The organism is Allosphingosinicella indica (genome assembly GCF_900177405.1).
Lineage (GTDB): Bacteria > Pseudomonadota > Alphaproteobacteria > Sphingomonadales > Sphingomonadaceae > Allosphingosinicella > Allosphingosinicella indica.
In genome coordinates this window covers 718,231-772,267 of the sequence record NZ_LT840185.1, presented here as the reverse complement: position 1 = coordinate 772,267, position 54,037 = coordinate 718,231, and the positions used below count along the sequence as shown (strand labels likewise).

Genomic DNA, 54,037 nt, shown 5'->3' with positions numbered 1-54,037 from the left:
AAGTCGGCGTTCATCCGGCCTATATAGATGGTTTGCGGACGAAGGGGAGATTGTGGCGACCAACGCGAGACCGAACCGCTTTCACGGCCGCGTGACGGGCGAGCGCCCGTGCGCCGTTGCCGGCTGCGCGGAGCCCGGCGAGTTCCGCGCACCCGCCGGGCGCGGTGCCGATTTCGACGGACCGGGCGATTGGCGCTTCCTGTGCCTCGATCACATCCGCGCGTTCAACACGGCGTATAATTATTTCGACGGGATGAGCGCGGACGAGATCAGCGCGGCGCAGACGCCGTTCGGCGGCTGGGACCGCGAGACCCGCGCCTTCGCCACCGGCGGCGCCGACCGGCCGCCGCGCTGGGCCGATTTCACCGATCCGCTCGATGCCATCGGCGCGCGCTTCCAGCGGGTGGAGCGCGCGCGCGCCGATGGCCGGCCCCTGAGCGATGGCGATCGCCGCCATCTGCGCACGCTCGGCCTCTCCGCTGACGTCGACCGCAAAGGCCTGCGCACGCGTTATGCCGAGCTGCTCCGCCGCTACCATCCCGACCGCAACGGCGGGGACAGGAGCCATGAAAAGGCGCTCCAGGCGGTGATCGAGGCCTATTCGGCGCTCAAGGGCCGCCCGGCGTTCGCCTGACTTCAGGCGTCGGCGGTCTCGCCGCGCACCGCGGCCTCGATGCTTGCGACGTCGATCTTGCCCATCTGCATCATGGCGGCGAAGGCGCGCTTCGCCTTGTCGCCGCCCGCGGCCATCGCGTCGGTCAGCACCCGCGGCGTGATCTGCCACGAATAGCCCCATTTGTCCTTGCACCAGCCGCAGACGCTCTCCTCGCCGCCGTTGCCGACGATGGCGTTCCACAGGCGGTCGGTCTCTTCCTGCGAGTCGGTGGCGATCATCAAGCTCACCGCCTCGTTCGGCTTGAACGTATCGCCGCCGTTGAGGCCGACGAAGGCGTGGCCGCAGACCGTGAAGTCCACGGTGAGGACATCGCCCTCTTTGCCGGACGGGAAATCGGTGGGCGCCCTGTGCACCGCGCCGACCTTGCTGTCGGGGAAGGTCGCGGCGTAGAAATTCGCCGCCTCCTCGGCCGCGCCGTCATACCACAGGCACGTCGTCAATTTGCTCGCCGTCATTGTCACTCTCCTGGATCGGAAGCGCGTTGCCTCGGCGGGCGTCCGCGTGCAGCGGATCGCCCGGCCGCGGCCGCTCCTTCCTGTGCTTATTCGTCGATCATCGGGCGGAAGCCGCCCCAGAACATGCGCTTGCCGTCGAAGGGCATTTCGCCGTCGGGCTGCATGTCGGGATCGGCCATCATCTTTTCCCAGCCTTTGTCGCGAGTCTCCTTGTCGGGCCACTGGACGTAGGAATAGACGACCGTCTCGTTGGGCTCGGCCTTCACCGCGCGCTTATAGTCGGTGACCTTGCCGTCGGGCACGTCATCGCCCCAGCCCTCGACCACGCGCACCGCGCCATATTTGCGAAACTGGCCCGCCGCCTTCATTGCCATCGCCTTGTAGGCGTCCTTCTTGTCGGTCGGCACTGGCAGCACATAGCCGTCGGTGTAACCGGGCGTGCCGTCGGCCGTCTCGTCGACGATCGCCTCGAACCCGCCCATGATCATGCGCTTTCCGTCGAACGGCATGTCTTGCCCCATGCTTTCCATGCGCGGGTCCGACATCATCTTCGCGTTGGCTGCATCCCGCGCTGCTTTGTCGGGATATTCGAACCAGGAGAAGACGACGGTCTCGTCGTCCTTGGCCTGCACCGCGCCCTGGAAGTCGGTCACCTTGCCCTTGGGAACGTCGTCGCCCCAATTCTCGACCATCCGGGCGACGCCGAATTCCTTGAACAGCGGAAGCGCCTCGGCCGCGTGCTTGCGATACGCATCCTTGTTCCCGGTGGGCACCGCGACCACGAATCCTTCGATATACGTCATCGTCTCTCTCCTCTTATTTGCGGATCGGCGATCCGATCGACCAGGTCTGGCCGAACGGGTCGGTCACCTGGCCGTAGCGGTCGCCCCAGAACTGATCCCCGATCGGCATGGCGACGGTGGCGCCGGCTCCGGTCGCGCGCGCGAACCAGGCGTCCGCATCGTCGACCTGCAGGTGCAGCGTCACCGGTCCCGCCTCGGGCGCGGCCGATCCGCGATATTCGGGGAAATCGTCGTTGAGCATCAGATGCCCGCCGTTGATCTTGAGATGTGCATGCATGATGCGCTTGCCGTCGTCGGCGAGATAGGGGTCCATCGCCCGCTCGGCGCCGAACGCCTTTTCGTAGAAGGCAATCGCATCCTTCGCGCGATTGCCGGTGATCGTGAGATGCGGCGTGAGGCCGGCCGTCGGCCCCTGATCGGGATTGTCCATCTGTCCTCTCCTTTTTGCGCGCCTAAGCAGGCTCGGCCGCTTTCATCTTTGCTTCCCATTCGGCAAAGCCCGGCGGCGGATCGCCGGTGAATCCCGCCATGTGATCGGCGAGCGCGCGGCGGAAGGCGGGCCGCGCCTCGCCCCGCGCGACATAAGCGGCGAGGTTGGGATACGGGTTTAGCAGACCGTCGCTCGCGACCATCCGCAGCACGGCGATCATCAACAGGTCGCCGGCACTGAAATCGCCGTCGAGCCAATCGCGATCCCCCAGCCGATTCGACAGCTCCTCCAGCCGTTCCGCGATGCGCGCCTTCACCGCGGGCAACCGCGGCGCGGACCACGGCTCTTCCACCTCGAAGAGGGTTGCGATGGCATAATCGGTGATCGGCGGCTCGACCGTGTTCAGCGCGGCGAACGTCCATTCGATGGCGCGCGCCCGCGCGGCGGGGTCGGCGGGGAGCAGCCCGCCGCCGAACCGCTCGGCGATGTGCAGGACGATCGCACCCGATTCGAACAGCGTGACATCGCCTTCCTCATAGGTCGGCACCTGCCCGAACGGCTGGAGCGCGCGGTGCGGCGGCGCCTTTTGGTCGCCCTGCGCAAGCAGCTTCGCGCGGTAGCTTTGCCCAGCCTCTTCCAGCGCCCAGCGGACACGGAGATCGCGCACGTGGCCCTTGGCGAAATAGGGCACCCAGTCATAACCAGTGATGGTGATCGGCGATGCGGAATCGATCGGCATCTCCCTTTCCTTCCTCAGATTGCGGTCAGGGCCAGCCATTGCTCGCCGAGGATCACGGCCCCGGTGAGCATAAAGGATGCAAGGCCGATAAGGATGCTGCGCTTGTCGGACATTGGCGGCCTCCCGTCGAAAATTCCGGTCAGCCCTGCGCTTCGGCGAAGGCTTCGGGCCCTTGCTCGGCGGCGGCCTGGTCCATCCACATCACTTCCCAGATCTGGCCGTCGGGATCCTCGAAGCTGCGGCCGTACATGAAGCCATAATCCTGCTGCGGGGTCGGATCGACGCCGCCGCCCGCGGCTTCGGCCTTGGCCACCATCGCGTCGACGGCGTCGCGGCTGTCGGCGGACAGGCAGAGCAGCGATCCGCTCACCGCCTTGAGATCGGCAATTGGCCGGCTGGTGAACTGGGCATATTTGTCGTGGGTCAGCAGCATGACGTTGATCGCCTCGGAAAAGCGCATCATCGCCGCGGTGTCGTCGCTGAACTTGGGCTCGTTCTCCGCGCCGATCGCGGTGTAGAATTGCTTGGACCGCGCCAGATCCGTCACCGGCAGGTTCACGAAAATCATCTTCGTCATGGCTCTCTCCTGAAACTTCCGATCGCCCCCGCCAATTCCCTGGCAGGTAGTCGAATCACGATTTGACGCTGATGCGCCTTTCAGTTATAAAACACAACCATGAAGTTAGAAAAGATGACTAAAGGAGATAAATCAGCGGCGAAGCGACGCTATGACGATGCGTGCGCGGCGACCCACGCGATGGACATCTTCGGTGAGCGCTGGGCGCTTCCGGTGATGCGCGAGCTGATGCTCGGGCCGCGGCGGTTCGGCGAGCTGAAGGCCAGCATCTCGGGGATCAGCGCCAACGTGCTGACCCAGCGTCTGGAAAGTCTCGAAGAGGCGGGCGTGGTGCTGCGCCGAAAGCTGCCGCCGCCGGCCTCGGTCCAGGTGTATGAGCTCACCGAGTGGGGCTATCAGGCCGGGCCGATCTTTCAGGTCATGGGCCGCTGGGGCGTCAAATCACCGCACCATGATCCCGCCCGCCCGTTCAGCGCGGTCTCGCTGATGCTGTCGTTTCGAACGATGATGGATCCGGCGCTGGCGGCCGACGTCACGCTCAGCATCGGCTTTCGATTGTCGGATCAGCAGTTCCTGTTCGCGATCGACCGGGGGCAGGTGACGATCGGCCGCGATCTGGCAGGCGCCGACGTCGTGTTGACTGGCGACACCGCCACGCTGGCCTCCGCGGCGTACATGAATGTGCCGCTCGCCGATCTCGAGGCAGAGGGCCGTATCCGAATCGAGGGAAACCGCGCCGCCGCGGAGCGTTTCGTCACTCTGTTCGCCCTTCCTGACAAGGCCGCCTGACGGCACATCACCTGCCGTTGCCGTCTCGACTTCGCGCGTCGCGAGCGGGTAGGGGACTCGCTCCTTCTGGAAAGACTGCCATGACCGACATCCCCAACGTCAACCCGGACAGCCGCGCCGCCACCGTGCTCGATGCGCCCGACAAGATGGCCAAGGTCCGCGATCTGTTCGGCATCGATTCGGACATGGAAGTGCCGGCGTTCAGCGAGGCGGACGAGCGCGTACCCGATCTCGATCCCGCCTATGTGTTCGATCCGGATACGACGCTGGCGATCTGCGCCGGCTTCGCGCGCAACCGCCGGGTGATGGTCCAGGGCTATCACGGCACCGGCAAGTCGACCCATATCGAGCAGGTCGCGGCGCGCCTCAACTGGCCGTGCATCCGCATCAACCTCGACGCGCATATCAGCCGCATCGATCTCGTCGGCCGCGACGCGATCGTGCTGAAGGACGGCCAGCAGGTCACCGAATTCCGCGAAGGGCTGCTGCCCTGGGCGCTGCAGACGCCGACCGCGCTCGTCTTCGACGAATATGATGCGGGGCGGCCTGACGTGATGTTCGTGATCCAGCGCGTGCTGGAGACGGAAGGCAAGCTGACGCTGCTCGATCAGAACCGGGTGATCCGCCCGCACCCCTATTTCCGGCTGTTCGCAACGACCAACACGATCGGCCTCGGCGACACCACCGGCCTATATCACGGCACCCAGCAGATCAATCAGGGCCAGATGGACCGCTGGAACATCGTCGTGACGCTCAACTACCTGCCGGCCGAGACGGAAGCACGGATCGTCCTCGCCAAATCTGGCGAATATGATCACGAGGGCGGCCAGAAAGCGGTGTCCGACATGGTCAAGGTCGCCGAGCTGACCCGCCAAGGCTTCATCAACGGCGATATCTCGACGGTGATGAGCCCGCGCACCGTCATCTCCTGGGCGCAGAATGCGCTGATCTTCGACGACATCGGCTTCGCCTTCCGCCTCTCGTTCCTCAACAAATGCGACGAGGCGGAGCGCCCGCTGGTCGCCGAATATTATCAGCGCGTCTTCGGCAAGGACCTGCCGGAAAGCGTAGTCGGCAAAGCCGGCTAGAAGGTGCGTGGCAAACCCCGATAATCCCCTCGAGACCTTCCGCCTCGCGCTCGGCGGCGCGGCGCGGGCGATCGCGCGGGAGGCAGAGGTCGAGCTGGCTTTCACCACCGATGCGCCGTCGGCGTCAGGCAAGACGCTCAAGGTGCCGCTCCCCGGCCGCCAGCTTCCCGAACGCGATGTGGCCGAAGCGCGCGGCTTTGCCGACGCCGCTGCGCTGAAGCTTCGCCACCATGACGAAGCGCTCCATGCGCGCGGCGCCCCCATCGACGATATCGCGCGGCAGGTGTTCGACGCGGCCGAGCAGGCGCGGGTCGAGGCGCTCGGCGCGCGGCGGATGGCCGGGGTGCGTGGCAATCTCGCACGGCTGACCGACGCGCGGCTCCGCACCGATCCCATCGTCCGGGCGCGCAGCCGCGACGAGGTGCCGCTCGGCACCGCCGTCGGGCTGATGGTGCGCGAACGGCTGACCGGTGAAACGCCGCCCGAGACCGCGCGCGGCGGGCTGTCGCTCGTTTCCGACTGGATCGAGGAGAAGGCGGGCAGCGATCTCGACGCGCTGGCGCTGGCGATCGACGATCAGCGCGGCTTCGCGGCGCTCGCCACCAAGCTGCTCCGCGATCTCGAGCTGATCGACGCCAAGCCCGACCGCGACGACGACGCCGACAATAATGCCGACGAAGCGGGTGAGGACGACACGACGTCTGAAGAGGCGGACGACAGTGACGACGATCCAGGCGGCGGCGAGGGCGAGGCAGATGTCCGCGTGGAGCAGGGCGATGGCGATGTCGACGAGGAAGGCGACGACTCCGGCGATCCGGAAATGTCCGACGCCGAGGGCGGGCTCGGCGAGGAAGCCGAGGACGGGATGCTCCCCGTCCGCCCCAACCGGCCGCTGTCCGACCCGTCCGCGCAATTCGATTACCGCGCCTATACGACGCGGCATGACGAGATCGTCGCGGCATCGGAACTGTGCGATCCCGAGGAGCTGACGCGGCTGCGCGCCTATCTCGACCAGCAGCTCACCCATCTGCAGGGCGCCGTCACCAAGCTCGCCAACCGCCTCCAGCGTCGGCTGATGGCGCAGCAGAGCCGGTCCTGGGATTTCGATCAGGAAGAGGGGCTGCTCGATGCCGCACGGCTCGCCCGCGTCGTCGTCAATCCCGCGCACTCGCTCTCCTACAAGATCGAGCGCGACACCGATTTCCGCGACACCGTCGTCACCCTGCTCATCGACAATTCCGGCTCGATGCGCGGACGGCCGATCTCGATCGCGGCGATCAGCGCCGACATCCTCGCCCGCACGCTGGAGCGGTGTGGGGTGAACACCGAAATCCTCGGTTTCACCACCCGCGCCTGGAAGGGCGGGCAGAGCCGCGAGCAATGGCTGAGCGACGGGCGGCCGCCCGCGCCGGGCCGTCTCAACGATGTGCGCCACATCGTCTACAAGCAGGCCGACGAGCCGTGGCGTCACGCCCGCCGCAACCTCGGCCTCATGATGCGCGAGGGGCTGCTCAAGGAGAATATCGACGGCGAGGCTCTGCTCTGGGCGCACAACCGCCTGATCGGCCGCGTCGAGGAGCGCCGCATCCTGATGGTCATCTCCGACGGCGCGCCGGTCGACGATTCCACCCTCAGCGTGAACAGCGGCACGTATCTCGAGCGGCATCTGCGGCAGGTCATCGGCTGGATCGAGAGCAAATCCCCCGTCGAGCTCGCCGCGATCGGCATCGGCCACGACGTCACCCGTTATTACGCCCGCGCCGTCACCATCATGGATGCCGAACAGCTTGGCGGCACCATGATCGACCAACTCGCCAGCCTCTTCGATGCGACGTAGGTGAGCGGCGAGGCGGATTTCATCGACCTGCTGCGATCCTTCGCGACGCATCCGGCCGCGCGGGGTTTGATCGACGATGCTGCGGTGCTCGATGTCGGTGGTGTCCGGCTCGTCCTGACGCACGATATGATCGTCGACGGGGTGCACTACCTCCCCGCCGATCCGCCCGAGGATGTGGCGTGGAAGCTGGTCGCGGTGAACCTTTCCGATCTCGCCGCGAAAGGTGCGGAGCCGCTGGCGGCGTTGCTCGGCTACGGGCTGGGCGATGCGGAATGGGATGGGCGGTTCGCGGAAGGGCTGCGCGCGACCCTCGATGGTTTCTGCATGGCGCTGATCGGCGGCGATACGGTGGCAATGCCGGTGCGTGCGATGGGGCTGACCGCGATCGGAACGTCCGAACATGCTCCGTCGCGAAGCGGCGCGCAGCCGGGCGACGATCTCTGGGTCAGCGGATCGATCGGCGATGCGGGTGCGGGTCTCGCCATCGCGCGCGGTGCCGACGGCCCGGACAATCTGCTCCAGCGCTATCGCCGCCCGTATCCGCGGCTGGAACTGGGCCAGGCGCTCGCCCCCGTCGTCCACGCGATGATGGACGTGTCGGACGGGCTGCTGATCGACGCGGCGCGGATGGCCGCGGCAAGCCGCGTCGCGATCGCGGTCGATCTGGAGCATGTGCCGCTGTCGCCGGATCTCGTCGCCTTCGCCGGTGACGATCGTGCCGCGCGCCTCGCCGCCGCTACGGCGGGCGACGATTATGAACTGCTGTTCGCCGCCGCCGCCGCGGACCGCCACGTCGTCGTTCGGCTCAGCGAGGAGACGGGCGTTTCGCTCACGCGCATCGGCGCGGTTTCAGAAGGCGAGAACCTCTCGATCAGCCATAATGGTGAAGCCGTCCCGCTGCCCGAAAAGCTCGGCTATCGCCACGGTTAAGAGGGCAGTTGAATCGCCCCGCCAAGCCCCCTAGCATCCGCGCCGATCCGGGCGCCCATTTGCGGGGCGGCGGCCGGAACGTAACAGGGGAAGGATAGTCGATGACCGTCGTGTTGATCGCCATAGCGTGCGGCCTGATTGCCGTGCTCTATGGTTTCGTTACCAGCCGGCAGGTGCTGGCCTCTTCGGCGGGCAACGCCAAAATGCAGGAAATTGCCGGTGCGGTGCAGGAGGGGGCGAAAGCCTATCTCGGCCGCCAGTATAGCACGATCGCCGTCGTCGGCGTCGTCGTCGCGCTTCTCGTCGGGCTGTTCCTCGGGCTCGTCCCCGCGATCGGGTTCGTCATCGGCGCCGTGCTTTCGGGCGCGGCGGGCTATATCGGCATGAACATCTCGGTGCGCGCTAACGTCCGCACCGCGGAAGCCGCCCGCACCAGCTTGCAACGCGGCCTCACCGTCGCCTTCCGCGCCGGTGCGATCACCGGCATGCTGGTCGCCGGCTTGGCCCTGCTCGCCATCGCCGGCTTCTTTTACGCACTCGTCAACGGCGGCGCGGCGCCTGACAGCCGCGAAGTGGTCAATGCGCTCGTCGCCCTGTCGTTCGGCGCGTCGCTGATCTCGATCTTCGCCCGTCTCGGTGGCGGCATCTTCACCAAGGCCGCGGACGTCGGCGCCGATCTCGTCGGCAAGGTCGAGGCCGGCATTCCCGAGGACGATCCCCGCAACCCGGCGGTGATCGCCGACAACGTGGGCGACAATGTCGGCGATTGCGCCGGCATGGCTGCCGATCTCTTCGAAACCTATGTCGTCACCGTCGGCGCGACGATGGTGCTGATCGCGCTGCTCGTCTCGGGCACGCCCGCGCAGCTCCTCGCGCTCATGAGCCTGCCGCTGCTGATCGGCGGCGTCTGCATCATCACCTCGATCATCGGCACCTATCTGGTCCGGCTGGGCCGCAAGGAATCGATCATGGGCGCGCTCTACAAGGGCTTCTGGACGAGTACCGCGCTTTCCATCCCGGCGATCTATTTCGCGGCCGCCTACACGCTCGGCGATCTCAATGCGGTGATCGGCGGGCCGGTCGAAGCGGCGGGCCCCGAAGCACTGCAGCAGGTCGGCTCGGCGGATGCTTCGGCGTTCACCGGCATGGATCTGTTCTGGGCCTCGATGGTCGGCCTTGCCGTTACCGGGCTCCTCGTCTGGATCACCGAATATTATACCGGCACCAACTATCGTCCGGTCCGCTCGATCGCCAAGGCGTCCGAGACCGGGCACGGCACCAACGTCATCCAGGGCCTCGCGGTCTCGCTGGAATCGACCGCGCTGCCGACGCTGGTGATCTGCGTCGGCATCATCGTCAGCTACCAGCTTGCCGGCCTCATCGGCATCGCCTTCGCGGCGACCGCGATGCTCGCGCTCGCGGGCATGGTGGTGGCGCTCGACGCCTATGGCCCGGTGACCGACAATGCCGGCGGCATCGCCGAGATGGCGGGCCTGGAGGACGAGGTCCGCGTCCGCACCGACGCGCTCGACGCGGTCGGCAACACCACCAAGGCGGTGACCAAGGGCTATGCGATCGGATCGGCCGGCCTTGCCGCGCTCGTTCTGTTCGGCGCCTACACCACCGACCTTCAGGAGTTCGCGACCGAGCTCGGTATCGGCGCCGCCGGCATCGATTTCTCGCTCTCCAACCCCTATGTCGTCGTCGGCCTGCTGCTCGGCGCGCTGCTCCCCTATCTGTTCGGCGCGATGGGCATGACTGCGGTCGGCCGCGCGGCGGGCAATGTGGTGATCGACGTGCGCGATCAATTCCGCGACAATCCCGGCATCATGGACGGCACCTCGCGGCCCAACTACGCGCGCACGGTCGATCTGGTGACGCGCGCCGCGATCAAGGAGATGATCGTGCCGTCGCTGTTGCCGGTGCTGGCGCCGATCGTGGTCTATTTCGTGATCGCCGCGATCGCGGGCCGCGAACAGGGCTTCGCGGCGCTTGGCGCGCTCCTTCTGGGCGTCATCGTCTCCGGCCTGTTCGTCGCCATCTCGATGACCTCGGGCGGCGGCGCGTGGGACAATGCCAAGAAGTATATCGAAGACGGCAATTACGGCGGCAAGGGCTCGGAAGCCCATAAGGCCGCGGTGACCGGCGACACGGTGGGCGATCCCTACAAGGACACCGCCGGCCCGGCCGTCAATCCGATGATCAAGATCACCAACATCGTCGCGCTGCTCCTGCTCGCGGCGCTGGCGCACGGCGCAGTGTAAGCCGGCCCGATCATCGCTGAACCTGGGAAGGCCCCGCCGAGACGATCGGCGGGGCCTTTCTGGCATCCAGCACCTGCTTTCCTTTTGCGGGCTTAGCGGCTAAGGGCGGCGCAAATTCCCGTTCCATTGTTTTCCGATCCGAAAGAGGTTTTGTTTGGCCAAGGAAGAGCTCCTCGAAATGCGCGGCCAGGTGGTCGAGCTTCTCCCCAACGCGATGTTCCGCGTGAAGCTGGAGAACGACCACGAGATACTGGGGCATACCGCCGGCAAGATGCGCAAGAACCGCATCCGCGTGCTGGTGGGGGACGAAGTGCTGGTCGAGCTCACGCCCTATGATCTCACCAAGGGCCGGATCACCTATCGTTTCAAGTGACGCTGAAGGCGCACGGGCGCATCATTGTCACCCTGAACTTGTTTCAGGGTCCATGTTTCCACCGGCAGGGCTGCGTCGAAATGGATGCTGAAACGAGTTCAGCATGACAGCACATGATGTGCTCCCACGCCTGATCCTCGCATCCGCCAGCCCGCGCCGCGTCGATCTGCTCGCGCGGATCGGCGTCGTGCCCGATGCCATCCTTCCCGCCGAAATCGACGAGAGCGTGCGCAGCGGCGAGCTGCCGCGGGTGCATGCCGCGCGGCTAGCGGCAGAGAAGGCCGCGGCGATCACGGCGGCGCATCCCGATACGCTGGTGCTCGCCGCCGACACGGTGGTCGCCGCAGGGCGCCGCATCCTCCCCAAGACCGAGAACGAGACCGAGGCCGAGGCGGCGCTGCGCCTGTTGTCGGGCCGCCGCCATCGCGTGCTGAGCGCGGTGACGCTGATCGCGCCCGGCCAGCCGGCGCGACAACGCCTGTCGGAATCGATCGTGGCGTTCAAGCGGCTCTCGGACGCCGAGATTGCCGCTTATCTCGCCAGCGGGGAATGGCGCGGCAAGGCGGGCGGTTACGCCATCCAGGGCCGCGCCGAGGCGCTGGTCCGCTGGCTTTCCGGCAGCCATTCGGGCGTGATGGGCCTGCCGCTCTATGAAACCCGCGCGCTGCTCGCGTCCGCCGGATATCCGCTTGGCTGAGTGGCTGTTCGAAGCCGGCATCGGCGAGGATCGCGCGGTGCTGGTCGCGGACGGGATCATTGTCGCGGCGGCAATCGAACTCCACGGCACGATGCCGGCCGGGTCGGTCGTGGCCGCGAAGCTCGCGAAGGTGCTGATCCCCGGCCGGCGCGGGATCGCCGCCTTGGCGGACGGCGGCGAGGCGATGATCGAGCCGCTGCCGCGCGGATTGACCGAAGGCGCCGCCTTCCACGCCGAAATCGTCCGCGAGCCTGTCCCCGAAGCGGGCCGCCCCAAGCCGGCACGCGTCCGCGCCAGTGATGCGCCCCTCGGCCCTGGTCCCGATCTCCGCGCCCGCATCGCGGCGACGGGCCACCCCGTGCGCGAGGCTACCGCCGGGCCGGACCGCTTCGAGGCCGCGGGCTGGACCGAATTACTCGAGGAAGCGGCGACGGCCGACATCGCCTTCGCGGGCGGCGCGCTGCGGATGAGCGTCACCCCGGCGATGACCTTGTTCGACGTCGACGGCACGCTCGAACCCGCCGCGCTTGCCGTGGCGGGTGCGGCAGCCGCGGCGCGTGCGATCCTGCGCTTCGACATCGGCGGGTCGATCGGCGTCGATCTCCCCACCGTCCCGGACCGCACCGCGCGGCAGGCGGCGGCGGAGGCGGTCGATCGCATCCTGCCGCAACCTTTCGAGCGCACTGCGGTCAACGGCTTCGGCTTCCTGCAGATCGTCCGCCGCCGCACTCGTGCGTCGATCCCGGAGATGCTCGCCGCCGATCCCGCAGGCGCCGCGGCACGGGCATTGCTACGCCGCGTCGAGCGGTCGTCGGGCTCCGGCCCGCGCACCATCGCCGCCTCGCCCGCCGTCATCGCGCGGATGTCGCCCGCCTGGCTTGCGGAGGCGGAACGGCGGATCGGTGCGCCGCTCGTCTTGCGGGCCGATGCGGCGCTCGCCATATCGGCCGGCCATGTCCAGGCCCAACATCCCTAGCAAGACCTGCCCCTTGTGCGGCAAGCCGCCGAGCGAAAGCCATGCGCCGTTCTGCAGCCAGGGCTGCCGCGACCGCGATCTCCTCAACTGGCTGGGCGATGCCTATCGCGTGCCGGGGCGGCCTGCGGAAAGCACGGGCGATTTTGATGCGGATGGGCTGGACAGTGAGCGCGAGCCGCCTCTATAGGCGCTGCTTCCGCGGCCTCTCGGGCCCGCGCCCAGGTAGCTCAGTTGGTAGAGCACGTGACTGAAAATCACGGTGTCGGCGGTTCGATCCCGTCCCTGGGCACCACCCTCTCATAGCCCCGAACGTCAGTCCCCGCTCGCGTCAAAGAGCTTGGGAAAGCGGCGCGGTTGCGATCGGAGATACTGGTTCGCGGCATGGACGCTGGCGCCCAAATGTGCGGCGGCGTGCCACGGCCAGCGCGGATCGTAGAGGATGGTGCGCGCGAGTGCGATCATGTCCGCATCGCCGGTGCCGACGATCGCTTCGGCTTGCTCGAAATCGGTGATGAGGCCGACGGCGACGACCGGCATGCCGATCGCCTGCTTCACCGCGCGTGCGAGCGGCACTTGGTAGCTGGGGCCGATGGGGATCGCCTGCCCCGGATCGAGCCCGCCGCTCGACACGTGGATCGCATCGCAGCCGCGCGCCTCCAGCGCCTTGGCGAAGGCGATGGTCTGCTCGACGTCCCAGCCGCTCTCGACCCAATCGGAGCCGGACACGCGGACGGTGACGGGGCGATCGGCGGGGAAGGCGGCGCGCACGGCGTCATAGACTTCGAGCGGGAAGCGCATGCGGTTCTCGAGCGAGCCGCCGTAACCGTCCTCGCGGCGGTTGGAGAGCGGGGAGAGGAATTGGTGGAGCAGGTAGCCATGCGCCGCATGGATCTGCACCGCGTCGATCCCGAGGCGCCCGGCGCGCGCCGCAGCCCCCGCAAAGGCGTCGCGCACCCGCACCAAGCCATCGGCATCCAGCGCCGTCGGCGGATTCTCGCCCTCCGCAAAAGGCAGAGGCGACGGCGCGACGGTCTGCCAGCCGTCGGCGGCGTCCGGCGCGATCTGCGCGCCACCCTGCCACGGCACTGCGGTCGAAGCCTTGCGCCCGGCATGGGCAAGCTGGATCGCGATCGGCATGGGAGACCAGCGGCGCACGCTCTCCAGCGTCTTAGCGATGGCCGCTTCTGTCGCGTCGTCCCACAGGCCGACGTCGGCGGGGCTGATCCGCCCTTCCGGCAGCACCGCGGTGGCCTCGATGGTCAGCAGCGCCGCGCCCGATTGCGCCAGCCCGCCGAGGTGGATCAGGTGCCAATCGGTCATGCAGCCGTCGACCGCAGAATATTGGCACATCGGCGCGATGATGATGCGGTTCGTAAGGCGGAGCCGCCCGACGTCGAGCGGCTGGAACAGGGCCGGTGCTGGCATGGCGTATCTCCCCTTGGCCGCCGCCATGTCGGGATGGCGCGCGGCGAGGACAAGCCCGCGCCGCAACCCGTTTCCGGCAGGCAGCGCGTCGGCTAGGCTGCGGCCATGCTTTGCCATCGACTCGCAATCGCCCTCTTTGTTACGCTGTCCGCTCCGGTGGCAGCGCAAACGCCCGACACCGCCGCTGCCCCGCCCACCACCGCACCCGCGCCGCGCACGGATACGGTGCGGGTGACGCTGCAAACGGCGCTTGGCCCGATCGTGCTGGAACTGGAGGCAGGGCGCGCACCCGTCACCACCGCGAACTTCCTGCGCTATGTCGACGAGAAGCGGCTCGACGGCAGCAGCATCTACCGGTCTGCCAAAGTGCAGGAGGGCTTCGGCCTCATCCAGGGCGGCCTTCGCAACGATCCCAAGAAGGTACTGCCCGATATCGCGCACGAGCCGACCAGCAAGACCGGTCTCAAACATGAAGACGGCACGATCTCGATGGCGCGCGCCGCGCCCGGCACCGCGAGCAGCGATTTCTTTATCTCGGTCGGCGCGATGCCGTCGATGGATGCCGATCCGTCGCAGCCCGGCGACAATCAGGGCTTCGCCGCCTTCGGCCGCGTTGTCGAGGGGATGGACGTCGTCCGCCGCATCCTCGATGCGCCGACCTCGCCGACCGAGGGCGAGGGGCCGATGCGCGGCCAGATGCTGAGCCCCGCCGTCACCATCGCGACGGCGCGCCGCACGCCCGCCTCCGCACCCGCTCCAGCCGGAGAATGACGATGCTCGAAACCCCCTATCGCGCCGACGCCGAGGAACTGCTGCCGGAGATCGTCTCGCTCCGCCGCGCGATCCACCGCGAGCCCGAGATCGGCCTCCAGACGCCGCTGACGCACGACAAGGTGCTTGCCGCGCTCGAAGGGCTGCCGCTGGAAATCCGCCGCGGCCCTTCCACCACCGGCGTCGTCGCGGTGCTGAAGGGGCCGGACAACGGCCGCACCGTGCTGCTCCGCGGCGATACCGACGCACTGCCGATGCAGGAGGAGACGGGGCTGGACTTCGCGTCCACCATTCCCGGCGCGATGCACGCCTGCGGCCATGATTCGCATACCGCGATGCTGGTGGGCGCAGCGAAATTGCTCTGCGCGAACCGCGACCGGCTGGCAGGGACGGTGATGTTCATGTTCCAGCCGGGCGAGGAAGGCTGGCACGGCGCGCGCCACATGCTGGAGGACGGGCTGCTCGATCCGCTGCCCGACGCCGCCTTCGCGCTCCACGTCCTGCCCAACGCGCCGCACGGGCTCGTCGCCGGCCGTGGCGGGCCGCTGCTCGCGTCGGCCGACAAGGTGAAGATCTGGGTGCGCGGCTCTGGCGGTCACGCCTCGATGCCGCACGACGCGATGGACCCCGTGCCGGTCGCCTGCGAGCTCGTCACCGCGATCCACACCTTTGTCACCCGCCAGATCCCGATATCGGATCCGGCGGTGGTGACGATCGGCAAGATCGAGGCGGGGACCACCGACAATGTCATCCCGGACACCGCCTTCCTGTTCGGAACGATGCGCACGCTCTCGCCCGAAACGCGCGCCAAGGTGCAGGCGGGACTGACGCGGCTCGCCGAGCATATCGCCGCCGCGCACGGCCTCACCGCCACCGTCGAGTTCGTGAAGGGCTTCCCCGTCACGATCTGCGACCCGCGCGCGGTCGCGCTCGGCAGCGACACGGCGAAATCGCTGTTCGGCGACGATGCCTGGCAAACGATGGCATCGCCGATCATGGGCGCGGAAGATTTCTCCTACGTGCTCGAAAAGGTGCCGGGGGCGATGTTCTTTCTCGGCGCCGCGCATGAGGATGCGGACTGGAAGAAGGCGGAGGTGCTCCATTCCACCCGCATGGTGATCGACGAGAGCGTGATGGCGCGCGGCGCCGCGCTCCACGCCCAGATCGCCGAGCGTTTCCTGGCCGACGGCTTCGGAGAGGCGTGACCGGCGGCTGACCCGCCGCCCTTCACATAGCTGGTACGGCCGTTATGGTGCTGGGAGAACCATGTACGGAGTCTCCCCATCTTGCCGAAACAGCTTCTCGCCGCCTGCGCCCTGGCGGCGCTTCTGCCCGTGACCGCGACCTTCGCCCAGACGGGCGCCGCCACGAAGGCGCCTTCGCCCGCGGCCGATGTCGCCGCCAATCCGCTGCTCGCCGACTGGAGCGGGCCTTATGGCGGGGTGCCGCCGTGGGACAAGGTGAAGCCCGAGCTGTTCCCCGGCGCGTTCGAAGCCGCGCTTGCCGAGCGCCGCGCGGAATATCGCAAGATCGCCGACAATCCCGAGGCGCCGACCTTCGACAATACGATCGGCGCGATGCAGAATGCCGGTCGCCGCCTCGGGCGCGTGTTCGCGCTGTTCGGCGTGATGACCAGCAACATGAACACGCCCGCCTATCAGGCGCTCGACCGCGAATGGTCGCCCAAATTCTCCGCGGCGCAGGACGAGATCACCTTCGATCCCAAGCTTTTCCAGCGGATCGAGGCGGTCTACAACGCGCGCAACACCGGGCTCGATGCGCAGCAGGCCCGCCTGACGACGCGCATCTACGATAGCTACGTCCGCCAGGGCGCCAAGCTCGACGCCGCGCAGAAGGAGCAGCTCTCAGCGATCAACCAGCAGCTCGCGAGCGCGTTCAGCGCCTTCTCGGAGAAGCTGCTGGCGGACGAAGGCACTGCGATCCTCGTCACCGACGAGAAGCAGCTCGCCGGTCTGCCTGCGACCAACAAGGCGGCAGCGAAGGCTGCGGCCGAAGAGCGCAAGCAGCAGGGCTGGGCGATCGTCAACACCCGCTCGGCGGTCGATCCGGTGCTGACCTTCGCGACCGACCGTGCGCTGCGCGAAAAGACGTGGCGCGCCTTCGTCAACCGCGGCGACAATGGCGATGCCAACGACACCAATGCGACGATCGCCAAGATCGTGAAGTTGCGCGCCGATCGCGCCAAGCTGCTCGGTTTCAAGAACCACGCCGAATGGCGGATGCAGGACACGATGGCCAAGACGCCCGAAGCGGCGGAAACGCTGATGATGCGGGTCTGGCCCGCCGCCGTCGCGCGGGTGAAGCAGGAAGTGGCCGACATGCAGGCCATTGCAGACAAGGAGGGCGCCAAGCTCACGATCGAGCCGTGGGATTATCGCTTCTATCAGGAGAAGGTGCGCAAGGCCCGCTACGATCTCGATCAGGCGGAGCTGAAGCCCTACTTCGCGCTCGATAACATCATCGAGGCCTCCTATTACGCCGCCAACCGGCTCTACGGCCTCAACTTCAAGGAGATCACCGGCACGGTGCCGGTGTTCGAGCCGGACGTCCGCGTCTATGAGGTGACGGACCGCGCCGGCAAATATGTCGGCCTCTTCTACCGCGATGATTTCGCGCGCTCGATCAAGCGCTCGGGCGCCTGGGCGAACACCTATCGCTCGCAGCGGCGGATGGCGCCGGCGCAGACAGCGCTATCGTCGAACAACAACAATTTCACCAAGGGCGCGCCCGGCGAGCCGGTGCTGATCAGCCTCGACGATGCCGAGACGCTGTTCCACGAGTTCGGCCACGGCATCCACTCGCTGCTCCAGAACATCAACTATCCGGGGCTTGCGGGCACGCCGCGCGATTTCGTGGAATATCCGAGCCAGGTGAACGAGCATTGGCTGCTCACCCGCGACGTGCTCGACAAATATGCGCGGCATTATCAGACCAAGCAGCCGATGCCGCAGGCGCTGCTCGACAAGATCAAGGCATCGGAGACGTTCAACCAGGGCTTCGCCACGGTGGAATATCTCTCCTCCGCGATCGTCGACATGAAGCTGCACACGCTGGCCGACGGGGTCGTCGATCCCGACGCGTTCGAGAAGAAGACGCTGGCCGAGATCGGGATGCCGAAGGAGATCGTGATGCGGCACCGCTTGCCGCAGTTCAATCACCTCTTCTCGTCCGACAGCTATTCGGCGGGCTATTATTCCTATCTCTGGTCGGAAACAATGGACGCCGACACCTGGGCGGCGTTCGAGGAAGCGGGCAGCCCGTGGGATCAGGCGACCGCGGACCGCTTCGCCAAGATCCTGCTCTCCACCGGCAACGAGACCGACCGGGCGGAGGCCTATCGCGCCTTCCGCGGCCGCGATCCGGACGTCAACGCGCTCCTCAAGATCCGCGGCTTCCCGACGGAGTGAGTCTTATGGCGAGGGCGGGGCATCGAAAACCCCGTCCTCGTCCTCCTCCGCGTCGCGGCGCATCTCCGCCTCGATCCAGGCGCGGAAGGCTTTCACCTTGGCGGCGTTGCGCTTTCCTTCGGGGTATGTGAGCCAGTAGCTCCGCCGGCCGAAGACGATGCGGCGCGGTGCGGGCAGCAGCCGGCGCGCGCGCACTTCGTGCATCCACAGCGCCATATTGAGGATGGCGATCCCGTGGCCGGCGATTGCCGCATTGCCCTCCATCACCTGGCTGTCGAGGCGGACGCCCGCCGTGGCGCCGCGTTCCGGCACCGCCAGGCCGATGCCTTCCAGCCAGACCTTCCACCAGATGTCGTCCGGCGACATGCGCGGCAGCCGCAGCACATCTTCGGGCGTCTCGACCGGGCCGTGGCGGTCGAGAAATGCCGGGCTCGCCATAGGGACGATGGGCACGCGCATCAGGAAGTGGGATACCAGTCCGGGCCAGGGCTCGATGCTGTTGCGGATCGCGACATCGACCTCGTCACGCGCAAAATCGACGATGTCGTCGTCGGTGCGCAGCCGGACGGCCAGTCCCGGCCGTTCCATCTGGAATCCGCCCAGCCGCATCGCCAACCAGTTGGACGCGAAGGTATTGGAACAGCTTATGGTCAGCACGCTCTCGCTCTCGGCACGCGCGATCGCGAAGGCATCGTCCAGCGTATCGAACGCGCCCGAGATCAGCGGCGCGATGCGGCGCCCCGCCTCGGTCAGCATCACTTGGCGGCGCACGCGGTGGAAAAGCGGGGTTCCTACCCGTTCCTCCAGCAATTTCACCTGATAGGAAATCGCCGCCTGGGTCATTCCCAGCTCTTCCGCCGCCTTGGTGAAATTACCGTGCCGCGCGGCTGCCTCGAAAGCACGGACGGCGGCGAGGGGCGGCAGGTGGCGCATCTCTCCATCATAAGCCTGGCTTATGAAAGCTGTCGAGACTTCGATTGGCGCGCGGCGCTTGGAAAGCGCATCTGAGCCTGGCCCACCCAAACAGGAGATGTGAGATGCGCGACGAATTCGAAGGCCGCCTCTGGGCGGATCACGGCACCGACTTCGCCAGAACGGTCGATCAGCTGCTGGCCGACATCGGTCAGGTGTTCAGCCGACTGGCCCAGATCCAGTTCGCAGCCCCCTGGCGCAGCCGCCAGCGGCAGACGCGCCTTGGCTGAAAGGCACATGGCGTGAGCGCCGAACCTGCGGCGCTCACGCCATGCAAAAAGTATTTTTTATGAGAAGGCAGTAGCTTAGAACTTTCGCCTCTGCGGCCCGTTCCCTTAAGCGAAGGAGAACAGCATGGCCGATACAGACCGCCGGAACGCCGGCGAGGGCGGGGAAACGCATCAGGAGGCCGGCGGCGATGTGCCGGTGCTGACGACCAACCAGGGCATCCCCGTATCCGACAACCAGAACAGCCTGAAGAGCGGCGCGCGCGGCCCGACCTTGCTCGAGGATTTCGTCCTCCGCGAGAAGATCTTCCATTTCGACCATGAGCGCATCCCCGAGCGCATCGTCCATGCGCGCGGATCGGCGGCGCATGGCTATTTCGAGCTGTACGAGTCGCTCAGCGATCTCACCCGTGCCGACATCTTCCAGCGCAAAGGCGAGAAGACGCCGGTCTTCACGCGCTTCTCGACGGTCGCCGGCAGCGCCGGCTCTGTCGATACGCCCCGCGACGTGCGGGGCTTCGCGGTCAAATTCTATACCAAAGAGGGCAATTGGGATTTGGTTGGCAACAACATCCCGGTCTTCTTCATCCAGGATGCGATCAAGTTCCCGGACCTCGTCCACGCCGTGAAGCCGGAGGCGGATCGCGGTTACCCGCAAGCGACCGCCGCCCACGATACGTTCTGGGATTTCGCGTCGCTGATGCCGGAATCGACGCACATGTTGATGTGGGCGATGTCGGATCGCACGATCCCCCGATCCTTCCGCACCATGGAAGGGTTCGGCATCCACACCTTCCGGCTGGTGAACGCGGAAGGCCACTCGACCTTCGTCAAATTCCACTGGAAGCCGAAGCTCGGCCTCCAGTCGACGGTCTGGGATGAGGCGGCGAAACTACAGGGCGCCGACAACGACTTTCATCGCCGCGATCTCTATGAGGCGATCGAAGCCGGCGCCTATCCCGAATGGGAGTTGGGCATCCAGACGTTCGACGAGGCGTTCGCAGCGGCGCAGCCCTACGACGTGCTCGACGCGACGAAGATCATTCCTGAAGAAGACGTGCCGGTACGGCTCGTCGGCCGCATGGTGCTCGATCGCAATCCGGACAACTTCTTCGCGGAAACCGAACAGGTGGCCTATTGCCCCGCCAACGTCGTGCCCGGAGTGGATTTCACCAACGATCCGCTTCTCCAGGGCCGGTTGTTCTCCTATCTCGACACGCAGAAATCGCGGCTCGGAACGGCCAATTTCCATCAGTTGCCGATCAACGCGCCGAAATGCCCCGTGATGAATTTCCAGCGCGACGGCCAGATGCAGATGCATGTGCCTAAGGGCCGCGCGACTTACGAGCCGAACAGCCTGGGCGAGGTTGGTGAGGAGGCGGGACCGCGCGAATGCCCGGTTACCGGCTATCACACCTTCGAGCGGCAATTGGACGAGCGGGAGGAAGCCGGAGACAAGCTTCGCGTACGACCCGAACTGTTTGCTGATCACTACAGCCAGGCGCGGCTGTTCTGGGCATCGCAGACGCCTTCGGAGCAGGCGCATATCGCCTCGGCCTTTGTGTTCGAATTGTCGAAGGTCGGCATCGATCACATCCATGCGCGGATGATCGGCAATCTGCGCAATGTCGATGAAGAACTCGCCAAGCGGGTGGCCGACGGCATGGGCATCGATCTTCCGAAGAAGAGCCCCGCGGCGCGTGACCCGCTGGACATGGCCGCAAGCGATGCCCTGTCGATCCACAAGAATATGAAGGCGTCGCTGGAAGGCCGAAGTGTGGGCATCCTTTATGCCGACGGCTCGGATGGCGGTGCGATCGACGCGGTGAAGGCGGCGGTCGAGAAGGCTGGCGGCATGGTCAAGCTGGTCGCTCCCAAGCTGGGCGGCTCCAAGCTCGCAGACGGCAAGACACGCAAGGCCGACGGCCAGCTCGCTGGAACACCGAGCCAGGTGTTCGATGCCGTTGCGATCATCCTCAGCGAAGAGGGAGCCGCCAAGCTGTCGAACGAAGGCGCGGCGGTGCAATTCGCGATGGACGCGTTCGGCCATCTGAAGGCGATCGGCGCGTCGGACGGCGCCGCGGCGCTGCTCGACAAGGCGGGCGTCGAGGCGGATGAGGGCGTGACCGACCTCGGCGACGATTTCGTCAAGGCCGCCGCGCGGCGATTCTATGACCGCGAACCGAAGGTGCGGATGCTTGCCTAAAGCACGGGGTCGATTGTCGCGGCTGGAGCGCGCCGACCTCAAGGTCACACGCGCGATAGCCCGGCATCGGCGCAAGCCGGCGGTCAAGGCGGCCGGGGAGGCGAGTGAGATCGGCGATCAGCCTCCGCTTCGCGCCATATCCGCCGCCGTGCTCCTCCTCGGCCTATTGCGGCGCGATGCGACCCTGGCGCGTGTGGGCGCGGACATGCTCGCCAGTCATACGCTGGCAACGGCGGTCAAGGATGTGGTCAAGCAAACCGTGGACCGCACCCGGCCCGATCATGCGATTGAGAAAGGCTACAGGATGGAGAAAGGGGGCAGCCGCACGCATTCGCTGTCCTCCTTTCCATCCGGCCATACCGCCGGCGCGGTCGCCGTGGCAGAGGCTATCGCGCACGGCTACCCTTCGGTCGCCATCCCCGCCCGCTGCGCGGCCGGCGCGGTCGCGCTCATCCAGATTCCGCGCTGCAAGCATTTCGTCAGCGACATCGCCGTCGGCGCCGCGATCGGCTGGGCCGCGGCCGTATCGGTGCGGGCGATCATGCGGCTGGCCGAAGGCACTGGCAAGGCCGACCGGAGCGATGCGTGCGGCCGGGCGGAGATGAAATAGCGGGATCGATCTGCTAGGCCCCCCTCCATCCCGATCGCGCAAGGAGGGCATCATCACCGATCTGCTGAGTTACACCGTCACCGACCTTATCTGGCTGCAAGTTCTGATATCGCTTTCGCTGCTCGGCCTCGGCGCCTGGATCGCCAACTGGATCGCCAAGCATTTCATCCTCAAGCTCTTCGCGCGGCTGCTGACGCGCACGCCGATCGGCGAGGAAGCCGCGGCCGTGACGCGGATCGCCCGGCGCCTGTCCAACCTACTCCCCGCATTCGTGATTGGTGCCGGCATTGCCGCCGTGCCGCATATTCCCGAGAGCGCCGTCACGCTGGTGCGCAATCTCACCGCGGGCTTCGCCATCCTCACGGTCGCGCTGGCGATCGGCGCCGCGCTCGATTTCGGTAACGAAGTCTATGACCGCCGCGATTCCGCCGCGCGCCGGCCGATCAAGGGTTACGTCCAGGTCGCGAAGATCGTCATCTTCTGCGCTGCCGGCATTCTCATCATCGCCGCGCTGATCGACCGCTCGCCGCTGATCCTTTTCTCTGGTCTCGGTGCGATGGCCGCGGTGCTGATGCTGGTGTTCAAGGACACGATCCTGTCGCTCGTCGCCTCTGTGCAGCTCACGTCCAACGACATGATCCGCGTCGGTGACTGGATCGAGATGCCCAAATATGGCGCCGACGGCGACGTGATCGACATCGCGCTCCACACGGTGAAGGTGCAGAACTGGGACAAGACGATCACCACCATCCCGACGCACAAGCTGATCGAGGACAGTTTCAAAAACTGGCGCGGAATGTCCGAATCCGGCGGGCGGCGGATCAAGCGCGCGCTGATGATCGATCAGAACAGCGTGCGCTTCCTAGCGCCCGGCGAAACGCAGGCGATGCGCCGCTTCGCGCTCATCGCGCCCTATCTGGATGCCAAGCTGGCTGATATCGGCGCGTGGAACGAGGCGCTGCCGGAGCGTGGCCGCGACGCGGTGAACGCGCGGCGGATCACCAACATCGGCACCTTCCGCGCCTATATCGATGCCTATCTCGCCGGCCATCCGCGCATCACCGGCGGGATGACCTTGCTGGTCCGCCAGCTTGCGCCGGGGCCGGACGGGCTACCGATCGAAATCTACTGCTTCACCGCGACGACCGCCTGGGCGGAATATGAAGACATCCAGGCGGACATCTTCGATCATCTGATCGCGATCATGCCCGAATTCGGTCTACGGCTGTTCCAGCAGCCAACCGGCCTCGACTTCGCCACATCGCTCGGCGGCGAGCGCCGGGCGGCCTGATCAGATAGCCTGCTTTAGCGCGTCGGCGAGGTCGGTCTTTTCCCAGGGGAAATAATCGCCATCGGGCTTGCGGCCGAAATGGCCGTAGGCCGCGGTCCTGCCGTAGATCGGCTTGTTGAGACCCAGGCTTTCACGGATGCCGCGTGGGGTAAGGCCGCCCAGCTTCTCGGCCGCGACCTTGGTCAGCGCTGCCTCGAGCGTCTCGTCGGCGACCGTGCCGGTGCCGTGCGTATCGACGTAGAGCGACAGCGGCTGCGACACGCCGATCGCATAGGCGACCTGGATCGTGCAGCGCTTGGCGAGGCCCGCGGCGACGACATTCTTGGCGAGATAGCGGGTGACGTAAGCCGCCGAGCGATCGACCTTGGTCGGGTCCTTGCCGCTGAACGCGCCACCGCCGTGGGGCGCCGCGCCACCATAGGTGTCGACGATGATCTTGCGGCCGGTGAGCCCCGCATCGCCGTCCGGCCCGCCGATCTCGAACTTTCCTGTGGGATTGATGTGATAGACGGTCTGATCGCCGAGCAGTTCGGCGGGCAGCACGCCGGCGACCACCGACTTCACATAATCGTGCAGCTCGTCCTGCTTGGCGCCTTCGTCATAGCCCGCCTTATGCTGCGTCGAGACGACGATCGCGGTGGCGGCGACGGGCTTTCCGTCCTCGAACTTGAGCGTCACCTGGCTCTTGGTGTCGGGTTCCAGGAATGGCGCCTTGCCCGAATGACGGTCCGCCGCCATCCGCTCGAGGATCTTGTGGCTGTAATCAAGCGTCGCCGGCATCAGATCGGGCGTCTCGTCGCAAGCGAAGCCGAACATGATGCCCTGATCGCCCGCGCCTTCGTCCTTGTTGCCTTTGGCATCGACGCCCTGTGCGATATGCGCCGACTGCGGGTGCAGATTGTTCTCGAAGCGCAGCGTCTCCCAGTGGAAGCCGGATTGCGCATAGCCGATCCGCTTCACCGTCTCGCGGACGGTCTGCTCGACCTCATCCTCTACGCCCGGCGCCCAATTGCCCTGCTCGTCCATGATGCCGCGGCCGCGGATTTCGCCGGCAAGCACCACGAGCTGCGTCGTCGTCATCGTCTCGCAGGCGATCCGTGCTTCCGGGTCCTTCGACAGGAAGAGATCGACGATGGCGTCGCTGATCTGGTCGCTCACCTTGTCGGGATGACCTTCGGAGACGGATTCGGACGTGAAGAGATAATTGCTGCGCATCGTTGCGAACGACCTTCTGGAAGGGAGACTTGCGGATATAAAGATATCCTTATGTGTGCGGCATCTAGCGCTCCCGGCGGCGGACCGCAACCGCCGCGGCGGCGAGGAGCAGTGCCAGCGCGAAAGGCAAGATATTCCCAAAGCGCGCGAAAGCGGTGGGAGATTTTGGCGCCGGCAGCGGCGCGTCGATCACGCCCGCGACATTCCAGCCGATCTGGCGGAGTATGCGGCCGTCGGCGTCGATGATCGCCGAAATGCCGGTCGGCGTCGCGCGCAGCACCGGCAGCCCTTCCTCGAGGGCGCGGAGCCGCGCTTGCGCCAGATGCTGCGGCGGACCCCACGCGCCGAACCAGGCGTCGTTCGAGGGATTGAAGATGAAGCCCGGGCGGTTGGCGCGATCGACCACCTGGCCCGAAAAGATGATCTCGTAGCAGAGCTGGAAGCCGACCTTGCCGGCGACCGGCAGGGTCAGCGTCTGCGGGCCGGGGCCCGAGTCGAAATCGATGTCGCCGGGCGAAAGGCGCGACAGGCCGATCGCGGAGAGGATCGGCCGCATCGGCAGATATTCGCCGTAGGGGACGAGGTGCGCCTTGTCGAAGCGGCCGAGGATGCGGCCCGCGGCGTTCATCGCGAAGATGCTGTTGGTCGCGCTGGTGACGTCGGCGCCGTCGGCGGAGCGATAGGTGATGCCGCCGGTCAGCAGCAAGTCGCGCGGCGCCAGGATCGCGCCGACCGATTCGCGGACCACCGCTGCATCGGCCTGCGCGAAGCCGTAGCGCCTCTGATCCTGCAGCGGGCGGGTGACGGCCGCTTCCGGCCAGAGCAGCAAACGCGGACCGGTGCCGTCGATCGCCGACAGCCGCGCGAGCCGCTCAAAGTTGCGCCGCTCGAACCCCGGTTTCCATTTGTCCTGCTGGCCGATGTTGGGCTGGACGATCCGCACCGGCACGGGCCGGGCTCCGGCCGGTGGACCGGAGCCGAGCTGCGCCGCGACGAAGACCAGCGCGAGCCCGGCGAAGATCGCGAGACCCGCACGCCGCTGCTTCACGATCAGCAGCCAAGCGGCGCCGGCGAGGAGCGCGGTGAGGCCCGAGAGGCCATAAGTGCCCGTCCAGCGCGCGGCGGCGGCCACGCCGGTATCGAGCAGCGACACGCCGAGCGGGTTCCAGGCGAAACCGGTGAACATCGTGGCGCGCAGCCATTCGGTGACGATCCAGCCCGCGGCGAAGATGAGGACGGTCGCGGTGCGATCGCCGCGTCCCCAACGCCAAGCCAGCCCCGCCGCCATCGCCGGATAAACGGCGATGTAGAAAGCGAGCAGCACCACCGCGATCCAGCCGAGCCAGACCGGCATTTCCGACTGGAAGGTGAAGGCGGTCGCGATCCAGTTGAGGCCGAGCGCGAAATGGCCGACGCCGAACCAATAGCCGCGGGCCAGCGCGGTCCGAAGCCGCGGCGCGCTCCAGACAAGGTGGAGCAGCAGCGCGAACGCGGCGAGCGTGACCGGCCACAGGCCGAGCGGCGCGAAGCCGGTGGCGCTGGCGATTCCAGCGAGCAGCGATAGGGCGAGAATCTTCACGCCGCTGCTATGCCCATCCCGGCATTTCGGCGAAAGCGCGAATGACGTAAGGAGCGCCGCCATGAGCATGCCGCCCTTCCATCTCGCCTTTCCAGTCCACGATCTTGCCGCCGCGCGCGCCTTCTATGGCGGCATCATCGGCTGCCCGGAGGGGCGAAGCTCCGATCACTGGATCGACTTCGATTTCTACGGCCATCAGATCGTCGCGCATCTCGCCCCCGATCGCGCGCCCAAGCCACATACCAACCCGGTCGACGGCGAGGAGGTGCCGGTGCCGCATTTCGGCGCGGTGCTGTCGATGGCCGACTGGCGCGCGCTGGCCGACCGGCTGACCGCGGCCGGCACCGATTTCATCATCGCCCCCATCGTCCGCTTCGCCGGCGAGCCGGGTGAGCAGGCGACGATGTTCCTCACCGATCCTTCGGGCAACGCGCTGGAGTTCAAGGCAATGGCCGACCCGGCGAAACTGTTTGCCAAATGATCTAGCTCACCCCGCCATAGTCACCGTCGAGATAGACGAGCGGCGCTACCTCGTCGCGGATCGCGATAGATTCGACGACGCCGATGAAGATGCTGTGCGTGCCGAAGCGGTGATGATCGATCCGGCGGCAGGTGAGCGCGGCCTGTGCATCGGCTAGCCGGGGAGGATTGGTCGTGCACACCTCCCAGCCGCTGGCGAAACGCAGCGCATGCTTCTCGCGGTCGGCGAACATCTGCGCGATGCCGGCCTGGTCGCGGTGCAGCACATTGACGGTGAAATGGGTCACGTCCTCCATCGGCGCGTGCATCGCCGCGGCGCGGTTGATGCAGACGAGGAGGCTCGGCGGATCGACCGACAGGCTCGACATCGCGGTGGCGGTGATGCCCATCGGCTCGCCGTCCACGCAGATGCTGATGACGTTGACGGTGGACGCCACGCGCCGCATCGCCGCGCGGAAGTCGTCGACCAGGGCCGGATCGCTATCGTGCATCGCGCCGATTTGGCGCCCGCCTGCGCGAAAGCAAGCCTATTCCCAGATTTTCACGCGGTCGGCGGGGGCGAGGTAGAGCTTGTCGCCGGGCTTGACGTCGAACGCCTTGTACCATGCGTCGTGGTTGCGCACCGCCCAGGTCCGCCACTTGCTCGGCGAATGCACGCCGGACAGCACGGACTTGCGCAATTCCGCCTCGCGGAAGGCGACCTTGTTGACCTGCGCGCGGCCCATGAAGAAGCGCTGATCCCCGGTCGTGCCGTCGATCACCGGCGCGGGCTTGCCCTTCAGCGAGAGCTGATAGGCGTCGTAAGCGATGGCGAGCCCGGCATTGTCGGCGATATTCTCGCCCAGCGTCTGCTGGCCGCGAATGTTGAGGCCGGGCAGCGCTTCATAGCCGTCATATTGCGCGACGAGCTTGGCCTTGCGCGCATCGAAGGCGGCGATGTCGGCTGGGGTCCACCAGGTCGCGAGCCGGCCTTCGGGATCGAACTTGCTGCCCTGATCGTCGAAATGGTGGCTGATCTCGTGGCCGATGACATAGCCGATCGCGCCGTAATTGACCGCGGGATCGGCGTAGGGATCGAAATGCGGCGGCTGGAGATAGCCGGCGGGGAAGACGATCTGGTTGTTCTGGAAACTGGCATAGGCGTTGGCGGTGATCGGCATCATCCACCATTCGCGCCGGTCGACCGGCCGGTCGATCCGGGCAAGGCTGCGGTCCCAGTCGAACGCCCCCGCGCGCTTCAAATTGCCGTAGGCGTCGCCCTTGACCACCTGCAGCCCGTCATAGCTGCGCCACGTGTCGGGATAGCCGATCATCGGCGTGAACGCGGCGAGCTTGGCGCGCGCCTTCACCTTGGTCTCGGGCGTCATCCATGAGAGGCCCGCCAAGCGGCGGTCCATCGCCGCGATGACATTGGCTACGAGATCGTCCATCGCCGCCTTGGTCGCGGGCGGGAAATGGCGCTCGATATAGGGTTTGGAGACGGCGTCGGTCATCGCCGTCGCGGTCAGCTCGATCGCCTGGCTCCAGCGCGCGGGCGCCTCGGTCGCGCCGCCCAGCACGCCGCCCGAGAAAGCGAATTCGGCGTCCTGGAACGCCTTGGGCAGCGCCAGCGCACGGTCCTTGGCGATGCGCACCGTCATCCAATCCTGCAACACCGGCAGCGGTGTCGCGGCCCAGAGCTTGGCGATGCCGGTGACGGCGCCCGTCTCGCCGACGATATAGGTCGGCCGCCCGCCGAGCCCCGCGGCGCCGAGATAGGCGTCCCAATCGAGCCCCGGCGCCTTCGCCTTGAGCTCGGCCAGCGTCATCGGATTGTAGGTCTTGTCGGCATCGCGGCTGTCGGCGAGCGGCCAGTGCGCCTCGGCGATTGCGCGCTCGAAATCATAGACCGCCTTGGCGCGGCCCGTGGTCGCGGCCTTCGGCACGCCGGCCAGCGTCAGCATGGCCGCGACATGATCGCGATAGGCGGCCTGCGCCTTCACCGAATCCGCGTCGTCCTTCAGATAATAATCGCGGTTGGGCATGCCGAGCCCGCCTTGGCCCATGCCGACGACATAGCTCGTGGGATTCTTGGGATCCTGGCCGATGCCGACCTCCACCGGCGCGGGGAAATAGCGCGGCATCCGCCCCAGCGGCGGCGTGCCCTGCCACTGGCGCGCAGCCTTGCCCATCTCGGCGGCGAGCGCCGCGCGGTCCTTCGCGGCGCGGATCGTCGCGACATCGGCCATCAGCGGCGCCGCGCCCTTGGCGTCGATTGCCGCCTGGTCGATCAGCGTGGCATAATAATCGGCGACGCGGGCGTCGTCTCCGCTCAGCGACGCGCGGCGCGGCTCCATTTCCTCGATGATCGTGCGGACCTGGCTTCCCGACAGGTCGTTGAGCCGCTGCACCTGGCTGAGCGCGCCTCGGTCGGCAGGGATTTCCACCGTCTTCGCCCAGGTGCCGTTGACGTAGGACCAGAAATCGTCACCCGGTTTCACGCTCTTGTCGGCGGACGCGGTGTCGACGCCGAAGCTGCCCCATTGCGCCTTGCCCTTCGCGGCGGCCTCGTCGCGCGCTTCGGCTTCGGCAAGTCGGCTCGGCGGCGTCTCGGCGAGCGCGGTTCCGGCAAGCAGCAGCGGCACGAGAGCGGCGGCGAAAGAGCGCATGGCGAATCCCCCTTTATGGCACGCCGCGCACGATGCCGCCCGCCGCTACGGGCCGCAAGGCTGTATTAGTGGCTTAACCCGGCCGCGCGCCGCCGCTCGAACCCCGCAAGCATTTCGCAGACCCAGCGGCCGGCGGTGAGCGCGGTGGTGTCGCTGACGTCGAGCGAAGGATCGAACTCGGTGAGATCGGCGACGCGCACGCGCGGCTCGGACGCGAGGTGGCGGACAGCGGCGAAGAACATGTCGGCACTCATGCCGCCTGGCCGCGCGCCCGGTGCGCCGGGGAGCTGGCCGCGGTCGATCACGTCGATGTCGAAATCGACCATCAGCGCTTCGCAGTGCTCGAGCCGCTCGATCGCTTCGTCGAGCACCGCGCGGATGCCGCGCACCTTGCAGTCGGTGATGGTGAAGACGCCGATCCCCGCCGCCAGCGCATCGCGGTGCATCTTGCCGGTATTGGCGAAGGGGGCGAGGCCGATCTGGCAGATGTTCGCGCCGGGGAGGCCGTCTTCGAGCAGGCAGCGCACCGGATTGCCGTTGCGCGGCCCCTGATCGGTCTCGCGGAGATCGAAATGCGCGTCGAGCGTGATGAGGCCGACTTTGTCGAGCGGCACGCCCAGGCCATGCGCGCCCGGCCGCGTCACCGCATTGTTGCCGCCGATTAGGAGCGTCAGCGCGTGATCCTTGGTGGCGGCGGTCACCGCGTCGCGGATCGCGTCGAAACCGTCGGCGGGCATCAAGCCCTTCACCGCCGCATCGCCGCGATCGACGATCGCCGTCGCGATCTCGCGGCCGGTCTCCAGATCGTAGGTGCTGAACCGCTTGAGCGCCTTGCGCACGGTCTCGGGGGCAAGGTCGCAGCGGCCAGGCGTCACCGATCCCGCATCCATCGGCGCGCCGAGGATCGCCACGTCGCCGCTTTCGCCGATCAGGTCGGCAATCGATTTCCATGTCGTCATGGCGCTCATTACAGCCGCTCGGGCCGCCGCGATCAACCGCCGTTGTCGCGGGAGGGGTGGGCACCTACACTCGGGCGATGGCCTTCCCTTTGCCCCAGCCGATGCGCATCGCGCTCGATGCCGCGCGCGACGCGGCGATTGGCGGCGAGGTGCCGGTCGGCGCGGTGGTGATGCTGGGCGATCGCGTGGTCGCGACGTCGCGTAACGCGATGCGCGGGCACACCGACCCCACCGCCCATGCCGAAATGGTCGCGATCCGCGCGGCGGCGGCGGCGCTCGGCACGTCGCGGCTCGACGATTGTGATCTGTGGGTGACGTTGGAGCCATGCGCGATGTGCGCCGGGGCGATCGCGCTGGCGCGGATTGGGCGGCTGTACTTCGCTGCCGCCGACCCCAAGGGCGGCGCGGTGCTGCACGGCCCGCGCCTCTTCGCCCAGCCGACCTGCCATCACGCGCCCGAGGTCTATCCCGGTATTGGTGAAGTCGAGGCGGCCGAACAGCTCCGCGATTTTTTTCGGGAACGGCGCTGATAAATCCTCCCCCGGCCAAGCCGGGGGAGGGGGACCGCGCGCAGCGCGGTGGAGGGGCATTCTGAGTCCGTATTGCCCCTCCACCATGCTGCGCATGGTCCCCCTCCCCTGCGCTTCGCACAGGGGAGGATCGATATCAGCCGCGCGGGTTTTCTAGCGGGACGATGCGGATTTCGACGCGGCGGTTCTCGGCGCGGCCTGCTTCGGTGCGATTGTCGGCGATCGGCTGCGAGAAGCCGAAGCCGCGCGTCGCGATGCGGTTCGACTGCACGCCGCGCGACGACAGATAATCGGCCACGCTGCGCGCGCGATTCTCCGAAAGCGTCTGGTTGTAGGCGGCGGCGCCGACATTGTCGGTGTGGCCGTAAACGTCAATTAGCGTCGACGGATAATCCTGCAGCGTGGCGGCGACGTCGTTGAGCGTCGGGCGGAACTGCGGCTGGATGTCGAACCGGTCGAAGGCGAAGGTCACGCCAGAGGGCATGTTGAGCACCAGCTCGTCGCCGTTGCGATCGACCTCGATGCCGGTGCCGGCGGTCTTGCGGCGCAGCTCCTGCTCTTGGCGGTCCATGTAAGCGCCGATCGCGCCGCCGGCGATCGCGCCGACGCCGGTGCCGATGATCCGCTCGGTGCGGTCGCGGCGCCCGCCGACCAGATCGCCGAGCAGATAGCCGCCGCCGGCGCCGATCGCCGCGCCGATCGCGGCGCGCGAGACGCGCTGCTCGCCGGTGTTGGGATCGGTGACGCAGGCGGTGGTGGTGAGAAGGGCCGCCGCGGCGGCGACAACGGAAAGACGCTTCGTAAGCATACGCATACCTCTTCGGAGATTGAATGTGCGGGATGGGAAGCCGATAGAACCCCCGTCGCGGGCCGCTTGTTCCGCCTGCGGCCTGAACGGCGGCTGTCCGTGGGCGGGTCCGAGAACGCGCGAAAAGATAATCGTTCACCCGCGCGAATTATCCGCTAAGAGAATCGTCAGCAGCCCATGCCGAGCGCGCCCTCTCCCTTTCCCTGGTTCGATGTCGTCATCATCCTGCTCCTCGTAGGATTGAACGGCCTCTTCGCCATGTCGGAGCTTGCCGTCGTCTCGGCACGCCGCCCGCGCCTCAAGGCGATGGCGAAATCGGGCAAGGCCGGCGCCAATGCGGCGCTCGCGCTCGGCGCCAACCCTGGCCGCTTCCTATCGACCGTTCAGATCGGCATCACGTTGATCGGCATCATCGCCGGTGCCTATTCGGGCGCCAGCCTCGGCGGGCCGACGGGCGAGCGGATCGCCGCGCTTGGCGTGCCTGCGGAGCTGTCGCGGACGCTGGGCCTTGCGGTGGTGATCGGTCTGACCACCTACGCGTCGCTGATCATCGGCGAGCTGGTGCCCAAACAGTTCGCGCTGCGCGCGCCGGAGCCCATCGCCTGCCTGGTCGCGCGGCCGATGCAGTGGCTCGCCAAGGCGACGGCGCCGCTGGTCTGGCTACTCGACAAGTCGAGCGGCGCGATCTTCCGCCTGTTCGGCCTCAGCCGCGAATCGGAAAGCAAGGTGACCGCGGAGGAACTCCACCTCGTCGTCGCCGAGGCGACTACGGCCGGTGTGCTCGAGGAAAGCGAACGCGCGATCATCTCCGGCGTCGTCCGCCTCGCCGATCGGCCGACGCGCGAGGTGATGACGCCGCGCACCGATGTCGACTGGATCGACGCCAGCGCCGATGCCGAGACGATCCGCCAGTGTCTGCTCGACACACCTCACAGCCGCCTGCCGGTCGCCGAAGGCTCGGTCGACCGCCTCGTCGGCGTCGTCCAGTCGCGCGACATCGTCGAGGCGTTGCTCGAAGGAAAGGCGCTCGATCTGCGCGAACTCATGCGCGAGGCGCCGGTGGTGCATGACCGCGCCGACGCGATGGACGCGCTGGTCGCGCTCCGCGCTGCGGAAGTGCCGATGGCATTCGTCCATGACGAATATGGCCATTTCGAAGGCGTGGTGACGCCTGCCGACCTTATGGCGGCGCTGGCCGGCGCTTTCGCCTCCGACACCGACATCGACACCGATCCGCCGCTCGTCGAGCGCGACGACGGGAGCTGGTGGGTGTCGGGGTCGGTCTCGGCCGACACGATGGCCGACGAGCTCGGCATCGATCTCCCCGGCGACCGCGATTACGCCACCGCCGCGGGGTTCGCGCTGTCGGTGCTGAAGCGGATTCCCGAAGTGGGCGAGCATTTCAATTTCGCCGGCTGGCGGTTCGAGATTTCGGACATGGACGGCCGCAAGATCGACAAGATGCTGGCCGCCGAAGTGGCCCGCAAGCGCCGTGCGTAACATCTGCGCGGACGGATTTTCGACATGACCTCAGGAGATTGCCGCTCATGCGCCTCGCCGCCCTGTTGCTCGCCTGCGCCGTCGTTCCGGCCATGACCGCGCCCGCCGCCGCCCAGACGGCCGCAAAATCCGCCGCCAGGTCGGCGCCCATCGCTTATCCCGAGACGCGGCGCAGCGACACGAGCGAGGTGCAGTTCGGCATCACTGTCGCCGATCCCTATCGCTGGTTGGAAGACGACGTCCGCGAGAGCGCGGCGGTCAAGCAGTGGGTCGATGCGCAGAATGTCGTCACCGACGCCTATCTCGCCAAGCTGCCGATGCGCGAGACCTTCCGCAACCGCCTCCGTGCGCTCTATGATTATGAGCGCTTCGGCGTACCCGAAAAGAAGGGCGGCCATTATTTCTACACCCGCAACGACGGCCTCCAGAACCAGGCGGTTCTCTACGTCCGCGACAGCATCGACGGCGCGCCGCGGCTGCTAATCGATCCCAATGGCTGGTCGAAGGACGGTGCCACGGCGCTCGCCGAATGGGTGCCGTCGTCTGACGGCAAGCTGCTCCTCTATTCGGTGCAGGACGGCGGCACTGATTGGCGGACCGTCAAGGTGCTCGACGTCGCGACCGGCAAAGACCGCGCCGATCTGGTCGAGTGGGTCAAATTCTCCAACCTCGCCTGGGCCAAGGACGGATCGGGCTTCTATTATTCGCGCTTTGCGGCGCCGGAGGAGGGCCAGAAATTCCAGGCGCTGAACGAGAACCAGCAGGTCTATTTCCACCGCCTCGGCACGCCGCAGAGCGAAGACCGGCTGATCTACGCGACGCCCGATCGCCCCAAGCTCGGCCACAGCGCCGAAGTCACCGACGACGGCCGCTGGCTGGTGATCACCAGCGCCGAAGGCACTGACGATCGCTACGAGATCACCCTCGTCGATCTGAGCCGTCCCGACGCCAAGCCGCGCACGCTCATCGCGGGGCTGGAGAACAATTGGACGCTCGCGGGCAACGAAGGCACGCGATTTTTCTGGATCACCAACAAGGACGCGCCGCGCCTCAAGATCGTGGCGATGGACGTCGCCGCGGCGAACCCGGTGCCGGCCGATCTGGTGCCCGAGGACAAGGCGACGCTGGACGGCGCGAACGTCGTCGGCGGCACGCTGATCGCCACCTATCTGGTCGACGCCAAGACCGAGGTTCGCCGCTTCGCGCTCGACGGCAAGCCGGCGGGGACGGTTTCGCTGCCCGGCATCGGCACGGCTGCGGGCTTCAAGGGCGATCCGGAGGACGGCGAGACCTTCTACGCCTTCACCAGCTTCGCGACGCCGACCGCCATCTACCGCTACGACGCCAAGAGTGGCCAGTCGCGCATCTGGGCCGAGCCCAAGGTGGCGTTCGACCCGGCCGATTATGACGTCCGCCAGGTCTTCTACACCTCGAAGGACGGCACCCGCGTGCCGATGTTCGTCGTCGCCAAGAAGGACGTCGGCAAGGGCGCGCCGACGCTGCTTTATGGTTACGGCGGGTTCAACATCTCGCTGACACCCGCCTTCTCGCCGACGCGGCTGGCGTGGATGGAGCAGGGCGGCGTGGTCGCGGTCGCGAACCTTCGCGGCGGCGGCGAATATGGCAAGGCCTGGCACGATGGCGGCCGCCTCCAGAACAAGCAGAACGTGTTCGACGATTTCATCGCCGCGGGCGAATATCTGATCCGCGAGGGCATCAGTGCCAGTGGCAAGCTCGCCATCCAGGGCGGCTCCAACGGCGGCCTTCTCGTCGGCGCGGTCGTCAACCAGCGGCCCGATCTCTTTGCCGCCGCGCTCCCCGCGGTCGGCGTGATGGACATGCTGCGCTTCGATCGCTGGACTGCGGGCCGCTATTGGGTCGACGATTACGGCTACCCCTCGAAGGAAGCCGATTTCCGCGCGCTCTACGCCTATTCGCCTTATCACAACATCAAGGGCGGTAAGGCTTATCCCGCGATCCTCGTCACCACCGCCGACACCGACGATCGCGTCGTGCCGGGCCACAGCTTCAAATATACGGCGGCGCTGCAGGCGGCGGACATCGGGCCGCAGCCGCACCTCATCCGCATCGAAACGCGCGCAGGCCACGGATCGGGTAAGCCGACCGACAAGATCATTGACGAATATGCCGACATGTGGGCGTTCATCGCCCAGCACACCGGCATGAAACCGGCGAAGTGAATGCCGCCGCGCCGCGCGTCGCCGCCGCAGGCGCGGTGCTTGTCGCCTTCGGCATCGTGCTCGGCGCGTTCGGCGCGCATGCGCTGAAGGCGCGGCTCGGGCCGGATGCGCTCGGCTGGTGGCAGACTGCGGTCGATTACCAGATATGGAACGCGCTGGGGCTGGTGGCGCTCGGCGCGATCCTCCGCCCAGCGCTACCAGCGGCGCTGATCGGCGTGGGTGTCGTTATCTTCTCCGGCTCGCTCTACCTGATGGCGCACACCGATCTCCGCTGGCTGGGCGCGGTGACGCCGCTCGGCGGGCTGCTGATGATCGCCGGCTGGACGCTCGCCGCGCTCCGCCTCGCGCGCGGCTAGAAAACGCTCGCCCGCGCTTCATCACATTCCTCGCAGCCCGTGCCGGGCGGGTGCAGGAAGATCAGCGGATCCGCCGCCACCTTCGCCGCGCCGATCCGCACCGCATCTGCAGCATCGAACAGCCGCGCGTGCGCATGACCGACCGGCCCTTCGGCCTGCAATCCCTGCCCGCGAAGCCAGCCGTCCATCGCATCGAATCCTTCGCAGCAATGGTCGTTCTCGCCATAATCGACGCGGCGGAGCATCCCGCCGTCCAGCAGCGTGAAGTGCCGCGGCACGCGATAGGGCGCGCCGCCGATCAGCTCGGCGAGATGCAGCATCGTGTTCGCATCATGCTTGCAGCCGATCAGCGCCACCTGCGCCCCGAGTTTGCGCATCACGTCGATGGCGCTCCCCGGCGCCGAAGGCGGCACCGTCCAGCGCGTGCCGACGATCTCGGCCGCGCGCGGCCCGATCGCGGCATAAGCCGAATAGTCTTCGCCGCGGAGCACCCCGCGCATGGACCGGAAATGTTCGGGCACCGCGCCCAGCCCCGGGTCCGCAGGCGTCGCTGCCGCATCGAAGGGGCGGTCGTCGTCGTTTCCGGCGGAGGGAAGCACCAGCGTGCCCTCTGGCCCGAGCGCCGCCCGCAGTGCCGCGATGAAGCCGTCGATCCCGCCTTCGATCGGGCGCACTGCGCGGAAGCCCGTGTGAACCAGCAATATGCCGCCTGCGCGAACGCCGAGAATGCGCAATTGATCGCTGACGGCGGCGATGGAGAATGGCTCGGCCATGCGCCGCTTTCGCCGGCCGGTGGTGCACACGCAAGCCGTTCATCAAAACAGCTGTAAATATGAACAACGGACGACGACGGGTTCAGCACCGACTCAACGCCGTTGCGGTAATTTCCTCGCAAGCTCGGCATTCGGCCCGGGCGCGTTTCGAGGAGATTGATCATGACCAGGTTCGTGAAAGGCCTCACCGGCGTCGCCGCTGCGGCCATGATGACGGTGACCGCTGCGGCCCCGGCCCAGGCCCAATATTACGACCGTTATTACAGCCGCGACCGTGGCGTCGATGCAGGCGCGATCATCGCCGGCGTTGCGGTGCTAGGCGGGATCGCGGCGATCGCGTCGGCGATCGGCAACGACGGTAATCGCTACGGCTATGACGCGCGCTACCGCTATCGCGACGATTATCGCAGCGCGGTCAACGCATGCGCCTGGAATGCCGAGCGCTACGGCCGCGTGCAGGTGCGCGATATCGAGCGGACCGGCGCCAATCGCTACCGGGTGCGCGGCACCGTGGATAGCGGCTACAACCGCTGGAACCACCGCGGCGATTATTTCACCTGCACCGCACGCAGCAACGGCCGGGTGACTAACTTCCGCCTCGGCTGAAGATACGAGATGCGGGCCGGAGCGATCCGGCCCGCGTTTTTCCTGGCGCAATGCCGATGGCGACAGGCCCGGCCTTGCCGCGATAGGCGGTTCTGCTTAACAGCCCGCCATGACAGTCCAGCCCACCGATTCCATCCTCATCGTCGATTTCGGCAGCCAGGTGACGCAGCTCATCGCGCGCCGCGTGCGCGAGGCCGGCGTCTACTCCGAGATCGCCCCCTTCAACGCCGCCGACGCCGCGTTCGACAGGCTCAAGCCCAGGGGCATCATCCTCTCCGGCGGCCCCGCATCGGTGACCGCGGAAGGCAGCCCGCGCGCGCCGCAGCGCTTCTTCGAGGCCGGGATCCCGATACTCGGCATCTGTTACGGCCAGCAGGTGATGTGCGAGCAGCTCGGCGGCAAGGTCGTCGGGGGGCAGGGCGAGGGCGAGTTCGGCCGCGCCTTCATCGATATCGAAGGGCAGAGCGCTCTGTTCGACGGCCTGTGGGGCGCCGGCGGGCGGCACCAAGTGTGGATGAGCCACGGCGACAAGGTCGCGACGCTCCCCGAAGGCTTCGCGCCCGTAGCCGTCTCCGAAGGCGCGCCTTATGCGGTGACTTCGGACGAGGCGCGCCGCTTCTTCGGCATCCAGTTCCACCCCGAAGTCGTCCACACGCCCGATGGCGGCAAGCTCATCGCCAATTTCGTCCGCCACGTCTGCGGCCTCGCAGGCGACTGGACGATGGCCGAATTCCGCAGCGCCAAGATCGCCGAGATCCGCGAGCAGGTCGGCGATAAGCGCGTCATCTGCGGGCTCTCGGGCGGCGTCGATTCCGCGGTAGCCGCAGTGCTGATCCACGAGGCGATCGGCGATCAGCTCACCTGCGTCTTCGTCAATCATGGGCTGATGCGCAGCGGCGAGGCGGAGCAGGTCGTCAGCCTCTTCCGCAATAGCTACAACATCCCGCTCGTCCATGTGGACGCGGAGGCGCTGTTCCTCGGCGGGCTCGCCGGCGTCACCGATCCGGAGGCCAAGCGCAAGTTCATCGGCAAAACCTTCATCGACGTGTTCGACGAGGAGGCGCGCAAGATCGGCGGCGCCGATTTCCTGGCGCAGGGCACGCTCTATCCCGACGTGATAGAAAGCGTCAGCTTCACCGGCGGGCCGAGCGTCACGATCAAGAGCCACCACAATGTCGGCGGCCTGCCCGAGCGGATGAACATGAAGCTCGTCGAGCCGCTGCGCGAATTGTTCAAGGACGAGGTGCGCGATCTTGGCCGCGAGCTCGGGCTGCCCGACGCCTTCGTCGGCCGCCACCCGTTCCCCGGCCCCGGCCTCGCCATCCGCATCCCGGGCGAAGTGACCAAGGAACGCTGCGACATATTGCGCAAGGCCGATGCCATCTATCTCGAGGAAATCCGCAACGCCGGCCTCTACGATGCAATCTGGCAGGCGTTCGCGGTGCTGTTGCCGGTCAAGACGGTCGGCGTGATGGGTGACGGGCGGACCTATGACAGCGTCTGCGCGCTCCGCGCTGTAACCTCCACCGATGGCATGACCGCCGACATCTACCCCTTCGACGCCGCCTTCCTCAGCCGCGTCGCGACGCGCATCGTCAACGAGGTCCAGGGCATCAATCGCGTCACCTACGACTACACGTCGAAGCCCCCCGGCACGATCGAGTGGGAATGAGCGGCCGGCTTATCCCAGAAGGCTGGTAGGGACTGCCGTTGCGGTGCCAGCCTCGGCGAGCCGTTTGTCGAGCGTAACCAAAGTGGCGCCATGCTCGGATGCGATGGCGAGGTGCAGCGCGTCGCCTGCACGAAGCCCGAGGGCGTGCTGATCGGCGAATTTTGCAGCGGTGCGGAAGTGCCGCCCGGTGATGCCGAAAACAGTGAAGCTGTCGGCGACCAGCCGGTTGAACATCGCAAGCACGGCGGCGCGCTGCTCCAGGTTCAATTCCCCCGTTCGCAGCTTGATCGCCATGGCAGACGACATTTCGGTGATGGTCCAGTCGCTGATGAAGAGTTGCGCAGGATCCTGCTCCGCCAGCCATGTCTGGACGCGCGGCGTCATCGCCTCGTTGCACAGCGCCGCGACGATAAGCGACGTATCGAGATAAAGCATCAATAGCGATCGCCATCGCGCAGCGACCGGACGAGATCGGCAGCCTTCTGAGTCTGCTTCGGCATCCTGTCTGTCAGCGATCGCAGCGAAGCAGCGTCGATTGGCTTTCGCGCTTGGTCGATAGTGGTCAGGCGCGCGACAGGCTTGCCGCGTCGAGTGATGTCGATCGAATCCCCGGCTTCCACCCGATCGACCAACTCGCTCAAATGCGCCTTCGCATCTGCCAGATTGACCACGTCCATGCCGATCTCCCGACTATCTAGATAGTCATATAGCAGCGACACCTTTGAAAATCGATCGTCACCCCATTTCGCATTGATACCCCGCCCTATCCGCGCAATCCTGCCGCGAAAGAGCAGGGGCGATTGCGATTATGGCGAGTGAAAGCGCGCGGCCGCGGCAGAGCGAGCGCAAGGTGGTGCTGGCCTCGTCGCTGGGCACGGTGTTCGAATGGTATGATTTCTACCTCTACGGCCTGCTCGCGACGATAATCTCCGCGCAATTCTTCTCGGGCGTCAACGAGACGACCGGGTTCATCTTCGCGCTCGCGGCGTTCGCGGCGGGCTTCGCGGTGCGGCCGTTCGGTGCGCTGGTCTTCGGCCGGATCGGCGACCTCGTTGGCCGCAAGAATACCTTTCTCGTCACTATGGCGCTGATGGGCCTCTCCACCTTCGCGGTGGGGCTGCTCCCCAATTACGCCAGCATGGGCGTCGCCGCGCCGGTCATCCTGGTGGTGCTGCGGCTGCTCCAGGGCCTGGCGCTCGGTGGCGAATATGGCGGCGCTGCGACCTATGTCGCCGAACATGCGCCGGAGGGGAAGCGCGGCTTCTTCACCAGCTTCATCCAGACGACGGCAACGCTGGGGCTGTTCGCGGCGCTGCTGGTGGTGATTGGCTGTCGCACCATGCTTGGCGAGGAGGCATTCGCGGCCTGGGGCTGGCGCATCCCGTTTTTGTTCTCGCTGCTGCTGCTCGTCGTGTCGCTCTGGATCCGCCTCCAGCTCGAGGAAAGCCCGGTCTTCGCGAAGATGAAGGCGGAGGGCGCGACCTCCAAGGCGCCGCTGACTGAAGCGTTTGCGCGCTGGGGGAACCTGCGCATCGTCCTCATCGCCTTGTTCGGCGCCGTCGCCGGGCAGGCGGTGGTCTGGTACACCGGGCAATTCTACGCGCTCTTCTTCCTCGAAAAGACGCTTAAGGTGGACGGCGGCACCGCCAACGTCCTCATCGCAATCGCATTGCTGATCGCGACGCCGGCCTTCGTGCTGTTCGGCTGGCTGTCGGACAAGGTGGGGCGCAAGCCCATCATCCTCGCCGGCTGCGCGCTGGCCGCGGTCACCTATTTCCCGCTGTTCGACGCGCTCGCCAAGGCGGCTAACCCAGCGCTCCACGCCGCGCAGGCGGCCGCGCCGGTGACGGTGCTGGCCGATCCCAAGAGTTGCTCGGTCCAGTTCGATCCCATCGGCCGCAACACCTTCGATCGCACCGGTTGCGACGTCGCCAAGTCGCTGCTCGCCAAGGCGGGCGTCAATTACAGCAATGCAGATGCGGCCTATGCCTCGGTTCGCGTAGGCAGCGAGAGCATCGCCTGGGCGGGCGATGCGCCGGCATTCCGTACCGCCATCGAGGGCGCTCTCTCCCGCGCGGGTTATCCCGCGAAGGCCGATCCCGCGGCGGTGAACAAGCCGCTCGTCGTCGCGATCCTCACCTTGCTCGTCCTTTATGTAACGATGGTCTACGGCCCGATCGCCGCGCTGCTCGTCGAGCTGTTCCCGGCGCGCATCCGCTATTCGTCGATGTCGCTGCCCTATCATATCGGCAACGGCTGGTTCGGCGGCTTCCTGCCGACCACCGCCTTCGCGATGGTCGCGGCGACCGGGAACATCTATTTCGGCCTGTGGTATCCGATCGCGGTGTGCGCGCTCACCGTCGTGGTCGGGCTGATCCTGCTGCCGGAGACCGCCAAGCGCCGCCTCGCGGACTAGGTGTAGGCGATCATCCGGCCAAGCGTCCCGACGGTCAGCCACAGGAGCAGCGACAGCAGCGCCATGCCGCGCGCCGCGAAGGGCAGATCGCGCGCGCCGCGGTCGATCCGCCGCTGCCACAGCCAGCGGAACAGCAAGGCATTGGCTAGCGCGAAGCCTATCAGCACCAGCTTGCGCAGAAACACGTCCGATCCCGCGAGTGCGGTCGCATCGGCGGCGAACATCACCGCGCCGCTGGGCACCATCAGCAACAGGCCGAAGATCGCGATCGGCGTCAGCGCGCGCGAAAGCGGCGCGAGCGGCAGCGTGCGGAACGCGCCGGCGACGCGCAGATCGACGATGCCGATCCCGCCGACCAGCATTACCAGCCCGAGCAGATGAACGACGTTCGCCAGCGGATAGGCGAGCGACGATCCGCTCGACCAGACGCCGAAATCCGACGCCTGCGCCGCCGCGGCGAATGTCGCGAAGTCGCTCATCGACGTTCCCCACTGTTCCCCGGCGAAAGCCGGGGCCCAGCCGCTGTCTTCTGGGCGATGTCTGGTGCTGGACCCCGGCTTTCGCCGGGGCACAAAACGGTCCGCGTCACCCTCGCGCTCAGCGCAGTTCGACCGTTTTGTTGCCCACAATCACCCGCTCGATCCGCATCTCGGCGGCGCCGTCCTTGCGCGGGTAGCCGACCAGCGTGACCTTGCTCTTCGGCCCCAGCATCGCCTGCGTGAGCCCGCGCGCTTCCATTCGCGTGGTCGGCGCCAGGATCACGTCCCAGGTCTTGCCCTGCCACGCGACCTTGGCGGTGCCGTGCGGATTGCCCCAGGTGACCGCGCTCAGCGGCGCGGTGACGCGCAACGTCTTGGTCGCGTCATAGGAGCTCCAGCCGTGGTGGGCGAAGGCGGCGGCGGGCAGGGCGACCAGCCCCAACGCGGCCAGTTTGAGCGATCTCATCATCTCGGCATCTCCTCGTTTCGGTGCGAACAACGCGTCGGGCGCTGCGCCTTTCCCTTGTCATCCAGGGCCTCTATATGAGGCGCCATGTCCGTACGTCCGTGGCGCGATATCGCGCGCCGTCCCTCGCGCCAGATCATGGTGGGCAACGTCCCCGTCGGCGGTGACGCGCCCGTCACCGTCCAGACGATGACCAACACGCCGACCTCGGACGCGAAGGCGACGATCGATCAGATCCGCCGCTGCGAGGAGGCGGGTGTCGACATCATCCGCGTCTCCTGCCCCGATGTCGAGTCCACCGCCGCGTTGGGCCAGATCGTCCGCGCCGCGCGTGTGCCGATTGTTGCCGACATCCATTTCCACTACAAGCGCGCGCTGGAGGCGGCGGACGCGGGGGCCGCCTGTCTGCGCATCAACCCCGGCAACATCGGATCGGCCGAGCGGGTCAGGGAGGTCGTCAACGCCGCCAAGGCGAACGGCTGCGCGATCCGTATCGGCGTTAACGCCGGCAGCCTCGAGAAGGATCTGCTCGAGAAATACGGTGAGCCGTGCCCCGAGGCGCTGGTCGAAAGCGCGCTCGATCACATCCGCATCCTCCAGGATCACGATTTCCACGAATATAAGGTGGCGGTGAAGGCGTCGGACGTTTTTCTCGCTGTCGCCGCCTATCAGCAACTTGCCGAAGCGGTCGATTGTCCGCTGCACCTCGGCATCACCGAGGCGGGCGGCTTCGTCGGCGGCACGGTCAAGTCGGCGATCGGCATCGGCTCGCTGCTCTGGTTCGGCATCGGCGACACGATCCGCGTCTCGCTCTCCGCCGAGCCCGAGGAAGAGGTCCGCGTCGGCTTCGAGATCCTGAAGGCGCTCGGCATCCGCAACCGCGGCGTCCGGGTGGTGAGCTGCCCGTCCTGCGCGCGGCAGGGCTTCGACGTGATCCGCACCGTCCAGACGCTTGAGGAACGGCTCCAGCACATCCGCACGCCGATGAGCCTCTCGGTGCTCGGCTGCGTCGTCAACGGCCCGGGCGAGGCGCGCGAAACCGACATCGGCATCACCGGCGGCGGCCAGGGAAAGCATATGGTCTATCTCTCCGGCGTCACCGATCATCACGTCCGCGACGCGGATATGGTCGATCATATCGTCCGGCTGGTCGAGGCGAAGGCGGCGGAGATCGAGGCCGCGCAAATCGACTCTCCCATCGCCGCGGAATGACGCTGTTTGTCATCCCCGCGCAAGCGGGGACCCCGTCCCTCCGCGCGCAGCGCCACAATCCGTGACCGTAAAACCCGTCTCGGTCGCCACCGCGTTCGGCGTCGCCACCGTCGGCATCGCCTTCTACTCGATCATGGACGCAGTGATGAAGGCGCTCGTCCTGTCGATCGGCGCCTATAATGCGATGTTCTGGCGGATGCTGGTCGCCACGATCTTCGGCGGGATCGTCTATCAGGCGGTCCGCCGCGGCGCCTGGCCGTCGCGCTCGACGCTGCGCGTCCATCTGACGCGCGGCGTCGTCTCGGCGATGATGGCTTTGCTGTTCTTTTGGGGCCTTGCCCGCGTGCCGCTGGCGCAGGGCATCGCGCTCGCCTTCGTCGCGCCGCTGATCGCGCTCTATCTCGCGGCGGTTCTGCTCAAGGAGCGGATCGAGCGGCGAACGATCTACGCCTCGCTGATCGGCTTTGCCGGCGTGCTCGTCATCCTCGCCGCGCAGGCGGAGGCGGATATGGGGCCGGAGGCGTTCCGCGGTGCGCTCGCGATCCTCGCTGCTGCCCTTCTCTATGCCTACAACATCATCCTCATGCGCCGGCAGGCGCTGGTCGCCCGCCCGGCCGAGGTGGCTTTCTTCATGGCGCTGGTCTGTACCGGCTGTTACCTCGTCGCCGCGCCGTTTCTTGCCGTCGTTCCTCCGCGCGCGGAGTGGCCCACGATAGCCGGCGCGGCCGCGCTGGGCGCCGGATCGGCGATGCTCCTGTCTTGGGCCTATGCCCGCGCCGAGGCGCAATATCTCGCACCGGTCGAATATACGGCGTTCATCTGGGCCGTCCTGCTCGGCTGGATCTTCTTCGCCGAGCCAGTGCGCCCGCTGACCGTGATCGGAGCTGCGATGATCGTCGTCGGCTGTCTCCTCGCCGCGCGGCGCAGGCGGCCCGTGGCGGGCCTCGAAGGCGCGGTCTAGCCGCCCAGCACGTTGATCGTGAAGGCGAGGATTCCGAGATTGTAGACGAAGGCGGCAAGGCTGTGCAGCATCGCGATGCGGCGGATGCCGCGGTCGCTGATCTCCACGTCGGAGGTCTGGAAGGTCATTCCCAGCGTGAAGGCGAAATAGGTGAAGTCCCAGTAATCGGGCTCTTTCGTGCCGGGGAAGTCCACGCCCTTCCGGTCGCCGCCGCCGCTCCCCGCATAATAGAGATGCGCATAGTGGAGCGCATAGACGGAATTGCTGAACAGCCACGCCAGCGACAGCGTCGCGATCACCAGCGCCGCGATCGGCGGCGGCGTCGCGCCGCGCTGCGCCAACTCGGCCGCGACCGTCGCCAGCAACACCAGCATCACCGCCCCGGTGATACCGAGCAAGGCGACGCGGTTGGCGTCGTTGCGCGCGGCCTGCGCCCGAATCACCGCGGCTTCGCGGGTGGCGAGCAGCGGCAGGCAGGCGAGGAGGAAAGCGAGCGCGGCGGCATCGAATGCGATCATCGTCCCGTGCCGCCAGCCCAGCGCCGGGATCGCCGCGGCCGCAGCCGCGATCAGCACCGCGCCGAACAGCAAGAAGCGCGGCGGCGCGATGCGGTTGCCGATCGAGGTGGGCGCAGTCATCCGCGCCTACTTATCGCAACGCCAATCTCAGCGCTAACTTCGCGTCAGTGGACGGTGCCCGCTCCCGCATCGCCGAGCATCGCGATGGTGCGCTGGATCTGGCGCCAGCGGCAGAAGTGCACGACATTGCCCAGCGTCCGGCTGCGGTCGGCGCGCATAGCGGCCTCCATCGCGGCATGTTCGCCATATTGGTCCATCAGGCGGGTGGCCTCGTCGAACGCGGCCCGATCGGGGACGTGCACATGCGTCTGCAATGGATACACTCACGAAAGCGGTTACTAGGCCTCCCCTCATAAGGACCGAGGGTTTCCAATTGCCGCATCCGCGCGGTGAACGCTTCGTTCACCACGATCGCGAGAGCGAGCGGCGGCGCTGGAAAAGCCGTGCGGAACCTGCCAAGGGCGGCGCCATGCAATCCGCAGGCTCTTTCCTTGCCGCTGCCATCATCGCCGGCGCCGTCGGCGGCGTGATCGTCGGCCAGCCGAGCATCGGCTTCCTGGTCGGCACCGCCGCGGGGATCGTCGTGGTGACGCTCTACTGGCTGCGCGATCGCAAGCGCCAGCGCTGACCGCTCAGAGCTTTCGCCCCACCCACATCACGCGACCGACGATGTCGATCGTCCGGCGATCGCAATCGGGCCAGCTCGGGTAGGCCGGATTGTCGCTGCGGATCGACAATTGCCCGGACGGCGCGATCGCCACCCGCTTCACCAGCAGCGCATCCTCGGCGCGCAGCACGTAGACGCCGTCCCGCAGCCGGTCCGCACCGTCGCCGCGATCGACCAGTATCTCGTCGCCTTCGGCGAGCAGCGGCAGCATCGAATCGCCGGTGACGCGGATCGTCGATAGGAGCGCGGGATCGCCCACGCCGAGCCGCCGCAGCCATGGGCGGTCGAATGCGATCCCCACGCGCACATCGCCATCACTCGCTACCGCGCCAGGCCCGGCCGAGGCGCGCACGTCGTAAGAGGGGATGGCCACACGCGTACCGGCTTCATCCGCGGGTAGTGCGCCGAGGTCGGATTCCGGAATGCCGAAATATTGCGCGAGCTTGCGGCGATCCTCCTCGGCCAGCCGCCGTGGCACGCCGCGTTTGATATATTGCTGGATGTAAGCGGCGTTGCGCCCGATCAGCCGCGACAGCCCGGCATAATCCGTCCGCGTGTCGCGGATCAGCCGTTCGAGCACGGCGCGTGGATCGCCTGCGTCCATCCTCGCTCCATATCGATAGGAATTTTCCTAGACAAGTAGGAAATGGCCTACAAAAAGAACAAAAGTGGAACATATGGAGTCGGGAGAAAGGGTCGTGCTGTTGAGGCGAATCGAAAAGTATCTGCGGGCGAGCGGGATGGCGGCGACGCGCTTCGGGCGTGAAGCGGTGCGCGATCCTCGTTTCGTGCTCGATCTGAGGCGTGGCCGCGAACCGGGCGGGGCGGTCAGCCGCCGCGTCGCGGCCTTCTTAGAAACCCGCGAAGCGCAACTGGAGGCACGGCGATGCGCGAACTGAGCGGAGACGCGACCAGCGTGCTGTTACGCGCGCTCGGGCGGAGGCTGGGCGCGGCGGAGTGGCGCATCGAGAATCTCGCGAGCGACGAATGGGCGAGCGTCACCTTCACCGGCGCGCGCCATGCCGTGACGCTGATCCTCGGCGGTGCGGACGCGGCGGCGAATGCCGATCGCTTTCTCGACGGTCTGGAAGCCGCCGAGTTTCGCCTGCGCGGCCACATCCTTGCCGACATTGCCCTAGTCCAGCGCGAGGATGGGATGGAGAGCGTCCGCCTCCGAATCGAAGCGCTGACGGTCGAGGAAAGCTAGGCGGCTGCGGCGCGGAGGCGCACGACGGCCTCTTCGCGGCCGATCAGCGGCAACAGCGCCGCCATCTCGGGGCCGCTCGCGCGCCCGGTGAGCGCCAGCCGCAGCGGCAGGAACAGCGTTTTGCCGAAACGGCCGGTATCTCCCTTGAGACCGGCGGTCAGCGCACCCCACGGATTGACGCTCCAGTCGATCGCCGAAGCCACGTCGGCGGCGGCGTTGAGGAAATCGCGGTCGGCAGGGTCCGCGCGATGCGTCACCGGACCCTGGACGATCGCCCACCAGTCGGCGGCCTCGGCCACCTTCGCCAGATTGGGCCGGATCGCCTCCCACGCTGCCGCGTCCATTCCCGCGGGTAGGCGATCGGCAACCCGGTCGAAGTCCATCTGGTGGACGATGCGGGTGTTGAGCGTCTCCAGCTCGGCCATGTCGAACCGCGCGGGCGCGCGGCCGAAGGTGGACAGGTCGAAGCCCGCGATCAGCGGCGCGGCATCAGTCACGGGCTCGACCGGCTGGCTGGTGCCGATCCGCGCCAGCTTGGCGATCAGTGCCTCGCGTTCGATCCCGTCGTCGCGCATCGCATCGACGCCGAGCGACCCCAGCCGCTTCGAAAGCTTGCCTTCCGATCCGGTCAGCAGCGCCTCGTGCCCGAAGCGCGGCGGCGTGGCGCCCAGCGCCGCGAACATCTGCAGTTGGAGCCCGGTGTTGGTGACATGGTCCTCGCCGCGGATCACATCGGTCACGCCCATCTCGATATCGTCGACCGCGCTCGGCAGCATGTAGAGCCAGCTCCCGTCGGCGCGGCGGATCACCGGATCGGAGAGCAGTTTCGGATCGAGCTGCTGCGCGCCGCGGATACCGTCGGCCCAGGCGATCGGCGTGTCGTGATCGAGTTTGAAGCGCCAGTGCGGCCGAATGCCCTCCGCCTCCAGCGCCGCCCGCTCGGCGTCGCCCAGCGCCAGCGCGGCGCGGTCATAGACCGGCGGCAGCCCGCGCGAGAGCTGCACCTTGCGCTTGAGCTCCAGCTCCTGCGCGCTCTCATAGGCCGGATAAGCGCGCCCCGCCGCCGCCAGCCGCTCCAGCGCCGTCTCGTACAGCGCGAATCGCGCCGACTGGCGGTATTCGCCGTCCGGGGTCAGACCCAGCCAGTCGAGATCGGCGCGGATAGCCTCGACATATTCCTCGCGGCTCCGCTCGCGGTCGGTGTCGTCGATGCGCAGCAAGAAGCGTCCGCCCGCCTTTTTCGCCAGCAGCCAATTGTGCAGCGCCGTGCGGATATTGCCGACGTGGAGGCGGCCGGTGGGCGAGGGGGCGAAGCGGGTGACGATCGTCATGGCCCGCGCTCTAGGATGCGGGCGCCGCCCCGGCAACGGCCCCTTGCCTTGCCGCCCCGCGCGTCCCTATGGGGGTGGCCTGCCATTTTCCCCAAGGAAGTCGCTTCATGAAGCTGTTGTCGGGCAATTCGAACCGTCCGCTGGTGGAGGCCATCGCGGCCTATCTCGAAATGCCGATCACCGACGCGAGCGTCCGCCGCTTCGCCGACGAGGAGGTGTTCGTCGAGATTCACGAGAATGTCCGCGGCGAGGACGTGTTCGTGATCCAGTCGACCGCCTTCCCGGCCAACGACAATCTCATGGAATTGCTCATCTGCATCGATGCGCTGAAGCGGGCATCGGCCAAGCGGATCACCGCGGTGCTGCCCTATTTCGGCTATGCCCGGCAGGACCGAAAGCCCGGGCCGCGCACGCCCATTTCGGCCAAGCTCGTCGCCAATCTCATTACCGTCGCGGGCGCCGACCGCGTCCTTTCGGTCGATCTCCACGCCGGGCAGATCCAGGGCTTCTTCGATATCCCGACCGATAATCTCTATGCGGCGCCGGTCATGTCGGCGGACATCCAGGCGCGCTTCGCAGGCAAGCCGATCACTGTCGTCTCGCCCGATGTCGGCGGTGTCGTCCGCGCCCGTGCGCTCGCCAAGCGGCTCGACAACGCCCCGCTTGCCATCGTCGACAAGCGCCGCGAGCGGCCGGGCGAATCGGAAGTGATGAACATCATCGGCGATGTGAATGGCCGCTTCTGCGTGCTGGTCGACGACATCGTCGATTCGGCGGGCACGCTCTGCAACGCCGCCGCGGCGCTCAAGGAAGGCGGCGCGACCGACGTCGTCGCTTATTGCACCCACGGCGTCCTCTCGGGCGCCGCGGTGCCGCGCGTCGACAAGTCTGAGCTCGCCGAGCTGGTCATCACCGATTCGATAGCGACCTATGACGCGGCCGAGGCAAGCGAGAAGATCCGCATCCTCACGATCGCCCCGCTGCTCGCCGAAGCGGTCCGCCGCATCGCCGACGAAAGTTCGGTCTCCAGCCTGTTCGACTAAGCGGTTTCGGCGAACGGATCATAGTCGCCGAAGCTCCACACATAGCCTTCGGGGTCGCGCGCCGAATAATTGCGGCCGCCGTAGTCCTGGTCGGTCGGGGCGAGCAGGATTTCCGCGCCCGCCGCGGTGGCGCGCGCCGCATGAGCGTCCACATCGTCGGTCACGACATAGAGCGTCTGCGTCACCCCCTTCGCTTCGGCGGGGTGAAGCATCCGGGCTTTCCGCTGAAACTCGGTTTCGCCACCGTCGCTGCTTAGCATGATCATTTGCCCCTCGCGCACAAGCTGGGCGTGATGGACGATCGACGGGTTGGTCTCATCCGCGTGGACGGCGTGGCGCGCGAAGCCGAAGGCGTCGCACAGAAAGGCGATCGCGGCGGGCGCGTCGCGATAGGTGAGGCAGGGGATGATGGCGGGCTTTACAGTCATGTCTCGTCTCCTTCGCCCGCCGGTTAGCACCGCGGCTGCGACGGCGGCTTGCACGTTTGTAACCCTGCTCAATCCTCGCGGATGCCACCGCCGCCCGGGATGATCCGCTGTCTGAGCTCGCCGGGACTCATGTTCGAAAAGGCCTGCACCTCGCGCGTCATGTGCGGCTGGTCGTGGTAGCCGGCATCGGCGGCCAGGCCTGCCAGGCTGTCGTCCGGCGCCGCGCGGATCGCGGTGGTGAACCGCTCGAACCGTGCGAGGCGGCGATAGGCCTGCGGGTTGAAGCCAGTGACGGCGGCGAAGCGCTGCGCGAAATGCTTGCGGCTCCAGCCGATCTCGGCGGCGAGCGCGCTGACGCTCGGCGGCGCATCGGACGAAAGCTGTGTCATCGCCCAGCGGATGACGCCGTCCTCAGGGCGCACATCGGCCAGCCGCATCATCAGGAAATCGTCGAGCAGATCGAAGCGGTCGAGCAGCGTCGGCGCTTCGCCCAGCCGATGCCCCAGATCGTACGCCGCAATGCCGACGAGGTCACTCAGTGGCGCGGCGCGGTTGGCGATTTCGGCGAGCGGTGCGCCGCACAGCGCGCTCAGCGTGGCCGCGGGCATGGCGATGTGCACGCCTTCTTGCGGCCCGGACGCGCGCGAGACCGAAGTGCCGTCTGCCATCCCTGCGACGAACGCTTCGCCCGCCTTCAGCACGATCTCCGCACCGTCGACGCCGGTGATCGCGAGCGGATCGCCGAGCGCGAAGATCAGCACGGTCTGCGTCGAGGCCAGCTCGCGCCGCGCGGTGAAGCTGGTCGTATGCTCGGTATAACCGACATAACCGTCGACAAGCCTGCCCAGCGCAGCGGCCGGCCGCGCATACGTCATCCGCCAGCGGTCGGCGCCATCGTCGTGCGCGATCTCGTGGAGCGGGCGGCTGTTGCGCATCGAGCCTACGTTACTGCGCCCGTGTCCGTGCACCAAACCGGCGGTCAGAAGATGCCGAGGAACTTCTTCCGCTTCTTCTTCGGTTCTTCCACCTTCGCCGCCTTGCCGTTGCCGAGACCCTTGATCTTGCCGCCGTCGCGCTCGCTCTGTGCCGCGGTGCGCGCACCGGCGAGGACGGGGCCGCAATTGGTCGGCTCGGCATCGCCCGGATCGACGAAGGCCACGACGGCCGCGAGCGGGCTGACCAGCGCGCCGAGCCCGAGGCCGACGCCTGCGCGCGCTAACAATTCGCCGCTGATCGGGTCGATGTTCGGCGCCGCGAAATAGCCGCCCACGCCGATCGGCGACTGGCCGGAGAAGACGCTAAACGTCTTGGCGTCGGCCTCCACCGCCATATCGATCGCTTCGGTGCGGAAGCTGAAGCCGCCGCGCCCGGTGATGACGTTCTTCTTGGTGTCGATCAGGATCGGGTCCGCCGCCGCCAGCCCGTTGCGGACGGTGAAGGCGATCAGGCCGCAATTGATCTCCACCGGACGCTCGAGCTTCTTCTCGAACATCTTCTGGACGAAGGTGCCGATGTCGAGTTCCGACAATTGAATATTGCGCGTCCAGAAGGTGCCGGCCGGCATGATGAAGGCGATCCGCCCGTTCGAGCTGCCGAGCATCGCGCGCACCGAATTGCCGGTGCCGGCGAGGTTGAGCCGCGCCTTGATCTGGCCGGTGGTGCCGGACTGCTCGGCGCCGAAGCGCTTCAGCAATATGCCCATCGGCGTCGGCGACAGGCGCGCGTCGATGTCGCTGCGCAGCGGGTCGCGCCGCGCGTCGATGGTGATGTCAGAGGCAAGGTGCCCGCCTGCCACGTCCATCGTCAGCGGAGAGATTTTCATCAGCCCGCGATTGAGGTCGAGCGTTAGTCCCAGATTCGAGATCGGCGATCCGTCCATGCGAATCAGGTTGGCGGCATAGACGACGCGCGCGTCGAAGCTGCGCACCGAGGAAATGTCCATCGGCGTATCGGGCAGCATGCGCGGACGCCCGCCTTCCTGCACGACCGCGCCCTGGGCTGCGAGGCGCTCGGGATCGTAGCCGATGAATGGCCCAGCATCGATGATGTCGAGCACCCGGCTCCGCAAGTCGGCGTCGATGCGCACGCGATCCTCTGGCATTGAGATCGTCATGGCGCCGGCCAGGTCGCTGGTGCCGATTGTGCCCTTGAGGCCAGTGAAGCGCCAGCGATCGGCTTCCTTGGTGAGGCTGGAGGTCAGGCGATAGGCGCGCGTGTCCATCACTGCGACGCCCAGGAAGTCGAACAGCCCTGCAAGGTTCGGCCCGCGCGCGGCGACGCGGAGGTCGGCCCCTTCGATCTGCGTCGCGGCGGGGAGCGTGCCGCTGACATCGAGCCGGTGCCCGGCGCCTTCGCCGCGCATCACCAGCCGGTTGCGCCCGCCGGTCACCGTCTCATTGGGCGAGAGCATGCTGCCGGTTAGCGTGAACGGCTTGGCGCGCATGCTGCCGGTGCCGGTGAAGCGGATGTCGCTTTCGAACTGCGTGTCGCGCGCGCGCGTCGTCTCGAACTTTATGTCGGTGATGAGCTGCAGCCGCGGGTCGCGATAATGCAGGCCGCTGTCGGCGATATGCGCGCGGCGGATCAGCGGCAGCTCGAGCGGCTCGCCGCGCTTCTCGCCGAACGTCCAGGTGTTGCGCGCACCCTTGGCGTCCCACTCCAGATCGACGTTGCCGCTGACGAGGTTGAGCCAGTTCACCCGGCGCTTGGCGCCGAACAACAGGCTCCAGGTCGAGATGTCGGTGTCGATCAGCTTGGCTTCAAAGAAATTGTCGCGCCGCGCCCATTCGGGGTTGGAGATCGTCATTCCCTCGGCAAGGAATTTGACGTCGAGCGGGTTGAAGTAGAGCTGGAAATCGCCCGCGACGCGCACATGCCGCTCGGTCTGTCCCGCGACGTAGCGCTCGAAATAGGGCTTGAGGAACCGGCCCTTGGTGATGAAGAGGATCAGCCAGACGAGGATAATCGCGCCGATGATCCCCGCCGCGATGCGGAGCCCGATCTCCACCGGATCCCCGCGTCGCCGCCAGCGCGGAACATGCCGCACGGCAGGATCGGGGGCGGATAGCGTCGCGTCCATGACGAGGCGCAAACCGTTACGGCCTTGAATCAGTTCCGGAACCGGCACATCGTTGCACCAGCGCCTTGCGCTCCGTGCGCGGCACCTCTATAGGCGCACGCTTTCCAGCCTCTGGAAGAATCAGAACGGCCCGGCTGTAAGGGCTGCCGTGGCCGTTCGTAACCGCCCATCTTTGCCTCGCGCAGGGATCAGAAGGAGACGAAAATGCCCAAGCTCAAGACGAAGAGCGGCGTCAAGAAGCGCTTCAAGCTCACCGCCACAGGCAAGGTGAAGCATGGAGTCGCCGGCAAGCGCCACCGCCTCATCAGCCACAACGCCAAGTACATTCGCCAGAACCGCGGCACCACTGTCCTCTCCGATGCGGACACGAAGACCGTGAAGCTCTGGGCGCCGTACGGCCTGAACTGAGGAGGACTGACACATGGCACGCGTGAAGAGGGGTGTTACCACCCGCGCGAAGCACAAGCGCATCCTGGATCAGGCGAAGGGCTATTATGGCCGTCGCAAGAACACGATTCGCATCGCCCGCCAGGCGGTCGAGAAGGCCGGGCAATATGCCTACCGAGACCGCAAGGTTAAGAAGCGGTCGTTCCGCGCGCTCTGGATCCAGCGTATCAACGCCGCGGTCCGCGCCGAAGGCCTGACCTACGGCCGCTTCATCCACGGCCTCAAGCTCGCCGGCATCGATCTCGACCGCAAGGTCCTGGCCGATATCGCGATGCACGAAGGCGAAGCGTTCAAGGGCTTGATCGCCCAGGCGCAAAAGGCGCTGCCCAAGGCCGCCTGAGCGCAGCATCGCTAACCGCTACGAAGGCGCGGGAAGGGATATCCTTTCCGCGCCTTTCGTTTGTCCGGTCGACAGCAGCCCCGCCGGTGCGTTACGCCCGGCCGCGGCGATCGACGGAGGACGACATGCGCTTGATGCTGGTTCCGGTGGCGGCGGCGATTGCGCTGACGGGTTGCGATTCCGGTGCGCAGCAACAGCAACCGGCTCCCGCGCGGCCCATCAAGGTGACCGGCGACAAGGATTATCAGGCCGAGCTCAAGAGCCTGACCGAGACCAACCGCAATCTGACGCTGCTCCGCGCGGTGCAGGATACCGGCAACGCCTGCCGCCGCGTCGAGGGATCGGTCGAGACCGGCACCTACAAGAATTTCGATGCGTGGACGGTGCGCTGCACCGGCACAGGCGATTGGCTGGTGTTCCTCGCGGCGACGGGCGATGTCCAGGTCCGCGCCTGCAAGGAGACGGCGGAGCTAAAGCTCCCCGCCTGCGCCA

60 protein-coding genes and 1 tRNA gene (2 of these 61 running past the window's edge) are annotated in these 54,037 nt (G+C 67.0%); 35 read left to right on the top strand and 26 right to left on the bottom strand.

Going from position 1 to position 54,037, the window contains the following annotated elements; all coding sequences use genetic code 11:
* Positions 1-14, bottom strand: the 5' portion of a protein-coding gene (locus B9N75_RS03945; RefSeq protein WP_085217623.1) for a BolA family protein. 271 nt of this gene lie to the left of the window's left edge; only the first 14 of its 285 coding nucleotides appear in the window; the start codon lies at positions 12-14; the stop codon falls past the left edge of the window.
* 38 nt (positions 15-52) lie between these two features.
* Here B9N75_RS03945 and B9N75_RS03940 point away from each other — a divergent pair, with 38 nt between their 5' ends.
* Complete coding sequence (locus B9N75_RS03940) at positions 53-634, top strand: J domain-containing protein (RefSeq protein WP_085217622.1); 582 nt, start codon at positions 53-55, stop codon at positions 632-634.
* A 2-nt stretch (positions 635-636) separates the two neighbouring features.
* On the opposite strand, the gene B9N75_RS03935 is transcribed toward B9N75_RS03940, so the two are convergent.
* From B9N75_RS03935 to B9N75_RS03915, 5 genes are all read right to left on the bottom strand, one after another.
* A complete protein-coding gene (locus tag B9N75_RS03935; RefSeq protein WP_085217621.1) occupies positions 637-1,131 on the bottom strand; it encodes a VOC family protein in 495 nt (164 codons plus the stop codon).
* A gap of 86 nt (positions 1,132-1,217) precedes the next feature.
* A complete protein-coding gene (locus B9N75_RS14455; RefSeq protein WP_085217620.1) occupies positions 1,218-1,934 on the bottom strand; it encodes a DUF1428 domain-containing protein in 717 nt (238 codons plus the stop codon).
* Between the two features lie 13 nt (positions 1,935-1,947).
* Entirely contained in the window at positions 1,948-2,364 is a 417-nt protein-coding gene (locus tag B9N75_RS03925) for a VOC family protein (protein ID WP_085217619.1), read from the bottom strand.
* Between the two features lie 22 nt (positions 2,365-2,386).
* Positions 2,387-3,103: a glutathione S-transferase family protein gene (locus B9N75_RS03920; protein ID WP_085217618.1), complete on the bottom strand. Its 717-nt coding sequence runs from the start codon at positions 3,101-3,103 to the stop codon at positions 2,387-2,389.
* 139 nt (positions 3,104-3,242) lie between these two features.
* Complete coding sequence (locus B9N75_RS03915) at positions 3,243-3,680, bottom strand: VOC family protein (RefSeq protein ID WP_085217617.1); 438 nt, start codon at positions 3,678-3,680, stop codon at positions 3,243-3,245.
* Positions 3,681-3,794: 114 nt separating this feature from the next.
* Here B9N75_RS03915 and B9N75_RS03910 point away from each other — a divergent pair, with 114 nt between their 5' ends.
* The 10 genes from B9N75_RS03910 (at position 3,795) to B9N75_RS03865 (ending at position 12,926) form a co-directional block, all read left to right on the top strand.
* Positions 3,795-4,469, top strand: a complete 675-nt coding sequence (locus tag B9N75_RS03910) for a winged helix-turn-helix transcriptional regulator (protein WP_244552419.1) — start codon at positions 3,795-3,797, stop codon at positions 4,467-4,469.
* Positions 4,470-4,549: 80 nt separating this feature from the next.
* Positions 4,550-5,557 carry a cobaltochelatase subunit CobS gene (cobS, locus tag B9N75_RS03905; RefSeq protein ID WP_085217615.1) on the top strand — a complete coding sequence of 336 codons (1,008 nt, stop codon included), beginning with the start codon at positions 4,550-4,552 and terminating at the stop codon, positions 5,555-5,557.
* 7 nt (positions 5,558-5,564) lie between these two features.
* On the top strand, positions 5,565-7,394 hold the full coding sequence (gene cobT / locus B9N75_RS03900; protein ID WP_085217614.1) for a cobaltochelatase subunit CobT: 1,830 nt from the start codon (positions 5,565-5,567) through the stop codon (positions 7,392-7,394).
* Entirely contained in the window at positions 7,395-8,324 is a 930-nt protein-coding gene (thiL, locus tag B9N75_RS03895; RefSeq protein WP_085217613.1) for a thiamine-phosphate kinase, read from the top strand.
* Between the two features lie 101 nt (positions 8,325-8,425).
* Positions 8,426-10,588, top strand: a complete 2,163-nt coding sequence (locus tag B9N75_RS03890; RefSeq protein ID WP_085217612.1) for a sodium-translocating pyrophosphatase — start codon at positions 8,426-8,428, stop codon at positions 10,586-10,588.
* Positions 10,589-10,742: 154 nt separating this feature from the next.
* Positions 10,743-10,961, top strand: coding sequence for a translation initiation factor IF-1 (gene infA / locus B9N75_RS03885; protein WP_010162480.1), 219 nt, complete (start codon positions 10,743-10,745; stop codon positions 10,959-10,961).
* A gap of 103 nt (positions 10,962-11,064) precedes the next feature.
* Positions 11,065-11,658, top strand: coding sequence for a Maf family protein (locus tag B9N75_RS03880; protein ID WP_085217611.1), 594 nt, complete (start codon positions 11,065-11,067; stop codon positions 11,656-11,658).
* Entirely contained in the window at positions 11,651-12,634 is a 984-nt protein-coding gene (locus tag B9N75_RS03875) for a ribonuclease (RefSeq protein ID WP_085219393.1), read from the top strand. Before B9N75_RS03880 ends, B9N75_RS03875 begins: the two co-directional genes overlap by 8 nt.
* Positions 12,612-12,821, top strand: a complete 210-nt coding sequence (gene yacG, locus B9N75_RS03870) for a DNA gyrase inhibitor YacG (protein ID WP_157123683.1) — start codon at positions 12,612-12,614, stop codon at positions 12,819-12,821. The genes B9N75_RS03875 and yacG overlap by 23 nt, the downstream gene beginning before the upstream one ends.
* A gap of 29 nt (positions 12,822-12,850) precedes the next feature.
* Positions 12,851-12,926 (top strand) — tRNA-Phe (locus B9N75_RS03865).
* A 20-nt stretch (positions 12,927-12,946) separates the two neighbouring features.
* On the opposite strand, the gene B9N75_RS03860 is transcribed toward B9N75_RS03865, so the two are convergent.
* Positions 12,947-14,059 (bottom strand): NADH:flavin oxidoreductase/NADH oxidase, encoded by a 1,113-nt coding sequence (locus B9N75_RS03860; RefSeq protein ID WP_085219391.1) that lies wholly within the window; start codon positions 14,057-14,059, stop codon positions 12,947-12,949.
* 105 nt (positions 14,060-14,164) lie between these two features.
* Between B9N75_RS03860 and B9N75_RS03855 the strand changes: the two genes are divergently transcribed.
* The 3 genes from B9N75_RS03855 (at position 14,165) to B9N75_RS03845 (ending at position 18,258) form a co-directional block, all read left to right on the top strand.
* Entirely contained in the window at positions 14,165-14,830 is a 666-nt protein-coding gene (locus B9N75_RS03855) for a peptidylprolyl isomerase (RefSeq protein WP_085217610.1), read from the top strand.
* A 2-nt stretch (positions 14,831-14,832) separates the two neighbouring features.
* Positions 14,833-16,035, top strand: a complete 1,203-nt coding sequence (locus B9N75_RS03850; RefSeq protein ID WP_085219390.1) for a M20 metallopeptidase family protein — start codon at positions 14,833-14,835, stop codon at positions 16,033-16,035.
* A gap of 81 nt (positions 16,036-16,116) precedes the next feature.
* Entirely contained in the window at positions 16,117-18,258 is a 2,142-nt protein-coding gene (locus B9N75_RS03845; protein ID WP_085217609.1) for a M3 family metallopeptidase, read from the top strand.
* 3 nt (positions 18,259-18,261) lie between these two features.
* On the opposite strand, the gene B9N75_RS03840 is transcribed toward B9N75_RS03845, so the two are convergent.
* Positions 18,262-19,191 (bottom strand): LysR substrate-binding domain-containing protein, encoded by a 930-nt coding sequence (locus tag B9N75_RS03840; RefSeq protein WP_172840801.1) that lies wholly within the window; start codon positions 19,189-19,191, stop codon positions 18,262-18,264.
* Positions 19,192-19,295: 104 nt separating this feature from the next.
* On the opposite strand from B9N75_RS03840, the gene B9N75_RS13900 reads away from it, so the two are divergent.
* The 4 genes from B9N75_RS13900 (at position 19,296) to B9N75_RS03825 (ending at position 23,564) form a co-directional block, all read left to right on the top strand.
* Complete coding sequence (locus B9N75_RS13900) at positions 19,296-19,460, top strand: hypothetical protein (RefSeq protein ID WP_157123681.1); 165 nt, start codon at positions 19,296-19,298, stop codon at positions 19,458-19,460.
* A gap of 124 nt (positions 19,461-19,584) precedes the next feature.
* Positions 19,585-21,663, top strand: coding sequence for a catalase (locus B9N75_RS03835; RefSeq protein ID WP_085217608.1), 2,079 nt, complete (start codon positions 19,585-19,587; stop codon positions 21,661-21,663).
* A 13-nt stretch (positions 21,664-21,676) separates the two neighbouring features.
* Positions 21,677-22,273 (top strand): phosphatase PAP2 family protein, encoded by a 597-nt coding sequence (locus B9N75_RS03830; RefSeq protein ID WP_172840800.1) that lies wholly within the window; start codon positions 21,677-21,679, stop codon positions 22,271-22,273.
* A gap of 226 nt (positions 22,274-22,499) precedes the next feature.
* Positions 22,500-23,564: a mechanosensitive ion channel family protein gene (locus B9N75_RS03825; protein ID WP_342039340.1), complete on the top strand. Its 1,065-nt coding sequence runs from the start codon at positions 22,500-22,502 to the stop codon at positions 23,562-23,564.
* Here the strand turns inward: B9N75_RS03825 and metK are convergent, their stop codons facing one another.
* Together metK and lnt are read right to left on the bottom strand one after the other, a co-directional pair.
* Positions 23,565-24,779: a methionine adenosyltransferase gene (gene metK / locus B9N75_RS03820; RefSeq protein ID WP_085217605.1), complete on the bottom strand. Its 1,215-nt coding sequence runs from the start codon at positions 24,777-24,779 to the stop codon at positions 23,565-23,567.
* 64 nt (positions 24,780-24,843) lie between these two features.
* Entirely contained in the window at positions 24,844-26,358 is a 1,515-nt protein-coding gene (gene lnt, locus B9N75_RS03815; RefSeq protein WP_244552418.1) for an apolipoprotein N-acyltransferase, read from the bottom strand.
* A gap of 61 nt (positions 26,359-26,419) precedes the next feature.
* Between lnt and B9N75_RS03810 the strand changes: the two genes are divergently transcribed.
* Positions 26,420-26,839: a VOC family protein gene (locus B9N75_RS03810; RefSeq protein ID WP_085217603.1), complete on the top strand. Its 420-nt coding sequence runs from the start codon at positions 26,420-26,422 to the stop codon at positions 26,837-26,839.
* Position 26,840: 1 nt separating this feature from the next.
* Here the strand turns inward: B9N75_RS03810 and B9N75_RS03805 are convergent, their stop codons facing one another.
* From B9N75_RS03805 to B9N75_RS03795, 3 genes are all read right to left on the bottom strand, one after another.
* Entirely contained in the window at positions 26,841-27,329 is a 489-nt protein-coding gene (locus tag B9N75_RS03805; protein ID WP_085217602.1) for a flavin reductase family protein, read from the bottom strand.
* Positions 27,330-27,365: 36 nt separating this feature from the next.
* Complete coding sequence (locus B9N75_RS03800) at positions 27,366-29,486, bottom strand: M13 family metallopeptidase (RefSeq protein WP_085217601.1); 2,121 nt, start codon at positions 29,484-29,486, stop codon at positions 27,366-27,368.
* Between the two features lie 65 nt (positions 29,487-29,551).
* Positions 29,552-30,445, bottom strand: coding sequence for an arginase family protein (locus B9N75_RS03795; RefSeq protein WP_197685130.1), 894 nt, complete (start codon positions 30,443-30,445; stop codon positions 29,552-29,554).
* Between the two features lie 101 nt (positions 30,446-30,546).
* On the opposite strand from B9N75_RS03795, the gene B9N75_RS03790 reads away from it, so the two are divergent.
* The gene (locus B9N75_RS03790) at positions 30,547-30,975 is read left to right on the top strand and encodes a nucleoside deaminase (RefSeq protein ID WP_172840799.1); all 429 of its coding nucleotides are present in this window, start codon (positions 30,547-30,549) and stop codon (positions 30,973-30,975) included.
* Positions 30,976-31,111: 136 nt separating this feature from the next.
* Here B9N75_RS03790 and B9N75_RS03785 read toward each other — a convergent pair whose 3' ends face one another.
* Positions 31,112-31,789 (bottom strand): YiaD family glycine zipper/OmpA-like lipoprotein, encoded by a 678-nt coding sequence (locus B9N75_RS03785; protein ID WP_085217598.1) that lies wholly within the window; start codon positions 31,787-31,789, stop codon positions 31,112-31,114.
* Between the two features lie 171 nt (positions 31,790-31,960).
* On the opposite strand from B9N75_RS03785, the gene B9N75_RS03780 reads away from it, so the two are divergent.
* From B9N75_RS03780 to B9N75_RS03770, 3 genes are read left to right on the top strand one after another with little or no spacing between them, the layout of a single operon-like run.
* A complete protein-coding gene (locus B9N75_RS03780; RefSeq protein ID WP_085217597.1) occupies positions 31,961-33,283 on the top strand; it encodes a hemolysin family protein in 1,323 nt (440 codons plus the stop codon).
* A gap of 47 nt (positions 33,284-33,330) precedes the next feature.
* On the top strand, positions 33,331-35,484 hold the full coding sequence (locus B9N75_RS03775) for a prolyl oligopeptidase family serine peptidase (protein WP_085217596.1): 2,154 nt from the start codon (positions 33,331-33,333) through the stop codon (positions 35,482-35,484).
* Positions 35,481-35,840, top strand: coding sequence for a DUF423 domain-containing protein (locus tag B9N75_RS03770; RefSeq protein ID WP_085217595.1), 360 nt, complete (start codon positions 35,481-35,483; stop codon positions 35,838-35,840). The genes B9N75_RS03775 and B9N75_RS03770 overlap by 4 nt, the downstream gene beginning before the upstream one ends.
* On the opposite strand, the gene B9N75_RS03765 is transcribed toward B9N75_RS03770, so the two are convergent.
* Positions 35,837-36,613: an AAC(3) family N-acetyltransferase gene (locus tag B9N75_RS03765; protein ID WP_085217594.1), complete on the bottom strand. Its 777-nt coding sequence runs from the start codon at positions 36,611-36,613 to the stop codon at positions 35,837-35,839. The two genes, B9N75_RS03770 and B9N75_RS03765, sit on opposite strands and share 4 nt — an antisense overlap.
* A 162-nt stretch (positions 36,614-36,775) precedes the next feature.
* Here B9N75_RS03765 and B9N75_RS03760 point away from each other — a divergent pair, with 162 nt between their 5' ends.
* Positions 36,776-37,219: a hypothetical protein gene (locus tag B9N75_RS03760; protein ID WP_085217593.1), complete on the top strand. Its 444-nt coding sequence runs from the start codon at positions 36,776-36,778 to the stop codon at positions 37,217-37,219.
* 109 nt (positions 37,220-37,328) lie between these two features.
* Positions 37,329-38,891 carry a glutamine-hydrolyzing GMP synthase gene (gene guaA, locus B9N75_RS03755; protein WP_085217592.1) on the top strand — a complete coding sequence of 521 codons (1,563 nt, stop codon included), beginning with the start codon at positions 37,329-37,331 and terminating at the stop codon, positions 38,889-38,891.
* A gap of 9 nt (positions 38,892-38,900) precedes the next feature.
* Here guaA and B9N75_RS03750 read toward each other — a convergent pair whose 3' ends face one another.
* On the bottom strand, positions 38,901-39,326 hold the full coding sequence (locus B9N75_RS03750; protein ID WP_085217591.1) for a type II toxin-antitoxin system VapC family toxin: 426 nt from the start codon (positions 39,324-39,326) through the stop codon (positions 38,901-38,903).
* Positions 39,326-39,610 (bottom strand): type II toxin-antitoxin system Phd/YefM family antitoxin, encoded by a 285-nt coding sequence (locus B9N75_RS03745; protein ID WP_244552417.1) that lies wholly within the window; start codon positions 39,608-39,610, stop codon positions 39,326-39,328. The genes B9N75_RS03750 and B9N75_RS03745 overlap by 1 nt, the downstream gene beginning before the upstream one ends.
* 89 nt (positions 39,611-39,699) lie before the next feature.
* Between B9N75_RS03745 and B9N75_RS03740 the strand changes: the two genes are divergently transcribed.
* Complete coding sequence (locus B9N75_RS03740) at positions 39,700-41,307, top strand: MFS transporter (protein WP_085217589.1); 1,608 nt, start codon at positions 39,700-39,702, stop codon at positions 41,305-41,307.
* Here the strand turns inward: B9N75_RS03740 and B9N75_RS03735 are convergent.
* Positions 41,304-41,786 carry a hypothetical protein gene (locus B9N75_RS03735; protein WP_197685128.1) on the bottom strand — a complete coding sequence of 161 codons (483 nt, stop codon included), beginning with the start codon at positions 41,784-41,786 and terminating at the stop codon, positions 41,304-41,306. The two genes, B9N75_RS03740 and B9N75_RS03735, sit on opposite strands and share 4 nt — an antisense overlap.
* 118 nt (positions 41,787-41,904) lie before the next feature.
* Complete coding sequence (locus B9N75_RS03730) at positions 41,905-42,255, bottom strand: DUF6152 family protein (RefSeq protein ID WP_172840798.1); 351 nt, start codon at positions 42,253-42,255, stop codon at positions 41,905-41,907.
* Positions 42,256-42,339: 84 nt separating this feature from the next.
* Here B9N75_RS03730 and ispG point away from each other — a divergent pair, with 84 nt between their 5' ends.
* Together ispG and B9N75_RS03720 are read left to right on the top strand one after the other, a co-directional pair.
* Positions 42,340-43,464 (top strand): flavodoxin-dependent (E)-4-hydroxy-3-methylbut-2-enyl-diphosphate synthase, encoded by a 1,125-nt coding sequence (gene ispG / locus B9N75_RS03725; protein WP_085217588.1) that lies wholly within the window; start codon positions 42,340-42,342, stop codon positions 43,462-43,464.
* 61 nt (positions 43,465-43,525) lie between these two features.
* Entirely contained in the window at positions 43,526-44,425 is a 900-nt protein-coding gene (locus B9N75_RS03720) for a DMT family transporter (RefSeq protein WP_244552416.1), read from the top strand.
* Here the strand turns inward: B9N75_RS03720 and B9N75_RS03715 are convergent.
* Together B9N75_RS03715 and B9N75_RS03710 are read right to left on the bottom strand one after the other, a co-directional pair.
* On the bottom strand, positions 44,422-45,063 hold the full coding sequence (locus B9N75_RS03715; RefSeq protein WP_085217586.1) for a DUF1345 domain-containing protein: 642 nt from the start codon (positions 45,061-45,063) through the stop codon (positions 44,422-44,424). The two genes, B9N75_RS03720 and B9N75_RS03715, sit on opposite strands and share 4 nt — an antisense overlap.
* 44 nt (positions 45,064-45,107) lie before the next feature.
* Positions 45,108-45,326, bottom strand: a complete 219-nt coding sequence (locus tag B9N75_RS03710) for a hypothetical protein (protein ID WP_157123679.1) — start codon at positions 45,324-45,326, stop codon at positions 45,108-45,110.
* Positions 45,327-45,472: 146 nt separating this feature from the next.
* On the opposite strand from B9N75_RS03710, the gene B9N75_RS14185 reads away from it, so the two are divergent.
* Positions 45,473-45,631, top strand: a complete 159-nt coding sequence (locus B9N75_RS14185) for a hypothetical protein (RefSeq protein ID WP_167737898.1) — start codon at positions 45,473-45,475, stop codon at positions 45,629-45,631.
* Positions 45,632-45,635: 4 nt separating this feature from the next.
* Here B9N75_RS14185 and B9N75_RS03700 read toward each other — a convergent pair whose 3' ends face one another.
* Positions 45,636-46,274, bottom strand: coding sequence for a S24 family peptidase (locus B9N75_RS03700; protein WP_085217583.1), 639 nt, complete (start codon positions 46,272-46,274; stop codon positions 45,636-45,638).
* Between the two features lie 73 nt (positions 46,275-46,347).
* On the opposite strand from B9N75_RS03700, the gene B9N75_RS03695 reads away from it, so the two are divergent.
* Positions 46,348-46,569 carry a hypothetical protein gene (locus tag B9N75_RS03695; protein ID WP_157123886.1) on the top strand — a complete coding sequence of 74 codons (222 nt, stop codon included), beginning with the start codon at positions 46,348-46,350 and terminating at the stop codon, positions 46,567-46,569.
* On the top strand, positions 46,557-46,877 hold the full coding sequence (locus tag B9N75_RS03690) for a hypothetical protein (protein ID WP_085217582.1): 321 nt from the start codon (positions 46,557-46,559) through the stop codon (positions 46,875-46,877). Before B9N75_RS03695 ends, B9N75_RS03690 begins: the two co-directional genes overlap by 13 nt.
* On the opposite strand, the gene gltX is transcribed toward B9N75_RS03690, so the two are convergent.
* Positions 46,874-48,208: a glutamate--tRNA ligase gene (gltX, locus tag B9N75_RS03685; protein ID WP_085217581.1), complete on the bottom strand. Its 1,335-nt coding sequence runs from the start codon at positions 48,206-48,208 to the stop codon at positions 46,874-46,876. The genes B9N75_RS03690 and gltX overlap by 4 nt on opposite strands.
* A gap of 107 nt (positions 48,209-48,315) precedes the next feature.
* Here gltX and B9N75_RS03680 point away from each other — a divergent pair, with 107 nt between their 5' ends.
* A complete protein-coding gene (locus tag B9N75_RS03680; protein WP_085217580.1) occupies positions 48,316-49,251 on the top strand; it encodes a ribose-phosphate pyrophosphokinase in 936 nt (311 codons plus the stop codon).
* Here B9N75_RS03680 and B9N75_RS03675 read toward each other — a convergent pair.
* The 3 genes from B9N75_RS03675 to B9N75_RS03665 all read right to left on the bottom strand — a co-directional run bounded on the left by B9N75_RS03675 (position 49,248) and on the right by B9N75_RS03665 (position 52,758).
* On the bottom strand, positions 49,248-49,679 hold the full coding sequence (locus tag B9N75_RS03675) for a VOC family protein (RefSeq protein ID WP_085217579.1): 432 nt from the start codon (positions 49,677-49,679) through the stop codon (positions 49,248-49,250). The two genes, B9N75_RS03680 and B9N75_RS03675, sit on opposite strands and share 4 nt — an antisense overlap.
* A gap of 68 nt (positions 49,680-49,747) precedes the next feature.
* Positions 49,748-50,614, bottom strand: a complete 867-nt coding sequence (locus B9N75_RS03670; protein ID WP_085217578.1) for a helix-turn-helix domain-containing protein — start codon at positions 50,612-50,614, stop codon at positions 49,748-49,750.
* A 44-nt stretch (positions 50,615-50,658) separates the two neighbouring features.
* Positions 50,659-52,758: an AsmA family protein gene (locus B9N75_RS03665; RefSeq protein WP_085217577.1), complete on the bottom strand. Its 2,100-nt coding sequence runs from the start codon at positions 52,756-52,758 to the stop codon at positions 50,659-50,661.
* A gap of 204 nt (positions 52,759-52,962) precedes the next feature.
* Here B9N75_RS03665 and rpmI point away from each other — a divergent pair, with 204 nt between their 5' ends.
* The 3 genes from rpmI to B9N75_RS03650 all read left to right on the top strand — a co-directional run.
* The gene (gene rpmI, locus B9N75_RS03660; RefSeq protein WP_085217576.1) at positions 52,963-53,166 is read left to right on the top strand and encodes a 50S ribosomal protein L35; all 204 of its coding nucleotides are present in this window, start codon (positions 52,963-52,965) and stop codon (positions 53,164-53,166) included.
* A gap of 13 nt (positions 53,167-53,179) precedes the next feature.
* Positions 53,180-53,545, top strand: coding sequence for a 50S ribosomal protein L20 (gene rplT, locus B9N75_RS03655; RefSeq protein ID WP_085217575.1), 366 nt, complete (start codon positions 53,180-53,182; stop codon positions 53,543-53,545).
* 125 nt (positions 53,546-53,670) lie between these two features.
* On the top strand, positions 53,671-54,037 hold the 5' portion of the coding sequence (locus tag B9N75_RS03650; protein WP_157123678.1) for a hypothetical protein. The gene runs 29 nt beyond the window's last position; 367 of the gene's 396 nt are visible here — the first part of the coding sequence; it begins with the start codon at positions 53,671-53,673; its stop codon lies beyond the right edge, outside the window.

Excerpts from the sequence above, each read along its gene's own strand:
- B9N75_RS03935 (WP_085217621.1), bottom strand. The coding sequence starts at position 1,131 with ATGACGGCGAGCAAATTGACGACGTGCCTGTGGTATGACGGCGCGGCC.
- B9N75_RS14455 (WP_085217620.1), bottom strand. The coding sequence starts at position 1,934 with ATGACGTATATCGAAGGATTCGTGGTCGCGGTGCCCACCGGGAACAAG.
- B9N75_RS03925 (WP_085217619.1), bottom strand. The coding sequence starts at position 2,364 with ATGGACAATCCCGATCAGGGGCCGACGGCCGGCCTCACGCCGCATCTC.
- B9N75_RS03920 (WP_085217618.1), bottom strand. The coding sequence starts at position 3,103 with ATGCCGATCGATTCCGCATCGCCGATCACCATCACTGGTTATGACTGG.
- B9N75_RS03915 (WP_085217617.1), bottom strand. The coding sequence starts at position 3,680 with ATGACGAAGATGATTTTCGTGAACCTGCCGGTGACGGATCTGGCGCGG.
- B9N75_RS03910 (WP_244552419.1), top strand. The coding sequence starts at position 3,795 with ATGACTAAAGGAGATAAATCAGCGGCGAAGCGACGCTATGACGATGCG.
- cobS (WP_085217615.1), top strand. The coding sequence starts at position 4,550 with ATGACCGACATCCCCAACGTCAACCCGGACAGCCGCGCCGCCACCGTG.
- B9N75_RS03890 (WP_085217612.1), top strand. The coding sequence starts at position 8,426 with ATGACCGTCGTGTTGATCGCCATAGCGTGCGGCCTGATTGCCGTGCTC.
- B9N75_RS03880 (WP_085217611.1), top strand. The coding sequence starts at position 11,065 with ATGACAGCACATGATGTGCTCCCACGCCTGATCCTCGCATCCGCCAGC.
- yacG (WP_157123683.1), top strand. The coding sequence starts at position 12,612 with ATGTCCAGGCCCAACATCCCTAGCAAGACCTGCCCCTTGTGCGGCAAG.
- B9N75_RS03860 (WP_085219391.1), bottom strand. The coding sequence starts at position 14,059 with ATGCCAGCACCGGCCCTGTTCCAGCCGCTCGACGTCGGGCGGCTCCGC.
- B9N75_RS03855 (WP_085217610.1), top strand. The coding sequence starts at position 14,165 with ATGCTTTGCCATCGACTCGCAATCGCCCTCTTTGTTACGCTGTCCGCT.
- B9N75_RS03850 (WP_085219390.1), top strand. The coding sequence starts at position 14,833 with ATGCTCGAAACCCCCTATCGCGCCGACGCCGAGGAACTGCTGCCGGAG.
- B9N75_RS03840 (WP_172840801.1), bottom strand. The coding sequence starts at position 19,191 with ATGCGCCACCTGCCGCCCCTCGCCGCCGTCCGTGCTTTCGAGGCAGCC.
- B9N75_RS13900 (WP_157123681.1), top strand. The coding sequence starts at position 19,296 with ATGCGCGACGAATTCGAAGGCCGCCTCTGGGCGGATCACGGCACCGAC.
- B9N75_RS03835 (WP_085217608.1), top strand. The coding sequence starts at position 19,585 with ATGGCCGATACAGACCGCCGGAACGCCGGCGAGGGCGGGGAAACGCAT.
- metK (WP_085217605.1), bottom strand. The coding sequence starts at position 24,779 with ATGCGCAGCAATTATCTCTTCACGTCCGAATCCGTCTCCGAAGGTCAT.
- B9N75_RS03810 (WP_085217603.1), top strand. The coding sequence starts at position 26,420 with ATGAGCATGCCGCCCTTCCATCTCGCCTTTCCAGTCCACGATCTTGCC.
- B9N75_RS03805 (WP_085217602.1), bottom strand. The coding sequence starts at position 27,329 with ATGCACGATAGCGATCCGGCCCTGGTCGACGACTTCCGCGCGGCGATG.
- B9N75_RS03800 (WP_085217601.1), bottom strand. The coding sequence starts at position 29,486 with ATGCGCTCTTTCGCCGCCGCTCTCGTGCCGCTGCTGCTTGCCGGAACC.
- B9N75_RS03795 (WP_197685130.1), bottom strand. The coding sequence starts at position 30,445 with ATGACGACATGGAAATCGATTGCCGACCTGATCGGCGAAAGCGGCGAC.
- B9N75_RS03790 (WP_172840799.1), top strand. The coding sequence starts at position 30,547 with ATGCGCATCGCGCTCGATGCCGCGCGCGACGCGGCGATTGGCGGCGAG.
- B9N75_RS03785 (WP_085217598.1), bottom strand. The coding sequence starts at position 31,789 with ATGCGTATGCTTACGAAGCGTCTTTCCGTTGTCGCCGCCGCGGCGGCC.
- B9N75_RS03780 (WP_085217597.1), top strand. The coding sequence starts at position 31,961 with ATGCCGAGCGCGCCCTCTCCCTTTCCCTGGTTCGATGTCGTCATCATC.
- B9N75_RS03775 (WP_085217596.1), top strand. The coding sequence starts at position 33,331 with ATGCGCCTCGCCGCCCTGTTGCTCGCCTGCGCCGTCGTTCCGGCCATG.
- B9N75_RS03765 (WP_085217594.1), bottom strand. The coding sequence starts at position 36,613 with ATGGCCGAGCCATTCTCCATCGCCGCCGTCAGCGATCAATTGCGCATT.
- B9N75_RS03760 (WP_085217593.1), top strand. The coding sequence starts at position 36,776 with ATGACCAGGTTCGTGAAAGGCCTCACCGGCGTCGCCGCTGCGGCCATG.
- guaA (WP_085217592.1), top strand. The coding sequence starts at position 37,329 with ATGACAGTCCAGCCCACCGATTCCATCCTCATCGTCGATTTCGGCAGC.
- B9N75_RS03750 (WP_085217591.1), bottom strand. The coding sequence starts at position 39,326 with ATGCTTTATCTCGATACGTCGCTTATCGTCGCGGCGCTGTGCAACGAG.
- B9N75_RS03740 (WP_085217589.1), top strand. The coding sequence starts at position 39,700 with ATGGCGAGTGAAAGCGCGCGGCCGCGGCAGAGCGAGCGCAAGGTGGTG.
- B9N75_RS03735 (WP_197685128.1), bottom strand. The coding sequence starts at position 41,786 with ATGAGCGACTTCGCGACATTCGCCGCGGCGGCGCAGGCGTCGGATTTC.
- B9N75_RS03730 (WP_172840798.1), bottom strand. The coding sequence starts at position 42,255 with ATGATGAGATCGCTCAAACTGGCCGCGTTGGGGCTGGTCGCCCTGCCC.
- ispG (WP_085217588.1), top strand. The coding sequence starts at position 42,340 with ATGTCCGTACGTCCGTGGCGCGATATCGCGCGCCGTCCCTCGCGCCAG.
- B9N75_RS03715 (WP_085217586.1), bottom strand. The coding sequence starts at position 45,063 with ATGACTGCGCCCACCTCGATCGGCAACCGCATCGCGCCGCCGCGCTTC.
- B9N75_RS14185 (WP_167737898.1), top strand. The coding sequence starts at position 45,473 with ATGCAATCCGCAGGCTCTTTCCTTGCCGCTGCCATCATCGCCGGCGCC.
- B9N75_RS03700 (WP_085217583.1), bottom strand. The coding sequence starts at position 46,274 with ATGGACGCAGGCGATCCACGCGCCGTGCTCGAACGGCTGATCCGCGAC.
- B9N75_RS03695 (WP_157123886.1), top strand. The coding sequence starts at position 46,348 with ATGGAGTCGGGAGAAAGGGTCGTGCTGTTGAGGCGAATCGAAAAGTAT.
- B9N75_RS03690 (WP_085217582.1), top strand. The coding sequence starts at position 46,557 with ATGCGCGAACTGAGCGGAGACGCGACCAGCGTGCTGTTACGCGCGCTC.
- gltX (WP_085217581.1), bottom strand. The coding sequence starts at position 48,208 with ATGACGATCGTCACCCGCTTCGCCCCCTCGCCCACCGGCCGCCTCCAC.
- B9N75_RS03680 (WP_085217580.1), top strand. The coding sequence starts at position 48,316 with ATGAAGCTGTTGTCGGGCAATTCGAACCGTCCGCTGGTGGAGGCCATC.
- B9N75_RS03675 (WP_085217579.1), bottom strand. The coding sequence starts at position 49,679 with ATGACTGTAAAGCCCGCCATCATCCCCTGCCTCACCTATCGCGACGCG.
- B9N75_RS03670 (WP_085217578.1), bottom strand. The coding sequence starts at position 50,614 with ATGCGCAACAGCCGCCCGCTCCACGAGATCGCGCACGACGATGGCGCC.
- B9N75_RS03665 (WP_085217577.1), bottom strand. The coding sequence starts at position 52,758 with ATGGACGCGACGCTATCCGCCCCCGATCCTGCCGTGCGGCATGTTCCG.
- rpmI (WP_085217576.1), top strand. The coding sequence starts at position 52,963 with ATGCCCAAGCTCAAGACGAAGAGCGGCGTCAAGAAGCGCTTCAAGCTC.
- rplT (WP_085217575.1), top strand. The coding sequence starts at position 53,180 with ATGGCACGCGTGAAGAGGGGTGTTACCACCCGCGCGAAGCACAAGCGC.